General features: G+C 59.7%; 56 protein-coding genes and 1 tRNA gene (2 of these 57 cut by a window edge). 27 read left to right on the top strand and 30 right to left on the bottom strand.

From position 1 onward, the window contains the following. A protein-coding gene (locus ACIQWP_RS15155; protein ID WP_402788512.1) for a glycosyltransferase family 2 protein crosses the window boundary here: on the top strand, positions 1 to 586 show its 3' portion. It extends 1,601 nt beyond the left edge of the window; 586 of the gene's 2,187 nt are visible here — the last part of the coding sequence; its start codon lies off the left edge, out of view; it ends in the stop codon at positions 584 to 586. Between the two features lie 22 nt (positions 587 to 608). Here ACIQWP_RS15155 and ACIQWP_RS15150 read toward each other — a convergent pair whose 3' ends face one another. Beyond that, on the bottom strand, positions 609 to 4,064 hold the full coding sequence (locus ACIQWP_RS15150; RefSeq protein ID WP_402788510.1) for an AAA family ATPase: 3,456 nt from the start codon (positions 4,062 to 4,064) through the stop codon (positions 609 to 611). Next, positions 4,064 to 5,299 (bottom strand): exonuclease SbcCD subunit D, encoded by a 1,236-nt coding sequence (locus ACIQWP_RS15145; protein ID WP_402788508.1) that lies wholly within the window; start codon positions 5,297 to 5,299, stop codon positions 4,064 to 4,066. The genes ACIQWP_RS15150 and ACIQWP_RS15145 overlap by 1 nt, the downstream gene beginning before the upstream one ends. Before the next feature lie 224 nt (positions 5,300 to 5,523). Here ACIQWP_RS15145 and ACIQWP_RS15140 point away from each other — a divergent pair, with 224 nt between their 5' ends. From ACIQWP_RS15140 to ACIQWP_RS15125, 4 genes are all read left to right on the top strand, one after another. Next, the gene (locus ACIQWP_RS15140; RefSeq protein ID WP_402788506.1) at positions 5,524 to 6,510 is read left to right on the top strand and encodes an aldo/keto reductase; all 987 of its coding nucleotides are present in this window, start codon (positions 5,524 to 5,526) and stop codon (positions 6,508 to 6,510) included. 156 nt (positions 6,511 to 6,666) lie between these two features. Continuing rightward, entirely contained in the window at positions 6,667 to 7,404 is a 738-nt protein-coding gene (locus ACIQWP_RS15135; protein ID WP_402788504.1) for an SDR family oxidoreductase, read from the top strand. Position 7,405: 1 nt separating this feature from the next. Beyond that, positions 7,406 to 7,639, top strand: a complete 234-nt coding sequence (locus ACIQWP_RS15130) for a hypothetical protein (protein WP_402788502.1) — start codon at positions 7,406 to 7,408, stop codon at positions 7,637 to 7,639. A 73-nt stretch (positions 7,640 to 7,712) separates the two neighbouring features. Further along, entirely contained in the window at positions 7,713 to 8,477 is a 765-nt protein-coding gene (locus ACIQWP_RS15125; protein ID WP_402788500.1) for a cysteine hydrolase, read from the top strand. 124 nt (positions 8,478 to 8,601) lie between these two features. Here ACIQWP_RS15125 and hupB read toward each other — a convergent pair whose 3' ends face one another. From hupB to clpP, 4 genes are all read right to left on the bottom strand, one after another. Continuing rightward, the gene (gene hupB / locus ACIQWP_RS15120) at positions 8,602 to 8,877 is read right to left on the bottom strand and encodes a DNA-binding protein HupB (RefSeq protein WP_015339480.1); all 276 of its coding nucleotides are present in this window, start codon (positions 8,875 to 8,877) and stop codon (positions 8,602 to 8,604) included. Between the two features lie 201 nt (positions 8,878 to 9,078). Beyond that, entirely contained in the window at positions 9,079 to 11,499 is a 2,421-nt protein-coding gene (gene lon / locus ACIQWP_RS15115) for an endopeptidase La (RefSeq protein WP_402788497.1), read from the bottom strand. A 420-nt stretch (positions 11,500 to 11,919) separates the two neighbouring features. Next, entirely contained in the window at positions 11,920 to 13,197 is a 1,278-nt protein-coding gene (gene clpX, locus ACIQWP_RS15110) for an ATP-dependent Clp protease ATP-binding subunit ClpX (protein WP_015339478.1), read from the bottom strand. Between the two features lie 296 nt (positions 13,198 to 13,493). Then, the gene (gene clpP, locus ACIQWP_RS15105; RefSeq protein ID WP_004122396.1) at positions 13,494 to 14,126 is read right to left on the bottom strand and encodes an ATP-dependent Clp endopeptidase proteolytic subunit ClpP; all 633 of its coding nucleotides are present in this window, start codon (positions 14,124 to 14,126) and stop codon (positions 13,494 to 13,496) included. A gap of 402 nt (positions 14,127 to 14,528) precedes the next feature. On the opposite strand from clpP, the gene ACIQWP_RS15100 reads away from it, so the two are divergent. Further along, entirely contained in the window at positions 14,529 to 15,782 is a 1,254-nt protein-coding gene (locus ACIQWP_RS15100) for a diguanylate cyclase domain-containing protein (RefSeq protein ID WP_402788494.1), read from the top strand. 143 nt (positions 15,783 to 15,925) lie between these two features. On the opposite strand, the gene pstB is transcribed toward ACIQWP_RS15100, so the two are convergent. The 7 genes from pstB to ACIQWP_RS15065 all read right to left on the bottom strand — a co-directional run bounded on the left by pstB (position 15,926) and on the right by ACIQWP_RS15065 (position 22,360). Further along, on the bottom strand, positions 15,926 to 16,762 hold the full coding sequence (pstB, locus tag ACIQWP_RS15095) for a phosphate ABC transporter ATP-binding protein PstB (RefSeq protein WP_402788491.1): 837 nt from the start codon (positions 16,760 to 16,762) through the stop codon (positions 15,926 to 15,928). Positions 16,763 to 16,791: 29 nt separating this feature from the next. Further along, on the bottom strand, positions 16,792 to 17,643 hold the full coding sequence (gene pstA, locus ACIQWP_RS15090; RefSeq protein ID WP_402788489.1) for a phosphate ABC transporter permease PstA: 852 nt from the start codon (positions 17,641 to 17,643) through the stop codon (positions 16,792 to 16,794). An 11-nt stretch (positions 17,644 to 17,654) separates the two neighbouring features. Next, entirely contained in the window at positions 17,655 to 18,626 is a 972-nt protein-coding gene (gene pstC, locus ACIQWP_RS15085; RefSeq protein WP_402788487.1) for a phosphate ABC transporter permease subunit PstC, read from the bottom strand. Between the two features lie 71 nt (positions 18,627 to 18,697). Beyond that, on the bottom strand, positions 18,698 to 19,669 hold the full coding sequence (pstS, locus tag ACIQWP_RS15080) for a phosphate ABC transporter substrate-binding protein PstS (RefSeq protein WP_402788738.1): 972 nt from the start codon (positions 19,667 to 19,669) through the stop codon (positions 18,698 to 18,700). A 312-nt stretch (positions 19,670 to 19,981) separates the two neighbouring features. Next, entirely contained in the window at positions 19,982 to 20,326 is a 345-nt protein-coding gene (locus ACIQWP_RS15075) for a cupin domain-containing protein (protein ID WP_402788485.1), read from the bottom strand. A 151-nt stretch (positions 20,327 to 20,477) separates the two neighbouring features. Then, positions 20,478 to 21,761, bottom strand: a complete 1,284-nt coding sequence (locus ACIQWP_RS15070; RefSeq protein ID WP_402788483.1) for an O-acetylhomoserine aminocarboxypropyltransferase — start codon at positions 21,759 to 21,761, stop codon at positions 20,478 to 20,480. Between the two features lie 170 nt (positions 21,762 to 21,931). Then, positions 21,932 to 22,360 carry a CoA-binding protein gene (locus tag ACIQWP_RS15065; protein WP_047628699.1) on the bottom strand — a complete coding sequence of 143 codons (429 nt, stop codon included), beginning with the start codon at positions 22,358 to 22,360 and terminating at the stop codon, positions 21,932 to 21,934. 113 nt (positions 22,361 to 22,473) lie between these two features. On the opposite strand from ACIQWP_RS15065, the gene ACIQWP_RS15060 reads away from it, so the two are divergent. The 9 genes from ACIQWP_RS15060 to ACIQWP_RS15020 all read left to right on the top strand — a co-directional run bounded on the left by ACIQWP_RS15060 (position 22,474) and on the right by ACIQWP_RS15020 (position 30,325). Beyond that, entirely contained in the window at positions 22,474 to 22,800 is a 327-nt protein-coding gene (locus ACIQWP_RS15060) for a hypothetical protein (RefSeq protein WP_402788480.1), read from the top strand. Positions 22,801 to 23,619: 819 nt separating this feature from the next. After that, positions 23,620 to 24,456 (top strand): EamA family transporter, encoded by an 837-nt coding sequence (locus tag ACIQWP_RS15055; RefSeq protein ID WP_402788478.1) that lies wholly within the window; start codon positions 23,620 to 23,622, stop codon positions 24,454 to 24,456. A gap of 237 nt (positions 24,457 to 24,693) precedes the next feature. After that, positions 24,694 to 25,158 (top strand): 50S ribosomal protein L13, encoded by a 465-nt coding sequence (gene rplM, locus ACIQWP_RS15050; protein WP_004122374.1) that lies wholly within the window; start codon positions 24,694 to 24,696, stop codon positions 25,156 to 25,158. Positions 25,159 to 25,160: 2 nt separating this feature from the next. Continuing rightward, complete coding sequence (rpsI, locus tag ACIQWP_RS15045; RefSeq protein WP_168805585.1) at positions 25,161 to 25,628, top strand: 30S ribosomal protein S9; 468 nt, start codon at positions 25,161 to 25,163, stop codon at positions 25,626 to 25,628. Positions 25,629 to 25,768: 140 nt separating this feature from the next. Next, a complete protein-coding gene (locus tag ACIQWP_RS15040) occupies positions 25,769 to 26,032 on the top strand; it encodes a hypothetical protein (RefSeq protein WP_402788474.1) in 264 nt (87 codons plus the stop codon). 167 nt (positions 26,033 to 26,199) lie between these two features. After that, positions 26,200 to 26,577 (top strand): antibiotic biosynthesis monooxygenase family protein, encoded by a 378-nt coding sequence (locus ACIQWP_RS15035; RefSeq protein WP_402788472.1) that lies wholly within the window; start codon positions 26,200 to 26,202, stop codon positions 26,575 to 26,577. Beyond that, positions 26,558 to 27,511 carry an agmatinase gene (gene speB / locus ACIQWP_RS15030; protein WP_402788469.1) on the top strand — a complete coding sequence of 318 codons (954 nt, stop codon included), beginning with the start codon at positions 26,558 to 26,560 and terminating at the stop codon, positions 27,509 to 27,511. The genes ACIQWP_RS15035 and speB overlap by 20 nt, the downstream gene beginning before the upstream one ends. A 137-nt stretch (positions 27,512 to 27,648) precedes the next feature. Further along, positions 27,649 to 28,581: an N-acetyl-gamma-glutamyl-phosphate reductase gene (gene argC, locus ACIQWP_RS15025; protein ID WP_402788467.1), complete on the top strand. Its 933-nt coding sequence runs from the start codon at positions 27,649 to 27,651 to the stop codon at positions 28,579 to 28,581. Positions 28,582 to 29,014: 433 nt separating this feature from the next. Beyond that, positions 29,015 to 30,325 carry a tlde1 domain-containing protein gene (locus tag ACIQWP_RS15020; RefSeq protein WP_402788465.1) on the top strand — a complete coding sequence of 437 codons (1,311 nt, stop codon included), beginning with the start codon at positions 29,015 to 29,017 and terminating at the stop codon, positions 30,323 to 30,325. 22 nt (positions 30,326 to 30,347) lie between these two features. Here ACIQWP_RS15020 and ACIQWP_RS15015 read toward each other — a convergent pair whose 3' ends face one another. Next, positions 30,348 to 31,451 (bottom strand): COX15/CtaA family protein, encoded by a 1,104-nt coding sequence (locus ACIQWP_RS15015; RefSeq protein WP_402788463.1) that lies wholly within the window; start codon positions 31,449 to 31,451, stop codon positions 30,348 to 30,350. A 112-nt stretch (positions 31,452 to 31,563) separates the two neighbouring features. On the opposite strand from ACIQWP_RS15015, the gene ACIQWP_RS15010 reads away from it, so the two are divergent. Then, a complete protein-coding gene (locus ACIQWP_RS15010; protein ID WP_047627098.1) occupies positions 31,564 to 31,773 on the top strand; it encodes a DUF2842 domain-containing protein in 210 nt (69 codons plus the stop codon). A gap of 135 nt (positions 31,774 to 31,908) precedes the next feature. After that, positions 31,909 to 33,162 carry a GNAT family N-acetyltransferase gene (locus tag ACIQWP_RS15005; protein WP_402788460.1) on the top strand — a complete coding sequence of 418 codons (1,254 nt, stop codon included), beginning with the start codon at positions 31,909 to 31,911 and terminating at the stop codon, positions 33,160 to 33,162. Here the strand turns inward: ACIQWP_RS15005 and ACIQWP_RS15000 are convergent, their stop codons facing one another. Continuing rightward, positions 33,163 to 35,424 (bottom strand): exopolysaccharide transport family protein, encoded by a 2,262-nt coding sequence (locus ACIQWP_RS15000; protein WP_402788458.1) that lies wholly within the window; start codon positions 35,422 to 35,424, stop codon positions 33,163 to 33,165. It abuts the gene before it with no gap. A 191-nt stretch (positions 35,425 to 35,615) separates the two neighbouring features. On the opposite strand from ACIQWP_RS15000, the gene ACIQWP_RS14995 reads away from it, so the two are divergent. The 6 genes from ACIQWP_RS14995 (at position 35,616) to ACIQWP_RS14970 (ending at position 41,828) form a co-directional block, all read left to right on the top strand. Continuing rightward, positions 35,616 to 36,191: a polysaccharide biosynthesis/export family protein gene (locus ACIQWP_RS14995; RefSeq protein WP_402788456.1), complete on the top strand. Its 576-nt coding sequence runs from the start codon at positions 35,616 to 35,618 to the stop codon at positions 36,189 to 36,191. Positions 36,192 to 36,203: 12 nt separating this feature from the next. Next, entirely contained in the window at positions 36,204 to 37,349 is a 1,146-nt protein-coding gene (locus tag ACIQWP_RS14990; protein WP_402788454.1) for a glycosyltransferase family 4 protein, read from the top strand. A 76-nt stretch (positions 37,350 to 37,425) separates the two neighbouring features. Continuing rightward, positions 37,426 to 38,982: an undecaprenyl-phosphate glucose phosphotransferase gene (locus ACIQWP_RS14985; protein WP_402788452.1), complete on the top strand. Its 1,557-nt coding sequence runs from the start codon at positions 37,426 to 37,428 to the stop codon at positions 38,980 to 38,982. After that, positions 38,979 to 40,241, top strand: a complete 1,263-nt coding sequence (locus ACIQWP_RS14980; protein WP_402788450.1) for an O-antigen ligase family protein — start codon at positions 38,979 to 38,981, stop codon at positions 40,239 to 40,241. Before ACIQWP_RS14985 ends, ACIQWP_RS14980 begins: the two co-directional genes overlap by 4 nt. Beyond that, positions 40,238 to 41,473: a glycosyltransferase gene (locus ACIQWP_RS14975; protein ID WP_402788448.1), complete on the top strand. Its 1,236-nt coding sequence runs from the start codon at positions 40,238 to 40,240 to the stop codon at positions 41,471 to 41,473. The genes ACIQWP_RS14980 and ACIQWP_RS14975 overlap by 4 nt, the downstream gene beginning before the upstream one ends. A gap of 64 nt (positions 41,474 to 41,537) precedes the next feature. Continuing rightward, complete coding sequence (locus ACIQWP_RS14970; protein WP_402788446.1) at positions 41,538 to 41,828, top strand: helix-turn-helix domain-containing protein; 291 nt, start codon at positions 41,538 to 41,540, stop codon at positions 41,826 to 41,828. Positions 41,829 to 41,915: 87 nt separating this feature from the next. On the opposite strand, the gene ACIQWP_RS14965 is transcribed toward ACIQWP_RS14970, so the two are convergent. Together ACIQWP_RS14965 and ACIQWP_RS14960 are read right to left on the bottom strand one after the other, a co-directional pair. Next, positions 41,916 to 42,953: an alpha/beta hydrolase family esterase gene (locus tag ACIQWP_RS14965; RefSeq protein ID WP_402788444.1), complete on the bottom strand. Its 1,038-nt coding sequence runs from the start codon at positions 42,951 to 42,953 to the stop codon at positions 41,916 to 41,918. Positions 42,954 to 43,176: 223 nt separating this feature from the next. Then, a complete protein-coding gene (locus ACIQWP_RS14960) occupies positions 43,177 to 43,389 on the bottom strand; it encodes a hypothetical protein (RefSeq protein ID WP_402788442.1) in 213 nt (70 codons plus the stop codon). Positions 43,390 to 43,629: 240 nt separating this feature from the next. Between ACIQWP_RS14960 and ACIQWP_RS14955 the strand changes: the two genes are divergently transcribed. Continuing rightward, positions 43,630 to 44,022, top strand: a complete 393-nt coding sequence (locus ACIQWP_RS14955) for a hypothetical protein (protein WP_402788440.1) — start codon at positions 43,630 to 43,632, stop codon at positions 44,020 to 44,022. A 93-nt stretch (positions 44,023 to 44,115) separates the two neighbouring features. Further along, positions 44,116 to 44,811 (top strand): thermonuclease family protein, encoded by a 696-nt coding sequence (locus ACIQWP_RS14950; RefSeq protein ID WP_402788438.1) that lies wholly within the window; start codon positions 44,116 to 44,118, stop codon positions 44,809 to 44,811. A gap of 36 nt (positions 44,812 to 44,847) precedes the next feature. Here ACIQWP_RS14950 and ACIQWP_RS14945 read toward each other — a convergent pair. After that, positions 44,848 to 44,924, bottom strand: a tRNA-Pro gene (locus tag ACIQWP_RS14945). An 86-nt stretch (positions 44,925 to 45,010) separates the two neighbouring features. Next, positions 45,011 to 45,412: a BA14K family protein gene (locus tag ACIQWP_RS14940; protein WP_402788436.1), complete on the bottom strand. Its 402-nt coding sequence runs from the start codon at positions 45,410 to 45,412 to the stop codon at positions 45,011 to 45,013. A 175-nt stretch (positions 45,413 to 45,587) separates the two neighbouring features. On the opposite strand from ACIQWP_RS14940, the gene ACIQWP_RS14935 reads away from it, so the two are divergent. Continuing rightward, entirely contained in the window at positions 45,588 to 45,845 is a 258-nt protein-coding gene (locus ACIQWP_RS14935; RefSeq protein ID WP_402788434.1) for a hypothetical protein, read from the top strand. A 168-nt stretch (positions 45,846 to 46,013) separates the two neighbouring features. On the opposite strand, the gene ACIQWP_RS14930 is transcribed toward ACIQWP_RS14935, so the two are convergent. The 9 genes from ACIQWP_RS14930 to ACIQWP_RS14890 form a co-directional block, all read right to left on the bottom strand. Next, the gene (locus tag ACIQWP_RS14930; RefSeq protein WP_402788432.1) at positions 46,014 to 46,343 is read right to left on the bottom strand and encodes a hypothetical protein; all 330 of its coding nucleotides are present in this window, start codon (positions 46,341 to 46,343) and stop codon (positions 46,014 to 46,016) included. A gap of 252 nt (positions 46,344 to 46,595) precedes the next feature. After that, on the bottom strand, positions 46,596 to 47,702 hold the full coding sequence (locus tag ACIQWP_RS14925; RefSeq protein WP_402788430.1) for a porin: 1,107 nt from the start codon (positions 47,700 to 47,702) through the stop codon (positions 46,596 to 46,598). Positions 47,703 to 48,041: 339 nt separating this feature from the next. Then, positions 48,042 to 48,587, bottom strand: a complete 546-nt coding sequence (locus tag ACIQWP_RS14920) for a MerR family transcriptional regulator (protein ID WP_402788428.1) — start codon at positions 48,585 to 48,587, stop codon at positions 48,042 to 48,044. Between the two features lie 229 nt (positions 48,588 to 48,816). Then, complete coding sequence (locus tag ACIQWP_RS14915; RefSeq protein ID WP_112797246.1) at positions 48,817 to 49,155, bottom strand: integration host factor subunit alpha; 339 nt, start codon at positions 49,153 to 49,155, stop codon at positions 48,817 to 48,819. 107 nt (positions 49,156 to 49,262) lie between these two features. Then, a complete protein-coding gene (locus tag ACIQWP_RS14910) occupies positions 49,263 to 50,234 on the bottom strand; it encodes a beta-ketoacyl-ACP synthase III (protein WP_402788425.1) in 972 nt (323 codons plus the stop codon). Positions 50,235 to 50,253: 19 nt separating this feature from the next. Further along, complete coding sequence (plsX, locus tag ACIQWP_RS14905) at positions 50,254 to 51,300, bottom strand: phosphate acyltransferase PlsX (RefSeq protein WP_402788423.1); 1,047 nt, start codon at positions 51,298 to 51,300, stop codon at positions 50,254 to 50,256. Between the two features lie 102 nt (positions 51,301 to 51,402). Further along, entirely contained in the window at positions 51,403 to 51,960 is a 558-nt protein-coding gene (locus ACIQWP_RS14900; RefSeq protein ID WP_402788421.1) for a YceD family protein, read from the bottom strand. Between the two features lie 9 nt (positions 51,961 to 51,969). Continuing rightward, complete coding sequence (locus tag ACIQWP_RS14895) at positions 51,970 to 52,527, bottom strand: ubiquinol-cytochrome C chaperone family protein (protein ID WP_402788419.1); 558 nt, start codon at positions 52,525 to 52,527, stop codon at positions 51,970 to 51,972. A 19-nt stretch (positions 52,528 to 52,546) separates the two neighbouring features. Beyond that, positions 52,547 to 52,921, bottom strand: coding sequence for a hypothetical protein (locus ACIQWP_RS14890; protein ID WP_402788751.1), 375 nt, complete (start codon positions 52,919 to 52,921; stop codon positions 52,547 to 52,549). On the opposite strand from ACIQWP_RS14890, the gene ACIQWP_RS14885 reads away from it, so the two are divergent. Continuing rightward, the gene (locus ACIQWP_RS14885) at positions 52,809 to 53,321 is read left to right on the top strand and encodes an outer membrane protein assembly factor BamE (RefSeq protein WP_402788417.1); all 513 of its coding nucleotides are present in this window, start codon (positions 52,809 to 52,811) and stop codon (positions 53,319 to 53,321) included. The two genes, ACIQWP_RS14890 and ACIQWP_RS14885, sit on opposite strands and share 113 nt — an antisense overlap. A 148-nt stretch (positions 53,322 to 53,469) precedes the next feature. Here ACIQWP_RS14885 and ACIQWP_RS14880 read toward each other — a convergent pair whose 3' ends face one another. After that, the gene (locus ACIQWP_RS14880) at positions 53,470 to 55,608 is read right to left on the bottom strand and encodes a sodium-translocating pyrophosphatase (RefSeq protein ID WP_402788415.1); all 2,139 of its coding nucleotides are present in this window, start codon (positions 55,606 to 55,608) and stop codon (positions 53,470 to 53,472) included. Between the two features lie 248 nt (positions 55,609 to 55,856). After that, on the bottom strand, positions 55,857 to 55,994 hold the 3' portion of the coding sequence (nusB, locus tag ACIQWP_RS14875; protein ID WP_092710737.1) for a transcription antitermination factor NusB. It continues 345 nt past the right edge of the window; 138 of the gene's 483 nt are visible here — the last part of the coding sequence; its start codon lies off the right edge, out of view; its stop codon occupies positions 55,857 to 55,859.

The raw sequence follows: 55,994 nt of genomic DNA, 5'->3' as shown, positions 1-55,994 counted from the left end.
CAACGATGTCGAAGTGATAGAACCGGACTGGCTGAAGGAGATGGCCTCCTGCCTCGCCTATGACAAGACCGGCATCGTTGGCGCCAAGTTGCTGTTTTCAAACGACAAGATGCAGCATGCGGGTGTGGTGATCGGCTTTGGCGGGCTGGCGGGCCACTGGTACATGAACAAGCCGAAGGAGTTCGGCGGGCCGATGAACCGGCTGCATGTGCGCAACACGATGACCTGTGTGACCGGCGCGGCGATGCTGATCTCGGGCGATTGTCTTCGCAAGATCGGTCTCTTCGACGAGGAGAATTTCGCGGTCGCCTATAATGACGTGGATTATTGCCTACGCGCGCACAAGGCCGGTTTTCGCATCGTCTGGACACCCTTCGCCTGCCTTTATCACCATGAATCGCTTTCGCGCGGATCGGACAAATCCGGCGAACGAAGGAAACGGTTCGAGCAGGAAAAACAGAACTTGCGCCGGCTGCACGCCACGCAGAGTTTCATCGACCGCGCGCTCAACCCGGCCTATAGCCGCGACAAGTCGGAGCCTAGGATCGTGATACCGAAGCAACTGCGTATCCCCTCGATGCCATAGCGCGATCTGCGCGCAGTCTTCGTCAGAGTTCAATCAGATCGAGATCTCTGCCAATCTCGCTTTTGGCGATCTCGACCACGCTCGTCTCGTGGGTGAAGAGAACCGTCTGAAAACGGTCGGCCGTTGCGGCAAGAACCCGCAGCCCGGCACGCGCGCGCTCGTCATCGAACGTCTGAAAGATATCGTCGACGATCAGCGGCGCCGGCTCGTTGCGAGCGGCATAATCTTCGAGAAATGCCAGCCGCAGGGCAAGATAGAGCTGATCGCCGGTGCCCTCGCTCAGGCCATCCAGCGGCACGCGTTCGCCGGCCGCGCGTTCTGCCAGCAGCTGCAGTGCATCGCTTTCGTCATGGGCCTCGACAAGACGGGAGAAGCGGCCACCGGTCAGTTGCGAGAACAGCTCACCCGCCCGCGTGATGACGGGATCGGCCTGTTTCTCGCGATAGGCCTCCATCGAGCCTGCCAGCATGCGGGCCGCAATCTTCAGCACGACCCATTGCCGTGCGAGGTCCTTCGCTTCCTGCTCGGCAGAGAGTTTTTCGAAAACCGCATATTCGGCACTGACGCCTGTTTCCAAGGCCTGCCGCTGACGGCGATTCTCCGCCAACCGCGCCGAAAGCTCGCCATGCATGGCGAATTGCCGCTGATCCTCCTCGGTCAGTCGCTCGATATCGAGATCGGCAGCGACTCGTTCGAAGCCGGCGAGCGCGGCGCGCAGATCGTCTTCGGCCCTGCCATCGGCCTGCTGGCGGAAGCGGTCGCGGCTTTCGACGAGCCGGGTGGCAAGACGCATGCGCTCGCGCAGCCGCGAGAGCAAGGCAGACAGATCCTCGACACCGCCCAGATCCGCAGTCAGTTGGTCGAGATCGGCGGCGATGGAGGCAAGGGCAGCTTCCTGGCGCGCCACCAGCCCTTCCCCGCGTTGCCGCTCCTCTTCGAGGCCGTCGCGCTTCTTCAGTTCGCCACGCATGGCGTTGACGCGGGTGTGAAGCGCCTCGGCAGCGGCATCCGCCGGCAGATGGTCCAACTCATAACCGCTATTGGCGCCAAGCGTTGCCAGCCGCCGTTCGAAATCCGCCATGTCGCGCCGCATGCCATTGACGCGACGCAGACGGTTCTCGCGCTCCGCCAGGATATCGGGCAGTTCCTGCCATGCCTTCAGGGCAGCATTCGCCATGTCCAGGGTCGTGTCGGCCGGCAAGCCAAGGAGCTCGACAGCTTTGCCGAACGCCGCGCGCCAGTCGGCATGCTGCCGTTCCAAGGTCTGCTGCTGGTCGTCGAAGCGGGCCAGCCGGTCGCGCGCCGCGCCGATCTCCCCTTCCCGCGTGCGGCTTTCGCTCCAGCGTTCCGAAAGAAGTCGCAGATGCTTGCGCAACCCTTCCGCAATGGCCGCAGGTGGAAGACGGCCGCTCTTGTAGCCTGTCGCCTCGACGATATCCTGAAGCGTGGGCAGGACCCGGCCCTCCGCCAGCGCATTCTCATCCCGTTCATCCAAGAGATCCCGCAATGCCTTGCGCTCGCGCCGCAGCAGCTCCACGCCGCGCCGCCACTCCAGCATCGTCGAAGGATCAAGCGCATCAATGCCGCAGGGTTCGAAAAGAGCCGCGAAGGTTCTCTGCGCGTCGTTCAACGCCCTCTCGAAGCCCTTGAGCCGACCAGAAGCCTCCTCCTGCTCCTGCAGCAGGCGCGCTTGACGCAGGCGATAATCGGCGTGACGCGCGACACGATCGGCGTCGCTTAGTGCGGCATCGGCCAATCGATCGGCCTCGGCGACGCCAACGGTCAATGCCGCAATCATCTTGGCTTCCGGAGCCGCGCCGTCCGACCATCCTTGCTGAATGGAGGACCATTGCGCATCACGGCTTTCGCGCGCAGCGATGATCTGCTCGCGGGTGACGACCGGCCCGGCGCGCGCGGCATCCGCGAGGGTACGCTCTATTTCCGACAACTGCTCATCATAGGTCTGCAGTTTGCCGGCCGCCTCGCGCATCTTCGAGCGAGCGGCATCGATGGCATCGCGATGTCCGGTAATCTCCGTGGCTTCCGGTAGCGGCACCGCGAAAAGCACATCAATATCACCGACCGGTGGCTGCAACCGTCCCGCCGCCTCATTCAGATCGGCTTCGATGCGGCGGATCTGCGTTTCCAGGCCGTCAAGGCGGGCCAAGGCGGAGAGATCACTGCCCAGCGCCTCGAGCTGATCGCTATAGGGTCTCGGATCGATCAGCCGGCCTGCAAGGCTATCCCTTTCCAGCGCTGCAAGCTGCCTGCGCTCGCTCTCGGACTGCTCCGCAAGAGACTGCATCTGCCGCGCAACCTGCCTGCCCTCATCCACCAATTCGGACAGGCGTGCGCGGTCGATGTCGCTCGGCTGCCGCCGCTCCAATTCAATCTCGGCAAGACCGAGACGGCGAGCAAGCTGCGCAAGCGTCGTGTCGTAACCAGCGAGCTCCTGATCGACGCGCGGCAGGTCCTGACGTTGGGCGCGGTAGTTGCCGGTATCGGCAAAGAGCTGGGTGATATCGCCCGACATCTGTAACAGCGCTTCATCGATCTGGATGCGCGACAGGTCATCCTCTGCGCGCACAACAGCTTGCCGTGCTAGACGCAGCTCCTGTTCGCTCGCCTGTCTGTCGCGCAATCTCTGTTCAAGCGTATCGGCAAAGCTGTCCGGTATGGCGGCAAGGTGGGACAGGCCATCGAGCGCCAGGCTTTCCGCATCGATTTCTGATATCAAGGGCTGCAAAGTCTTCAGCCGCTTGAGCCGGTCCAGCGCCTCCCGCGTGCTGCGCCGCTCAGTCTGCAGGCGCTCCAGTTCCGTCTCCAGTTCGGCCGCTTCGGCGAGAAGCTTCTTCCAGTCGCCGGATTTCAGCTCGCTGTCGCGCTCAGCTTTGCGCGCATCCTCATAGCGGTCGAGGGCCTGGTAGAAGCCGCGATCCTTCGAGCGTCTGGCTGCATAGATGCCGTCGGCCTCCGCTTCCAGCGATTGGCGCAGACGGGACAGCCCGGTCAGCCCGGAAGCGGCAGAGAACAACAAGCTGCCGATCTCGCCGCCACTGCGCAGCATGGCAGTCGCGCCCTGCCGCAGTCGCTGCGAATCGAGGCCGAAGGCGCGCTCAAAAACATCGCGGCTCAAATTGCCAAGGAAAGGCGAAAGCGCATCCTCTGCGAGCGGCGTCTCCTTGTCATCCGGCGCCAGAAGCGTCCCCTTGCGACCTCGGCGGCGGCGGAAACTTAAGCGTGCGCCATCGCGTGCGCTGATGTCGGCGCCGATCCGCAAGGTATTCGGTTCATGCAGGAAGCTTTGCTCGGCAGCGGTCGGGAAGCCGAATAGAAGATCGGAGATCGCGCTCAAGGCCGAGGATTTGCCCGCTTCGTTCGGACCATAGATCACATGTAGCCGCGCGCCGGGGCGGAAATCGAGCGCGCGATCGGTCAGCGCGCCATAGCGGAGAATATCGAGCCGGGTAAAGCGCATCAGGCTGCTCCCTGCCCGCGCGCCAGCAGCAATTGCCGCGCCTCTTCGATGAGGGCTTCCATGCTGTCATCCAGCGGCTGCTCGGTCGCGCCGAGACCACCCGGCAGGCGCACGGCGATCTCGTCGATCAACCGACCCGCCTCTGCCGCGATATCGGTATCGCCGGCATGCTCTGCAAGGAGCTGACGCAGATCGAGCGCGCCGTCTGTTTCCGTAACGAATGCTGCTGGCGGTTCCAGCCGCAGCTCCAGCTTTTCCAGCCAGATATCCTCATGCACGCGATGGCAGGCGGCTTCCACCTCGTCGCGCCATTGCTGGCGATTGGCGGCAATCGCGCCATGCTGCGGCGTGACGCCGGAAAGACGAACGCGTAGCGCAGTCATACGGCCATCCATCTCATCCGCCAGAGGCTGTACGGCCTGCTCGACATGCCGCAGGATCGCCGCCTGATCGTCCTCCGGACCGACGACGACATCGGCCTGTGCGAAACGCGCTTCGTCAACGATGAGCCGCTCATGCGCGATCTGGCCGTCTTCGACGGTTACCAGCACCGCCCCCTTGGCACCGCGCTCGCGGATATTGCGACCCTGCAGATTGCCCGGAAAGATGATGAGCGGGTCCTGCGCCACCACTTCAAAGTCATGGACATGACCGAGCGCCCAGTAATCATAGCCGCGCGAGCGCAGGTCATCGATGGAGCACGGCGCATAAGGCGCATGCGGCTCGCGGCCGGTGAGCGAGGTGTGGAGAATGCCGATGTTGAACCAGCCGGAAACGGGTGCAGGATAGGTAATCGCCAGATTGTCGTTGGCGGAGCGTTCGGCAAAGCCCTGGCCGTGCAGTGCCACCTTCAACGCCTCCAGCCTGACGCTGCCCGGCTTGGCCGTCGGAAACTCGTGAACGTTTGAAGGCAACGTGATGGTCTTGGTGATGACGCTTGCCGCATCGTGATTGCCGCGCAGCAGGTAGACCGGAATTCCCGCCCGCTCCAGCCGCGCCATTTCGCGGTTGAAGAACAGACCGATCTTGTTGTCCTTCCAATCGCCATCATAGACATCGCCGGCAATCACGAAGAAATCGACACGCCTTTCGATGGCCAAATCCACAAGCGTCGAGAAGGCCCTGCGGCTGGCTTCGACGAAGACAGCGGCCACGGCGGCATCCTTCAGGGCCAGCCCCTGAAAAGGGCTGCCAAGATGCAGATCGGCGGCATGGATGAAGCTGAACGAGGGCATGGGCTCCGATAGCAGTCAGATATCCGGTCTTTCCCTTGTAAGGAAAGGGAGGCGCTATGAATACCGTGCCGGCTGATTCATCCAATGGTTTCGTGAGGTGGGCCGAGCCTGTCACATTCCTGGGTCACGCGATTGCGATCCTTGATCGCCGATGTGCGCTTGTGGCCCTGTCGGACGGCTGATACTGCCCTATCATCTTGCAAACAAAGGAGAGGAGACATCTCATGAGACATCATGCTTTCGGACGGACGCCCTTTATCGTGACCGATGTCGGCTTCGGGGCCTGGCAGATCGGCGGCGCATGGGGAGATGTCAGCGAGGCCGATGGCCGCGCAGCGCTCAATGCCGCCCTCGATGCCGGCATGACCTTCATCGACACCGCAGACGTCTATGGCGACGGCCGCTCGGAAAAGATCATCGCCGATGTGCTGAAGGCACGCGGCGGCGAGCGCCCGATGGTCGCGACCAAGGCCGGTCGCCGGTTGAACCCGCATGTGGCCGACGGTTATACCAAGGCTAACCTCGAAGGCTTCATCGATCGCAGCCTGAAGAATCTCGGCGTCGAAAGCCTCGATCTCGTGCAGCTTCACTGCCCGCCGACCGAAGTTCTCTACCGGCCGGAGGTTTTTGCCGGCCTCGATGAACTGCAAAAGGCCGGCAAGATTAGGGGATATGGCGTCAGCGTCGAGAAGGTCGAGGAGGCGTTGAAGGCGATCGAATATCCTGATGTCGTCAGCATCCAGATCATCTACAACATCTTCCGCCAGCGGCCTGACCATCTGTTCTTCAAGGAAGCCAAGCGCAAGAATGTGGCGGTTATCGCCCGCGTGCCGCTGGCCTCGGGCCTGCTGTCCGGCAAGATTACCCGCGACACGCAATTTGCCAGTGACGACCACCGCAACTTCAACCGCCATGGCGAGGCTTTCGATGTCGGCGAGACCTTTGCGGGTGTTCCCTTCGAAGTCGGTCTTCAGGCAGTGGAAGAGGTGCGCAAACTGGTGCCGGCAGGTGCCAGCATGGCCGCCTTTGCCTTGCGCTGGATCTTGATGAACGAAGCCGTCACCGTCGTCATTCCGGGCGCGCGCAATGCTGAGCAGGCAAAGGCCAATGCAGCCGCAGCCGATCTGGCGCCGCTCTCGGCCGACGTCATGGCAGCCACGCGCGAAATCTACGAGCGCCTGATCGCGCCGCACGTTCATCATCGCTGGTAAAGGCCATGCTGAGATGGATGGCCGGAACAGGCTTCCGGCTATCCGAAAAGTGTCTTTCGGCAGGCGGTTGAGCATGATCGGCATGCTGCCCGCCCAAGCCGGATGGCATGTGGGAGAAGAAGCCTGCATTTGCGAGCGGGTTGGAGGAGGAATGTCATGAAAGTAGCGCTGGTAACGGGCGCATCTCGCGGCCTGGGTGCCGTGATTGCCCTGCAGCTTGCGGAGGCAGGCTGGGTCGTCGCCGTCAACTATGCGAGCGACACACAGGGTGCCGAAAGGGTCGTCGAGACCATCAGGCAGCGCGGCGGGCAAGCCCATGCCGCTCAATTCAGCGTGATCGAAAGGGAGCAGTTGATCGAAGGTCTGGCGGAGATCAAGACATCGCTCGGTCCGGTCGATCTGATCGTCAACAACGCGACGGGTCCTCAGCCGGAAATGCCGCTCATGGAGCAATCCTGGCGAACCTATCTCGACCAGCTCGAATTCTTCGTCAAGGCGCCGCTGGAATTGCTTCAGGCGGTGCTGCCGGACTGGCGGGCGCGCAAATCGGGCCGGGTCATCAACATCGGTTCCGAGGTAGCCGAGCTCGGCAATCCCAATTTCGGCAACTATGCCTCCGCCAAGGGCGCCATGCTCGCGATGACACGTTCCTGGGCAAGAGAGCTCGCGCCGGAAGGGATCACGGTCAATCTCGTTGCCCCAGGCTGGATACCCGTCGAGCGCCATGCCGGCGCCTCGCAGCAAGCAAAGGACGGCTATCTCGCGCACACGCCGCTTGCCCATTTCGGCAGGCCCGAAGACATTGCCGATGCCGTCGTCTTCCTTGCCTCGAGCAAGGCGGATTTCATCACGGGCCAAAAACTCGCTGTCAACGGCGGCCGGACGCTGCTCTGACTTGGCCAAGGCCCTTTTCTGCGCTGCACATGAGGACCCGCGCAGCTATCAGCCTATTCTGGGAGGCTACGGTTCGGTCGAGCACCCGGATATTGAAAGGGCGCTTTGGCTCTACACCCTTTTCCATCGGGTCAGCATGTGGCGCTGGCTGACGAAGATTGGTGCCGACGCTACAGCTGAAGACGGCTCTGGCGGCCTCATCGGCGATCTGCGCGAAATGGCTGCTGAAGGATAGCGGAGCGAGGAGCGAAAGAGCGTCCGTCCCGATAATCTCAAGTCTACATTGGGCCGATAACCGACATGGCTCGATGTCGCTGGGCCATTCACGGCGCCCCTTCGCGGCGAAGTCAGGATCGTCGAGAACCACTGCCTCCCTTGTCTTTGCTAGGCAAAGGGATGGGCATATCCTAAAAGAGATCGTCAATCATCGTGAGGACTTCATGCCAATGATCATACCCACGACACTTGCCGATTGGCTCTCTGCCGATCGCACCGCCTTGCTCGTCTATGATATGCAGATCGGTATCGCCAGACAGGTCAAGGGATCGGAAGACACCGTCCGGCACATCGCTCAGATCGTCGCGGCTGCGCGCAATGCAGGTATCCGCATCGCCTTTTGCCGTCATCTTTCGCTACCAAAGCCGTGGATGGGTCTGTTTGCGACCCGTATGGCAATGGCGTGGCAGCGCACGGATGATCCGGGCAAGGTGAGACCCTGGTTTCTGCGTGACACTGAAGCCGTCTCGATCGTGCCAGAGCTTCGCCCTCAGGAGCAAGATTTCGTCTTTGACAAGCTCGGTATGTCGGCTTTCGAGGGGACGCCCTTGGAACTTGCCTTACGCGATGCGGGTCTTTCGTCCCTGGCAATTTGTGGCATAGCGATGGAAATCGGCATCGAACCGACTTGCCGTCACGCGGCTGATCTGGGGATCGTTCCAATCCTGATCGAGGATGCTTGCGGCCATGGGGACGCTGAGGCAGCGAAGCAGTCTGTCGATACGCTACGCTTCCATGGGGACACGGTCGTCACGAATAGAGACGAATTTATCTCCGCAATTTCTCGCAGGATTTAGTGTCCACTTCGAGCTTAAAGCAGCCACGACGGCATTGCTGCACGAGGCCATAAAAAAGGGCCCGCTTTCGCGGGCCCTAATCTTGTCCACCGCACGGCGAAGCCTCGCAGCGGGTGAAAACGAATTAGCTGTTGACCGAGTCCTTCAGGCCCTTGCCGGGCGTGAACTTCGGTACGTTGCGGGCAGGAATATCGACCTCAGCGCCGGTAGACGGGTTACGGCCCTTGGTGGCTGCACGGTGGGAAACGGTGAAGCTGCCGAAACCAGCGAGGCGAATGTCGCCGCCCTTCTTCAGTTCGGCCTGGACAGTATCGAAAACAGCGTCGACAGCGGAAGCAGCGTCAGCCTTCGTGATACCGGCCTTCTCGGCCACTGCGGACACGAGCTCATTCTTGTTCATGTTTCCACCCCTTTCTCTGGTATGAAACGACTTATCAGTAAGCGGGGTGCAAATGGAATGCTCTTACCCGCCGCAACCCCAAAAACCCTGCAAATCAAGGAAAAGCAAGCGTTGCCATACGCTTTTCACAAAAAAAGACCGGCAAAAATGCCGGTCTTTTCGTGCATTTGTGTCAATTCGACAGAATTGAGGCGAAGCGCCTCAATGAGCGATGGTCGAACCCACTTCATCCACGCCTTCGACCGTTGCGATCACAGGCGTTTCGACGGTGCCATCCCACTCGATCGGCTCTGGCCGGCGAACAAGCGCATGCTTGATCACTTCACCCATGCGCGACACGGGGATGATCTCCATCCTGTTCTTCACGTTGTCCGGAATCTCCGCCAGATCCTTGGCGTTTTCTTCCGGGATCAGCACCTTCTTGATGCCGCCGCGAAGTGCCGCCAGCAGCTTTTCCTTCAGGCCGCCGATCGGCAGCACGCGGCCGCGCAGCGTGATTTCACCCGTCATGGCGACATCCTTGGAAACCGGGATGCCGGTCATGATCGAGACGATCGCAGTCGCCATGGCAACACCGGCCGACGGGCCATCCTTCGGCGTCGCACCTTCCGGCACGTGCACGTGGATGTCGCTCTTGTCGAAGCGCGGCGGCTCGATGCCGAAATCGACGGCGCGCGAGCGGACATAGGATGCCGCAGCCGAAATCGATTCCTTCATGACTTCCTTCAGGTTGCCGGTCACAGTCATGCGACCCTTGCCCGGCATCAGCACGCCTTCGATGGTCAGCAACTCGCCGCCAACCTCGGTCCATGCAAGACCGGTGACAACGCCGACCTGATCTTCGCGTTCGGCTTCGCCATGACGGAACCGCGGCACGCCCAGATAGTCCGGGACGTTCTCGGCGGTGACGGCAACCGACTTGGTCTTGCCCTTGATGATCTCGGTGACCGCCTTGCGGGCGAGCTTCATCAATTCACGCTCGAGGTTACGCACGCCGGCTTCGCGGGTGTACTGCTGGATGATGACCATCAGAGCGTCGTCGCCGACCGAGAACTCGCTCGGCTGCAAAGCATGCTCCTTGATGGCCTTCGGCAGCAGGTGCCGCTTGGCGATCTCGCGCTTTTCGTCCTCGGTGTAGCCGGCGATACGGATGATCTCCATGCGGTCCATCAGGGGCGCAGGGATATTCAGCGTGTTCGCCGTCGTGATGAACATCACGTCCGAAAGATCGTATTCGACTTCCAGGTAGTGATCCATGAAGGTAGAGTTCTGCGCCGGGTCCAGCACCTCAAGCAGAGCCGAAGACGGATCGCCGCGATAGTCCTGGCCGAGCTTGTCGATCTCGTCGAGCAAGAACAGCGGATTGGACTTCTTGGCCTTCTTCATCGACTGGATGACCTTGCCGGGCATCGAGCCGATATAGGTACGGCGGTGACCGCGAATCTCGGCTTCGTCGCGAACGCCGCCAAGCGCCATACGGACATACTCACGGCCGGTCGCCTTGGCGATCGACTGGGCGAGCGAAGTCTTGCCGACGCCCGGGGGGCCGACGAGGCACAGGATCGGGCCCTTGATCTTGGTGGCGCGGGCCTGGACGGCCAGATACTCGACGATGCGCTCCTTGACCTTGTCCAGACCGAAATGATCCGCTTCGAGGATCTTCTCGGCGTTGTTCAGATCTGCCTTGACCTTCGACTTCTTGTGCCAGGGGATGCCCAGCAGCCAGTCGAGATAGTTGCGCACGACGGTCGCTTCCGCCGACATCGGGCTCATCTGCCGCAGCTTCTTCAGCTCGGCATCGGCCTTTTCCTTGGCTTCCTTCGACAGCTTGGTCTTGGAGATGCGCTCTTCCAGTTCGGCCATCTCGTCGCGGCCTTCCTCGCCGTCGCCGAGCTCCTTCTGGATCGCCTTCATCTGCTCGTTCAGATAGTATTCTCGCTGCGTCTTCTCCATCTGGCGCTTGACGCGCGAGCGGATGCGCTTCTCGACCTGCAGAACCGAAATCTCGCCTTCCATGAAGCCGAGCGCCTTTTCCAGGCGGGTCTTGACGCTGGTGGTCTCCAGCATTTCCTGCTTTTCGGTGATCTTGATCGACAGATGCGAAGCGACGGTATCGGCCAGCTTCGAATAGTCATCGATTTGGCTGGCGGCGCCGACCACTTCCGGCGAGATCTTCTTGTTGAGCTTCACATAGCTCTCGAACTCGGAGACGACCGAGCGGCTCAATGCTTCCAGCTCGACCTGGTCTTCTTCCGGCTCGTTCAGGACGTGGCCGAGAGCTTCGTAGAAGTCTTCGCGGCCGGTATATTCGTCGATCTCCGCGCGGGCACGGCCTTCGACCAGCACCTTGACGGTGCCGTCGGGCAGTTTCAGCAACTGCAGGACATTGGCAACGGTACCGACCTTGTGGATGGCGTCCGGCGCGGGATCATCATCGCTGGCATTGATCTGGGTGACCAGCATGATCTGCTTGTCCGAACCCATGACCTCTTCCAGCGCGCGAATGGATTTCTCCCGTCCGACGAACAGAGGCACGATCATGTGGGGGAAGACCACGATGTCGCGCAACGGCAATACCGGATAGGCAATGCTGTCGTGTGCCGCAGACGTTTTCTTACTCATGTCATTTCCTTTCCGTCGTCCCGTTCCCGGGCTCTCTGCCGGCTTGGGGGGATTTAGCCGGCTCTCTCACTTGGTAAACAAGTGGAGCTTCACACTGCCTATTTCAAGTCACGGGAAACGCCTGCCATAAGGCGGCGATCCCGCGTATTCGCGAGGAGGAACGCAACAACAAAACACCAAAGCCAGACAACTCGAACACTGCCGGCGACGCTAAAATCCGAAGAAAAAACGCCAGGCCCACGCCCTTGCCGCCGAATGCTCCAGAATCATGCCATCATGGCTGCAGCAGGGGCTCTTCACAACCGGTGCCGACGGCGTTCCGATCAGCTTATCCAAGACTTTATCAGCAAACTGCACGATTTTTCAAACAGAAAGGGGCCCGTCGATGACGAGCCCCCGATTCGTGATCATGGATGTGAATCAGGCCGTGGCGTTGGCCTTTTCCTCCTGCCGGTCGGCATAGATGTAGAGCGGGCGGGCAGACCCGCGAACCACTTCCTCGGAAATGACCACTTCGCGCACGCCTTCCAGCGCCGGCAGCTCGAACATGGTGTCGAGCAGGATCTTTTCCATGATCGAGCGCAGACCGCGAGCACCCGTCTTGCGCACGATCGCCCGACGAGCGATTTCGCGAAGAGCGTCCTCGTGGAAGGTCAACTCGACGTCTTCCATCTCGAACAAGCGCTGATACTGCTTGACGAGCGCGTTCTTCGGCTCGGACAGGATCTGGATCAGCGCATCCGCGTCAAGGTCTTCCAGCGTCGCCAGAACGGGCAGACGGCCGATGAATTCCGGGATGAGACCGAACTTCACCAGATCTTCCGGCTCCAGCTCGCGCAGCACTTCGCCGACGCGGCGGTCATCCGGCGCCTTGACGGTGGCGCCGAAGCCGATCGAGGTCTTCTCGCCACGGGCGGAGATGATCTTGTCAAGGCCGGCAAAAGCGCCGCCGCAGATGAAGAGGATGTTAGTCGTGTCCACCTGCAGGAACTCCTGCTGCGGATGCTTGCGGCCACCCTGCGGAGGAACCGAAGCCACGGTGCCTTCCATGATCTTCAGAAGCGCCTGCTGCACGCCCTCGCCCGAGACGTCGCGCGTGATCGACGGATTGTCCGACTTGCGGGAAATCTTGTCGACTTCGTCGATGTAGACGATGCCGCGCTGCGCACGCTCGACGTTGTAGTCGGCGGCCTGGAGCAGCTTCAGAATGATGTTTTCGACGTCTTCACCGACGTAACCGGCTTCGGTCAGCGTCGTCGCATCGGCCATGGTGAAGGGCACGTCGATGATGCGGGCGAGCGTCTGGGCAAGATAGGTCTTGCCGCAGCCGGTCGGGCCGACGAGCATGATGTTCGACTTCGCCAGCTCGACGTCACCGTTTTTCGATGCGTGAGCGAGACGCTTGTAATGGTTGTGAACGGCTACGGAGAGGATCTTCTTCGCCTGCCGCTGGCCGATGACATATTCGTCAAGAACCTTGATGATGTCCTGCGGGGTCGGAACACCGTCACGAGACTTCACCATCGAGGATTTGTTTTCCTCGCGGATGATGTCCATGCATAGCTCGACGCACTCGTCGCAGATAAATACGGTCGGTCCGGCAATCAACTTCCGGACTTCATGCTGGCTCTTACCGCAGAACGAACAATAAAGCGTGTTCTTCGAGTCGCCGCCGTTGCTGCCGCTGACTTTGCTCATATCACTTTCCTTCCAGCACGCCGCCAATTTCCAGATGAAATCGCGGTCCACTCTATGCGCCCGCCGGACCTGCCCCTCGTTTGCAGATCGCGGCGCCCTTCAGGGTACTGAACGCAGGCCAGGCAACAACCGGAACTGCGTGGCAACGAATCCCCCTTCGAATGCCGAATGCTATGTCATAAAAACGCTACATAGCATTAATGCCTACTATTACCGCGTTCCGTTCCACATTAAACCCCTATTCGATCACAAATGGGATAGAACTGTGGCGTAGAAGTCACCGCCCCGTGGATAAATCACGAGGCGCTTTCTCCCTCTATTTCGGTACGCGACGTCAGCACCTTGTCGATCAGACCCCATTCCTTGGCCTCATCCGAGGACATGAAATGATCACGATCGAGCGTCTGCTCGACCTCTTCGTAGGTCCGGCCGCAATGCTTGACGTAAACTTCGTTGAGACGACGCTTCATCTTGATGATATCGCGCGCATGGCGTTCGATGTCCGAAGCCTGGCCCTGGAAACCACCCGAGGGCTGGTGAACCATGATGCGGGAATTCGGCGTCGCAAAACGCATGTCCTTGTCGCCGGCCGCCAGAAGCAGCGAGCCCATCGAAGCGGCCTGGCCGATGCAGAGCGTCGAAACGGCAGGCTTGATGAACTGCATCGTGTCGTAGATCGCCATGCCGGCGGTGACAACGCCGCCCGGCGAGTTGATGTAGAGCGCGATTTCCTTCTTCGGGTTTTCGGCCTCGAGGAAGAGAAGCTGGGCGCACACCAACGTGGCCATATGGTCCTCGACCGGTCCGGTGAGGAAAATGATGCGTTCCTTCAGCAGGCGGGAATAGATGTCGTAAGACCGTTCCCCGCGGTTGGTCTGCTCGACAACCATCGGCACCAGAGCCATAGCTGTATCGACTGGATTTCTCATGTGCGTCCTTTATCAAACTTGCCCCGACGGTGAAAACGCCGGGAATCGGAGTAAAAATCCTTTACTCCTACATAGAGTGTCCCTGCCCTGCACTTCAAGACGGGCGAAAGCATTACGTCAAAAAGCTCTAATGCCCCAGGAGGCGTTGATAAAGCATTTCTAAACACCGCCACGAGAATGCCAAGACGCCTCGGCGCCGCGCCTTTCGCTGCCCACCGCATTTCCCGGTTGCAAGGTGAAGGAAGCATGAAGGCCATGGTGCCTGGCGGAGATCTCCGGCACAGGCAAAATTTACCAACTCATTTAAGGAACTTGCCATCTTATTGGGCAAGGATGAGCCGATCGCGGAAATCGTTGCGCTGCTTGCGCAGGCGGCCCGAAAACAGTGGAGAAGTGTCGATCGTGCTGAATATGACCACAGGCCTGACCATCTGGTGCTCGGAAGCCATCACCCTGGCGACCGTTCTCCTCCTTGCCTGGCGGCATGACCGCAAATCGCCCTTCTATCTGATATGGGCGCTCGGCTTTACCGTCAGCGCAGTCGGCTTTGCCCTGGTTGCGGCTCGCAGCGTCCTCCCCGACATCTGGTCGATCCAGATCGGCAATGCCGTTGCTTTGCTCGGCGAGAGCGCTTGGATCATCGGATTCCGATTGATGGACAAACGGAAGCTGGAATGGTCCGCCTTTTTGCCGCCTGCCATCTGGCTGATCGGCGTGAGCCTTCCCTGGGTCACCGGCAATTTCGTCCATCGCGTCATCGTCTATGATCTTGCCGGTGCCGTCGGCGCGACCCTGCTCGCCTTTGCCGTGCAACCAGGCGACGGCCGGCGCGAACCGGCGCGCGGACAGCTCGGCATCGTCTTCATGGCACTCGCCTGTTTTTGCTTCGGTTCAGCCCTATGGATGGGGTTCATGGCCCCACCGCTGGAACAGGCGATGATCTATCGCGGCTACATGGCGCTCGGCTACGCGCTCATCGTCATCGTTGCCATCGTTTTAAACGGCAAGCTTCTCATGGAACGCTCCGAACGTCGCTGGCGCGCGATTTCCATCACCGATACGCTGACGGGGGTGCTGAACCGGCGTGGACTTCAGGAGAGCTACGAGATCCTTGCCAGCGAAGCGCCGCAGCGGCCGCAGAAACTCGCCGCGCTGCTGTTTGACCTCGACCACTTCAAAAAAATCAACGACCGCCACGGTCACCAGGTGGGCGATACGGTGCTGGTCGAGTTCGCCCGCATCGCCCGCCAGTTCGTGCCGCGCAGCGGCGCATTCGGCCGAATGGGCGGAGAGGAGTTCGTCGCCTTCGTTCCGATAGACGAGCAGTCACAGGCCGAAGCGCTGGCGGAAACCATCCGTGCCGATTTCTGTCGCGTGCCGCTGCTTGCCGGCCGCTCCCTGGTGCCGGCCACAGTCAGCATCGGCGTTGCGATCATGCCGCGCGACACCGTCAGCTGGGACCGGCTGATCTCCTTCGCAGACCGCGCGCTCTACGCCGCCAAGCGCGCAGGCCGCAACTGCACCATCGTCTTCAACGAAATGGAGACCACAAGGGCGGTCGACGCCGCGCCCGCGGCGGATGAAGGCGATTTGGTGCCGACGCTCGAAGACCAGATCCACGCCTTGCGCCGCATGGGCACGCTCGCCAGGATGTAATCCGCTTATCCGGCACGCCTCCATCCGGTTGCCCTTAGCACAATCAGATCGCGCCACTCCCCGCCAAAAGCGGTCATCCTCAAACGCAAAAGGCGCGCTTGAGCAGCGCGCCTTCGCGAATTATGCGAAAACGTCCAACCGTATCAGCCGTAACGGCCGGTGATGTAGTCTTCCGTGCGCTTGACTTTCGGCGCCTGGAAGATCTGCTCGGTCGGGCCGTATTCGATCAGATCGCCGAGATACATGAAGGCGGTGCTATCGGAGATACGGCTCGCCTGCTGCATGTTGTGCGTGACGATGACGATCGTGAACTCACCCTTCAGCTGCGACACCAGTTCTTCGACCTTGGCGGTCGAGATCGGGTCGAGAGCCGAGGTCGGCTCATCCAGAAGCAGGACTTCCGGACGCAGCGCGATGGCGCGGGCGATACAGAGACGCTGCTGCTGGCCGCCGGAAAGACCAAGTCCGCTCTGGTGCAGCTTTTCTTTCACTTCGCTCCACAACGCTGTTTCCGTCAGCGCCGCTTCGACGCGGACATCCATTTCCGCCTTGGAAATCTTCTCATAGAGCCGGATGCCGAAGGCGACGTTTTCATAGATCGACATCGGGAACGGCGTGGGCTTCTGGAACACCATGCCCACTTTGGCGCGCAAATCGTTCAGATCGACGTCCTTGGTGAGGATATTGCGGCCATCCAGCAGGATCTCGCCCGCAACCGTCTGGCCCGGATAAAGATCATACATACGGTTGAAGGTGCGCAGCAGCGTGGACTTGCCGCAACCCGAAGGGCCGATGAAGGCGGTGACCGCATTTTTGCGGATGTTCATATTCACACCCTTCAGAACGCGATGGCCGTTCTGATAGGTGAAGTCGAGGTTCTTCACCTCAAGTTTCGCGAGCGCGCCGAGATCCGTCTGGGAAGCGGCGTCCTTCCCCGGCTGTGCGTTGACGCTCTGGAAATTGTTGTCGCTCATGTTCATGGTCTCATTCCTATCGTTCGGCGGCTGCGTCATTGGCGGCGCCCACTCAAGACACGGGCAAGGATGTTGAGGGCAAGGATGGCAACGGTGATGATCAGCGCGCCGGCCCAGGCAAGTTGTTTGAGATCCTCGCCTGCATCGGCGGCGAGCGTGTTGATGGCAACCGGCAGCGTGGCGATCGGACCGGTCAGACCTGCATTCATGAACTTGCTGTAGCCGGCCGTGAAGAGAAGCGGCGCGGTTTCGCCGCTGATGCGGGCGACGGCGAGCAGGATGCCGGTGAGGATGCCGGTCCAGGCGGAACGGTAGATCACCATCATCATGGACTTCCAGCGCGGCGCACCGAGCGCGGCGGTCGCCTCACGAAGCGCATTTGGCACCAGCAACAGCATGTCCTGCGTCGTGCGGTTGACGACCGGAAGGGCGATCAGCGCCAGCGCGAGGATGCCGGCGATGGCAGAGTTCCCGTGCATGGGCACGACCACGGCGCCGTAGACGAACACGCCGACGATGATCGAGGGTGCGGACAGCAAGATGTCGTTGAGGAACTTCGCAGCTTCGGCAAGTTTGCTGCCGTTGGCATATTCCACCAGATAGGTGCCGGCGAGAATGCCGATCGGCGCGGCGATCAGGATGGCGCAGCCCGTGACCAGCACTGTGCCGTAGATTGCGTTGATCAAGCCGCCGCGCGAGCCCTGGGCCGGGATCGACATGGTGAAGACGTCGAGGCTGAGCGCCGATACACCGCGATAAACCAGGCTCACAAGGATCACGCTGAGAAAGAATATGCCGAGGATGGCCGCGATGAAGCACAGGGCCATCATCACCCGGTTCTTCGTATAGCGCCTCGACACAAGATTCTGACGAATTGCATTTTCCATGGGCTTTTCCCTTAAAGCGAGTCGCCGCGGCCGATCATCCACCTCGCCACTGCAAGCACGCAGAAGGAAAGGACGAACAGGAGCAGGCCGAGCGCAATCAGGCTCGACAATTGCAGACCGTCGGCATCGCCGAAGTTGTTCGCGATCTGGGCGGAAATGGTGGTGGACGGCGAGATGATCGACGATTGCAGGCGGCTCACCGAACCTATGACGAAGGTAACAGCCATGGTTTCGCCAAGCGCGCGGCCAAGGCCGAGCATGATGCCGCCGACGAGGCCGCGGCGTGTATAGGGGATCAGGATGTGGCGAGCCACTTCCCATGTGGTCATGCCCATGCCGTAGGCGGATTCACGCAGCATCGGCGGTACGGTGGTAAACACGTCGCGAGAGATGGCGGTGATGAACGGCAGGATCATGACGGCCAGCACGAGGCTTGCCGTCAACAGGCCGACGCCGGGCGCCGGCGGCTGGAAGAGCAAGCCGATAACCGGCACCTGGCCGATCGTCATCATAAGGAATGGCAGGATGTAGTTCTGCATCAGCGGCACGAGAATGAACAGACCGACGATGCCGTAGATAATCGAGGGAACACCGGCCAGAAGCTCGATGGCCGTGCTGATCGGACGTCGCAGGCTGCCGGGGCAAAGTTCCGTGAGGAAGATGGCGATGCCGATGCCGAGGGGAACGGCAATCAGCATGGCGATGAGCGAACTTACCAGCGTACCGACCACGGCAGGCACGGCACCATAGATATCGGCGGGAGCACTCCACTTCGTGCCCCAGAGGAACGAAAACCCGAAGGCCTGGAATGTTGGCAGGGCATCGATGATGAGAACCACAATGATTGCCAGCAGCAGAAGCACGACGAGGGAAGCCGAGCCAAGCGTCATAAGATAGAAAATCCGATCCTGTATTCGGAATTTTCTGGTGCTGGCGCTGGTATCCAGTGCCTGGAAGCCAGCCGTCTGAGTCGCGTCAGCCATCGATTTCCCCTTGTCCTGTCACGAAAGGCGGACAGGGTTTTACCCTGTCCGCCGCAACTTTTCAGCCGAAATTACTTCGTGCCGAAGTCCTTCTTCCAGGATTCTTCGACAACCTTAGCAACAGTTTCCGGAACCGGAAGATAGGACAGCTCGGTCGCGTCCTTCTGACCCTTTTCATAGGACCACTTGAAGAACTTCAGCGCTGCTTCGTTCTGAGCAGGGTCGGCCGGCTTCTTGTAGAGCAGAACCCAGGTCGAAGCTGCAATCGGCCAGCTCTTTTCGCCCGGCTGATTGGTGATGATCAGGTTGAAGTTCTTGGCATGAGCCCAATCGGCGTTGGAAGCGGCAGCCTTGAACGTATCGAGGCTCGGCTCGATAACCTTGCCGGCGGCATTCTTCATCTTCGCGAAACCGATGTGGTTGGCGACGACGTAGGAATATTCAACGTAGGAGATCGAACCAGCCGTCTGATTGACGGTGGTGGAAACGCCTTCGGAACCCTTGGCGCCGAAGCCGACCGGCCATTCAACTGCCGTGTTCGAACCAACCTTTTCCTTCCACTCCGGCGAAACCTTCGACAGGTAGTCGGTGAAGTTGAAGGTCGTGCCCGAGCTGTCGGCGCGGTAAACGACGGAGATCGTCGTGGACGGCAGCTTCACGTTCGGGTTCAGAGCCTTGATGGCTGCATCGTCCCACTTGGTGATCTTGCCGAGGAAGATGTCGGACAGCGTCTTGCCGTCGACAACGAGTTCACCCGGCTTTACGCCTTCAACGTTATAGGAAACGACGATGCCGCCGGAGATCATCGGGAACTGGGCAATGCCGTTCTTCTCGAGGTCAGCGTCGCTCATCGGCTTGTCCGAAGCGCCGAATACGATGGTCTTGTCGAGGAGCTGCTTGATGCCGGCGCCCGAACCGACCGACTGGTAATTGACGACATTGTTCGTCGCAGCCTTGTAGCCTTCGGCCCACTTGGACAGAACCGGTGCGATGAAGCTCGAACCGGCGCCCGTGATGTCGGCAGCGGAGGCCGAAACGGACATAGCCGCAATGAAGCCTGCAGTCAGGCAAAGCGAACGAAATTTCTGATTCAACATGATTGAACTCACTTCCCAGAGTGATGAAAGGATGGCGAGCAGAAACTGAGCACGGAGTATCCTATCGTTAGGAACCCCACCTCAATCTCCTGGCGACATGATGGCTCTAATGCCGCATTGTTTCAGTTTGATGACAGTTTAATGAAGCGGCAGTGACACAACCTGTGGCAATCATCGCGACCATCGCAGAACCGCATCGAATGGCCTGCATCCCACTACAGAGGGAAGCGAACTTCATGTTTTGATTCAAGAAGATCGTCAGAGACGGATCACATAGTCCTTGCGAGTCGTTTCAACGACTTCCCAGGTCCCCTTGAAGCCGGGCTTCAAGATCAGGCGGTCACCCGCGCGCAGATGAAACGTCTCGCCGTCATCGGCAGTGACGATGGAATAGCCCGAGAGAATGTTGAAATATTCCCACTCGTCATAGGCGATCTTCCATTTTCCCGGCGTCGCCTCCCATAGGCCGGCATAAAGGCCGCCGCCAGCCTCATCGAGGTTCCAGCTGCGAAAGATCGGGGCACCGGAAACGAGCCGATCTGCCGCAGGCTCGCCCGTCTCCGGTTCGACGCCGTCGATATCCAGTTGCAGGTAGGTCGTCACGCCAGTCTCCCGTTGATCGTGTCTCGACGGCACAATGCCAAGACAGAAGGTCCGCGAGCGCCTTGAAGCGATCGCGGACCGACAGAAACACGAAACGACGGACCATCAAAGATGGCCGGCGCGCTTTTTCAGCCTTTCGTGAGCGCCATCCTCAAACTTTTGCCAGCGCCTGCTCGAGGTCGGCGATGATATCCCTGACGTCCTCGATGCCGATCGACAGGCGCACCACATCCGGGCCGGCGCCGGCTGAGACCTTCTGCTCGTCCGTCAGCTGCTTGTGTGTCGTCGAGGCTGGATGGATGACGAGCGAGCGCGTATCGCCGATATTGGCAAGGTGCGAGAACAGCTCCAGACCTTCGACCAGTCCCTTGCCGGCTTCATAACCGCCCTTCAAGCCGAAGGTGAAGACGGAGCCCGCCCCCTTCGGCGAATAGCGCTGCTGCAGGGCATGGTTCGGATCGTCCTCCAGGCCGGCATAGTTGACCCAGGCGATTTTCTCCTGTGCCTCCAGCCAGCGCGCGACGGCGAGCGCATTGTCGGAGTGGCGTTGCATGCGCAGCGGCAGCGTTTCGATACCGGTCAAAATGAGGAAAGCGTTGAACGGCGCGATCGCCGGACCGAGATCGCGCAGGCCGAGGACGCGGCAGGCGATGGCGAAGGCGAAATTACCGAAGGTCGCGTGCAGCACGATGCCGTTATATTCCGGTCGCGGCGAAGACAGCATCGGGTAATTGCCCGAGGCGGACCAATCGAAGGTGCCGCCATCGACGATGATGCCGCCCATGGAATTGCCGTGGCCGCCAAGGAATTTCGTCAGCGAGTGGACGACGATGTCGGCGCCGTGTTCCAGCGGCCGGATCAGATAGGGGCTTGCCAGGGTATTGTCGACGATCAGTGGCAGGCCATGTTTGTGCGCGATCGCCGCAATCGCGGCGATATCGACGAAGGTGCCGCCGGGATTGGCAAGGCTCTCGATGAAGACGGCGCGGGTGCGGCCATCGATCTGCGCTTCGAAGGTCGCAAGATCGGCCGGATCGGCCCAACGGACCCGCCAGTCGAAATTCTTGAAGGATTGCCCGAATTGATTGACCGAGCCACCGTAGAGCCGCTTGGCCGCGACAAAATTGTCGCCGGGCTGCATGATGCTATGGAAGACGAGCAGCTGGGCTGCATGACCGGAGGCGACAGCGAGAGCCGCAGTCCCGCCTTCGAGAGCGGCCACCCGCTCTTCGAGCACGGCCTGCGTCGGGTTCATGATACGGGTGTAGATATTGCCGAACTGCTGCAATCCGAAAAGGGCTGCGGCGTGGTCCGCATCCTGAAAGACGAAGGACGTCGTCTGGTAGATCGGTGTCGCGCGCGCGCCTGTCGCCGGGTCCGGCTGCGCGCCCGCATGGATCGCCAGCGTGTCGAAACCAGGATTGTTCGTCGGCATGATTTTTCCTCCCGCGAGTTTCCGTTTATCGTGGGAAGATCATAACGGTCGACACATGAAAGTTAACCGCGAACTTTGCCGTGCTTTTCGGCTCGCGGAAAAAACTTGCCATCTTTCAGTGAGATCGCGCGATAAACGGCCGGATGGCTGCCACCGCGCCTGATCTCGGATCAGGCGACCAGACGCGGATATTCGATGGCCGGGCAGCGGTCCATGATGACCCTTACTCCCGCGGCTTCGGCCCTGGCGGCGGCGGCATCATCACGCACGCCGAGCTGGCCCCAGATGACCGGCGGCCGCGGCTCGATCATGATCGTCTCCTCAACGACCGACCGGAGATATTCGGGTGCCCGGAAAACATCGACCATATCCACAGGCTCCGGAATATCGGCCAGACGCGCATAGACCCATTGCCCCAGAATTTCCTTGCCGGCCTGCCCGGGATTGATGGGGATGACGCGATAGCCCCTGTTCAGGAGATAGGCCATCACGCCGTTGCTCGGGCGTGCGGGATTGGGCGAAGCGCCGACGAGCGCAATGGTCCTTACGGACAAGAGGATATCGGCTATATAGGAATCGTCATAACTATCGTGGTTCATCACGAAGCCTCCCACCTCGATCACACTTGCTTTTTCTCACACATATGGAAACCGCAACCACGGTCTCCGCGTATATATATTGTATTATATCAACTTCAGGGAGGATTACTCAGATGAAAAAATTCATCCTGCTGGGCCTGCTCGTCACATCGGCCGCGACGCCTGCGCTGGCCATTTCGCGATATAATTCCATGTCGATGACCTGTGCCGAAGCGAGAGCCGTCATCAACCGCGAGCGCGCGGTCATCATGCGCTACCCGGCCAAGAGAACGCCGAACATGACGCTTTACGACCGCTATGTCGCAGACGGCGACGCGTGCGATGTCGGCTACTATGCCTATCAGGATTACCTGCCCACGAAAGACCGCGCCTCTTGCCCGGTCTACATATGCCGACCGACGACCGACCTCGATGACGACGATTTGATTTTCCGACGCTGATCGCGATAAGCTACCATAGTATACTGTGGACGACTCGGGAGTTTGATACGACCAATGATTGTCCCAGGCACGGTGTGCCTTCGGCACGGCGACCGTGGAGGCGCTTCTATGCGCCTGCGTTTGGATGATCCTTCAAAGCGCTTTCATAGATTTTCTTGACGCAGCAGAGTTGCGTTCTCAGGAAATGCAATCTTTGTTCTCTATTCATTCACATATAAATTAGCAAGATCTCACGAATATTGAATTCAAGTGAGAACCGAATAGGAACGCGAAGCATATGCTATTTCACAATTTTCCCACAGAATAATTTTCATTTTCGCGTTATGCTATACCCTGTGTTTTACCGGCTTCTCGATTCTATACTTAAAATATAGATAACTTTTAATATATTCCTCGTCAGCTGCCAGCACGCGTCGGCTGTAATATTTTTCAGCGATTGCATAATTATCCACTATATTCGTTGGCAAGACAGGGATGCGCGGAGCTCTTGCCGCGATTTCCAGGCGTCTGGCCGCAGGCGGTTCAGCGTCCTGTCGTTTTTAAGTAAGAACTGTCTAATGCTACTCCCGCGTTCACAGGACATGCAATCTTTGTTCGCGCTTCATACTCCAATAAATTAGTTATTTATAATGCGCGAAAAGGTTATACGAAACATAAAGAGAACATGCGCCTGACGCCGTCTTCCGTTTGAAAGGCAAGGCTGGGCCAGCATTTTGACGGATAATTCGTTGCTTTTCGACGGATTGCGGATCATATGGAGCCGCACTCCCACAAAATACCAAGCATTGCCGTCGCGCCTGCCAATTCCCGAGGTTTTCCGTGTCTCTTGACGTTATCGCGCTCGTCCTTTTCGGCGCCCTGTTGCACGCGACATGGAATGCGATCATCAAGGCGGGAACCGACAAGTCGCTCGACGCAGCACTGGTCTCGGCTGGTGGCGCGGTCGCCGCCCTCCCCTTGCTGCCGTTCCTGCCCCTGCCGGCCTCCTCGGCCTGGCCGTTCATCGGTGCTTCGGCCATTCTGCAATTTGCCTATTTCCAACTTGTTGCGGCCGCCTATCGCGCCGGTGATATCGGGCTCGTCTATCCGCTGATGCGCGGCGTGGCGCCGCTCATCATCGTCTCCACAAGCAGCTTCATTCTGAAGGAAACGCTTTCGGGCGGCGCGCTTTTCGGCACCATGACCATTTGCGCCGGCATATTGACACTTGCCTTCGAGGCGCGAAAGGGCAGCCGCCGGGCGATCGTTCTGGCTCTTGCCAATGCCTTCGTCATCGCGACCTATACCTATGTCGATGGTATTGGCGCGCGGATATCGGGCAATGCGGTATCCTATACCCTATGGATGGCGCTTCTGCCTCCGATTCTCCTCTTCGCCTGGGCGATCTCGCAACGCGGCATCAACGCCGTCGCCGCCCATGTCCGTTACAACTGGTGGCGCGGGCTGATCGGCGGCGGCGGGTCCATCGTCTCCTATGGGCTGGCACTATGGGCGATGACCAAGGCGCCGGTCGCGATGGTTGCGGCATTGCGCGAGACGTCGATCCTCTTTGCGCTCGTCATATCCGTCGTCGTCTTGAAGGAGCGGTCCAGCATCTGGCGCTATATTGCCGGCGCAATTATTGCTGCCGGAGTGCTGGTTTTGCGGTTAGGCTGACGACAAATTATGTGGTTTCAAAATACCACACTATCATCGCATTGATTTTGCTTGTTAATTTTTACAAGCGCCCGATCTGGCGATATTGACCCGAGGCCCCATTCACTCTATAAGCCGCCCCAGATCGCAGCCTTTCCGGGCTGCTTTCTTTTTGGCACGCATTTCTGCGCACCAAATCAAGCAACAAGAAACGCCCAGGCGCCTTCGGGCCAAGGGTCCTAAAAGAGAGTATGCAACATGGCAACCTTCTCCCAGAAGCCTGCAGAGGTGGAGAAGAAGTGGGTGCTCATCGACGCCGAAGGGCTTGTCGTTGGTCGTCTCGCTTCTATCATCGCAATGCGTCTGCGCGGCAAGCATAAGGCTACCTTCACGCCGCACGTCGACGACGGCGACAACGTCATCGTCATCAATGCCGACAAGGTCGTCTTCACCGGCAAGAAGTACGAAGACAAGGTTTACTACTGGCACACCGGTTATGCCGGCGGCATCAAGGAGCGTACGGCTCGTCAGATCATCGAAGGCCGCTTCCCGGAGCGCGTCGTTGAAAAGGCCGTCGAGCGCATGGTTCCCCGCGGCCCGCTCGGCCGTCGCCAGATGAAGAACCTGCGCGTCTACGCCGGCTCGAACCATCCCCACGAAGCACAGCAGCCCGTCGTCCTCGACGTCGCCAAGCTGAACAAGAAGAACGTAAGGAGCGCCTGATAATGGCTGATCTCTCTTCCCTGAAGGATCTCGGCACGGCATCGGAAGCTGCTGCTCCGGTTCACGTCCGCAAGGTCGACTCGCTTGGCCGTTCCTACGCGACCGGCAAGCGCAAGAACGCTGTTGCCCGCGTATGGGTCAAGGCCGGCACCGGCAAGATCATCGTCAATGAAAAGGACTACACGGACTATTTCGCCCGTCCGGTCCTGCAGATGATCCTGCGTCAGCCGATCTTCGCCGCTGCTCGCGACGGCCAGTTCGATATCGTCGCTACCGTTGCCGGCGGCGGTCTTTCCGGCCAGGCCGGTGCCGTTCGTCACGGCCTGTCCAAGGCGCTCACCTACTTCGAGCCGGGCCTGCGCTCGGTCCTGAAGAAGGGTGGCTTCCTGACCCGTGACAGCCGCGTCGTCGAACGCAAGAAGTACGGCCGTGCAAAGGCACGTCGTTCGTTCCAGTTCTCCAAGCGTTAATCGCTTATCCGAGACGAGATTTTGGAAAGGCCGGGGTTTCCCCGGCCTTTTTCTTTTGCGGCATGGGAAAACATGCAGATCCGCCAAGGCAAGCGGCGCATTTTGTGGCAAAGTCCCGATACAAGCATCGGGAGAGTTCAATGCGTGGATTCATCTTTTCGCTTCTGCTTTTGATTGCCAGCGCCGCACCCGTTCTGTGTGACGATGCCCAGCCAGCGCCGCCAGCTGGCAAGGCCGCGGAGATGCAGAGCATGAAGGATTTTCTCCAGGCAAACCCGGACTGTCGCGAGTTCAACGACAGCTGCTCCTATTGTGTGGCGACCGATGGGCAGGCCGATTGCTCGACGCCGCAGATCGCCTGCGTGAAAAAGGCATATCAATGCACCGCCAGATCGGGCAAATAAGCATCGAACACCAAAGCGCGTCGCGATCTCTCAGATTCGCTTCTTGCGCTTTAGGCCTTTCATTCAGGCATGTCGTTGTCGCAAAACCGCTGCATATTTTTGCGCGACATGCTTTAGATATCCGCGATTCACAGAACGGAATTCCGTTCCACCCCGTGAGGCACGTCATGAGCACCAACAAAGCATCCCGCTTTGCGGCCACTCCCAAGCCGCCCTACTACATCGTATCCTTCGCCTCGATCCGAACCGCCGGCGATAATGGCTATGGCGCGATGGGCGAACGCATGGAGGAAATGGCGCTGGCGCAGGAGGGCTGTCTCGGGCTCGAAAGCGCAAGGGGAGCCGATGGTTTCGGCGTTACCAACTCCTTCTGGCGGGACGAGGAAAGCATCCTTGCCTGGAAGAATGTCGTATCGCATCTGGCCGCGCAGAAACTTGGACGCGAGCGCTGGTATGAAGAATACAAAGTTCGCGTAGGACGTATAGAAAGAGCCTATGATTTCCAGGTGGGCAAGGGAGACGCGCTTGCCGAGCACATCGATTGATCACGCCTTCACCGCCACCAGCCTGACGTCGGCCGCCAGCGATCCGACCTTTGCCGGCGCGCTATCCTTCATGCGACGCCGCTTTACCAAATCGCTTGAGGGCGTCGACGCCGTGGTCTGGGGCATACCCTTCGATGCAGCCACTTCAAATCGGCCGGGAACGCGCTTCGGGCCGCAGGCGATCCGCCGCGCCTCCGCCATCTTCGACAATGATCCGCAATATCCGTTCAACCGCGATCTGTTCGCCGAGATGGCCGTGATCGATTACGGCGACTGCCTGCTCGACTACGGCAACCATCAGGAAACGCCTGACGCGATCGAGCGACAGGCAACCACCATCCTCGATAGCGGCGCCTTCATGCTGACCCTCGGCGGCGATCATTTCGTCACCTGGCCGGTGCTGAAGGCGCACGCCGCCAAGCATGGGCCGCTGGCACTGGTGCAGTTCGACGCCCATCAGGATACGTGGTTCGATGACGGCAAGCGGATCGACCATGGCTCTTTCGTTGCGCGTGCCGTGCGCGACGGGCTGATCGATCCGGATCGCTCCATCCAGATCGGCATCCGCACGCATGCGCCTGACGATTTCGGCATCCATATTCTCCATGGCCATCAGGTCGAGGACATGAACGCCGCCGAAATCGCTTCGACGATCATTTCCCATACCAAGGGCGCTCCGACCTACCTGACATTCGACATCGATTGCCTCGATCCGGCCTATGCGCCGGGCACGGGAACGCCGGTTGCTGGAGGTCCCTCAAGCGCCAAGATCCTGTCGGTGCTGCAAAGGCTGCATCAGCTCGATATCCGGGGCGCCGACGTGGTCGAGGTCTCCCCTGCCTATGACCACGCCGACATCACCGCCATTGCCGGGGCGACCGTGGCGATGTATATGCTCGGTCTCCACGCCGAACGACGTGCGAGCGGCCGCTGAGACAAGATTTCGGACAGGCGCGGCCACTTTTCAAAGGCCGTCCTGCTGCTTCCGAAGTGGCTGTTATGATTTTGAATCAACTGCATGGCAAACTGAGTCCGGAAACACTCTCAACCTATTGAAAGAGCAGGAATAAGATGGCACCGAAGATCTTCATCGATGGCGAACACGGAACCACGGGCTTGCAGATCCGCACGCGCATGGCCGACCGCCGCGATGTCGACCTGCTGTCCATTCCGGAAGCGGAACGGCGCAATGCCGCCATGCGCGAGGACATGCTGAACACCGCCGACATATCCATTCTCTGCCTGCCCGACGATGCATCGAAGGAAGCGGTGAAGATGGTGGCGGCCAACAACAATGTTCGCATCATCGACACCTCGACGGCCTTCCGCATCCATCCCGACTGGGCCTATGGCTTTGCGGAAATGGACAGCAACCAGGGCAGCAAGATCAAGGCGGCGCGCTTCGTCGCCAATCCGGGCTGCTACCCGACGGGTGCAATCGGCCTCATCAGACCGCTGCGCGCCGCAGGCATCATTCCGGCGGGCTATCCTGTGACCGTGAATGCCGTTTCCGGTTATACCGGCGGCGGCAAGCAGATGATCGCGCAAATGGAAAACCCGGACCATCCGGATGCGATCACCGCGCCGCATTTCCTCTACGGCCTGCCGCTGACCCACAAGCACGTGCCCGAGATGACGACGCACGGCCTGCTCGATCGCGCGCCGATCTTCTCGCCCTCCGTCGGTCGCTTCGCGCAGGGCATGATCGTGCAGGTGCCGCTGCATATCGGCGATCTGGCAGAAGGCACGACGCTTGAGAGCATTCATGCTGCGCTCGTCGACCATTATGCCGGCCAGGATATCGTTCAGGTCATCCCGCTTGAGGAAAGCCGCTCCCTGCCCCGCGTCAATGCCGTCGAGCTTGCAGGCAAGGACACGATGAAGCTGTTCGTCTTCGGCACGCCGGGGGCTGCCCAGGTCAATCTCGTTGCGCTGCTCGACAATCTCGGCAAGGGCGCATCGGGCGCCGCCGTACAGAACATGGATCTGATGCTAAGCGCTTGATTCACCAAGCACTGGTTGAAATGCAATCGGCCCGGCCTGCTCATCCATACTGGATCGATCAGGCCGGGCCTTTTTGATGGGAGTAAGGAGTTTTGCGCAATTTCGACTCTCCAGTCGCCCTCGGCCTTATTTTTGCCGTCGCCCTAAATTAGCCGAAGCTACACGGAAAAGTGAACGACCGTGAGGCTCCGCGACCAATTGTCGGCCGGATTTGCTCTTTAACGGCTTTACTGGCCCGGATGAGTGGGGCGTTCAAAACTATCCCTTTTTTCAATGAATATCGAAGAATGAGCCATCGTAAAGGAATTGGTTACCATAATTCGGCATGCTTCCAGACAGCCGGCAAGTTGGCGATCAAACGCGGAATTCGCGTTAGGGCGCGTGTGCGTTCTTGAGCCGGCGTAGTGTCTGTGTAGTTTGGATAACGAGTATCATGGCGTTCGTGACCGAAACCTTCGGTAACTTCAATTCGCGTTCCAGCTATGCGGCGCGATCGAAAAAATCCTTCAGCATCCGTCCCGGCACCCTGGCCACCGGCGTCGCAGTGGCGGCTTTCGCCTGGGTCGCGGCGACGCTGATAACGACGCAATCGATGGTGCTATCGCTTCCCGGCGCAGCGACATCGACCGACAGCTTCCTGGCGCCGCGTGCATCGGCCTTCATCGTTCCGCAAAATCACGCCATGCGCACCGCTCACTTCGCCAGCCAGACGACATCGCTGCATGGGCAAAGCCGTTTCGGCAGCGTCGCGGAAGCAGAGGTTCAAACGAAAGCCGGCGGCGCGGATGCGGTTCGTGTGCAACTGGCATATGCACTCGCACAACAGACATCCGATATGAAGCAGGCTCAAGATGCCGCCGCAAGTATCAAGAGCGGCCGTCTCGAAGTGGCCGCGGCACCACCGGAGAGGGTCGACCGCCTGCGCAAGGTGATCGCCATAAATTTCGCAACCGCAGTCCAATCGCTGGCCCAGGCGAAATATGCTGCCGCGCTGATGCCGGCCGCAGGTCCTCTCAGGACGACCGGACAACCGGCTGCACTCGCTTCGGCAGCGCCTGAGGTGAGCCTGCCCGCCATCGCTGAAGCCAGGCCGCTGCCCGCCAAGGACGCGGACATTGCCGTGGCAGAAGCCGTATTGAACGTTATTCCCGTGGCCCGCCCTGCTCGTGAAACGCCCGTTCAGCGCGCGAGCGCTACGAGCGCCATCGCCAGGGCGACGGGCAGTGATGCGGCTACACAGCCGCCTTCGCGCGTCATGGCCTATGCCGATCCGGATGACAGTTCCGTGCGCAAGGCGAAGCCCTTCCTCAACCCGTTTGCGGCGATCAGCCCCGGTGCGGGCACGGCGATCTACGATATCGAGGCGAAAACGGTCTATCTGCCGAGCGGCGAGCGCCTTGAGGCCCATTCCGGCCTCGGCCACATGCGTGACAATCCGCGCTATGTCGACCGCAAAAACACCGGGCCGACGCCGCCTGAAACTTATAACCTGACATACAGGGAAAGCCTGTTCCATGGTGTGCAGGCGCTGCGCCTGACACCCGCAAACGGCGCCCGCGTCTATGGGCGCGACGGCTTGCTGGCTCACACGTACATGCTCAGGGGAGCTCGTGGCGAATCGAATGGCTGCGTGGTCTTCAAGGATTACAACCGCTTCCTGGCAGCCTTCAGGCGCGGCGAAATCAAGCGCCTGAAAGTGGTCACACGCGTCTCGTCGGCAGCAAGCGTCGCCTCGTCGCGCTAGAAGGATTGAGGCGCGATGCGCCTCAATCCCTCACGACAATCGATGTTTGGCGCGGCAATTCACCATAGAAGCCGCGCCAATTGGCAATCGCGAAGCCGAAGACGATCAGGGCACCGGCCTGGTGCGCCAGGGCCAGATCCAGCGGCACATGCAGCAGCAATGTCGAAATACCGAGGATTGCCTGGATCAGCACCAGCACGAAGAGCACGACGGACCGCCGCGCATGCGTCGTTTGCACCGCAGCGCGCAGCGAGACGATCATGTTGATGGCGACGACGGCGAAGAGCGCATAGGCGCCGAGACGGTGGACGAACTGGACCGTCTTCGGATTCTCGAACAAATTGATCCAGCCCGGCGACTGCACGAACAGATCCCCCGGTATGATGGCACCATCCATCAGCGGCCAGGTATTGTAGCTGAGGCCCGCATCGAGACCGGCGACAAGCGCGCCGAGATAGATCTGGAACAGGGCCATGAAGGCGATCAAACCAGCGAGTTTCGCCGAATAGCGTGTCGGCGGCGGTTCGTTCGAATGCGGCGACAAAGCGCGCATGAACCACATGCAGGCGGCAAAGATCAGACAGGCTGTGACGAGATGGGTCGCAAGGCGATACTGGCTGACATCGGTGCGCGCTTCCAGGCCCGAGGAGACCATCCACCACCCGATCGCACCCTGGAGGCCACCAAGCACGAAAATGCCGGCCAGCGGCAGCCACAGCTTGCGCTCGACGCGGCCGGTCAGGACGAAGAACAGCAAAGGCAGACCGAAGATGACGCCGATGGTGCGTGCCAGCAGGCGATGCGCCCATTCCCACCAGAAGATGCCCTTGAACTCCTCGACCGTCATATCCTTGTTGAGGATCTGGAATTGCGGGATGCGCTTATAGAGGTCGAATTCGTCCTGCCATTCCTGCGCATTCAGCGGCGGGATGACGCCGTGGATCGGCTGCCACTGTGTAATCGACAGGCCGGAATTGGTGAGGCGCGTAGCCCCGCCCACCAATACAAGGCCAAAGAGAACCAGAAGCACGCAGGCGAGCCAGAGACGGATGGCGCGGCGATTGCGGTCCTGACGAGCCACTTCCTTCAAAATAGCCTGTTCGGTCGTAAAATTAGTGGCAGCCATGGCTTCTCCCTTCGATCAGGCTGTTGATTTGCCCGATAGGGGCGTGCAAAACAAGTCCCGGGAGTTTGCGGCATGCCGTCGCGGCATGTTGTCATAGTGAGGAGAAAACCCGGTGCCCCTTCGCCTGCGCAAATTCATTGGCATGATCCTGCTCGTGCTGCTGGTTGCAATCTATGCGATCGTTGCCATGATCGTTGCAGTGCGAACGCTTGCAGATCAACCCGGTTGGGTACATTTCCTGTATTTCTTTTTCAGCGGCATCATCTGGGTGTTGCCGGCGATGGGCATCATCAAATGGATGGCCGGGCCGCGCCCGCAATGACACTGGCCTTGGCCCGATTTACACAAGGCTAACCCTGATCTGCACCTTGTCCCGCGCGACTGTCCCATCTTAAGTCAAAAATAAGCCGTTACCCGTCAAACTGCGTTCGAACGCCGCCGGAGCGGAGAAGATCGGATGCAGACCCAGAGGCAAGATATCGCCGGCATAGCCGCCGCCGAGGCGGCGGATGGGCGGACTGCGTCCATCGGGACGCCGCCCGCTGCGGCCGATCAACTGCAGGTCGACGTCTTCGATAGCATGGCGCCGCTCGAGGCCGAATGGCGCACGCTGGAACAGGACGATCTCACCTCGCTGCACCAAAGTTATGACTGGTGCGCGGCCTGGGCGGAGACCATCTCGCATCCTCTCGCCATTGTCCGCGGCTCCATCGGAGACCACGTCGCCTTCATCCTGCCGCTCGAGATCATCCGCAGTCGAGGAATAAGACGGGCCGAGTTCATCGGAGGTCACCATAACAACATCAATACCGGCCTGTTTTCGGCGCGGTTCCTGGCAAACGGGAAACTGACGGCCGTTCAGGCAACCGCCATATCCGCGGCTTTGCGCGGCAAGGTGGACGTCGTCATCCTGCGCAACATCCCGCTCGAATGGCGTGGCCGAGGCAACCCGCTCGCCTCGCTGACATCAATCGAAAACCAGAACCATGCCTTTCAGCTACCCTTCCTTGGCAGTTTCGAAGCAAGCCTGAAGCAGGTGAACGCCAAGCGCCGGCGCAAGAAATTCAAGCATCAGAGCAGAATCCTCGATGGCAAAGGCGGCTATGACCATATAATTGCAAGCCCTGACCAGCAGGACGCGCTTCTCGATCTTTTCTTCCGGCAGAAGGCGATCCGCTTCAAGGATGCCGGTTTGCCCGACGCCTTCAAAGATGCCCGGATCAAGGCTGCGCTGCACGCAATGTTGCACCGGCACGGAAAGGGTGGCCTCGACGCAACGCTGCAGGTGCATGCGCTGCGACTGAAGGGCGAGCACGAGGGCCATATTCCGGCGATCGCTGCCCTGTCGCGCAAGGGAGACCACGTCATCTGCCAGTTTGCCTCCATCGACGAGACTCTGGTTGCGGAGGCAAGCCCGGGGGAATTGCTGTTCTGGCTGATGATCGAGCGGCTGCATCGCGAAGGCGTCGCTCTCTTCGATTTCGGCATCGGCAACCAGACCTACAAGCGCTCCTGGTGCCCGATGGAAACCGTGCAGCACGATCTCTTTCTGCCAATCTCAGGTCGGGGCCATCTCGCGGCAATGACGCAGCGGGGCATCGTACGCGTGAAGGTCGCGATCAAGTCCAACCGAAAGCTCTATTCGTTCATCCAACGGCTGCGGGCACGACATGGCGACGGCGCAGCGCCGAATGACGGTGATGGTGATTGATCAGGCTGCATCCCGGCGCGTATCCGGATCATGCTCCTCGCGCCAGCCGGACATCAGGATGATGTGCTCGTAGCCGGCCTTCTGGAATTCCGTCATGGCGGCGATGAACTGGCTTTCATCGGGCTCGGGCATGGAGAGGATGATTTCAGTCTCCTTGCTGCGCGTCAGCCGCGCGACACCGGACACCTCGGCGGCCCCACACTCCACAAGCACGATATCATAGGCCGAACCGAGTGCGTCGAGGATCAGCGACAGGCGGTCGGCGCCGCGCATGGCGCGAGCAAGGTCGCTCATGCCTTGCGGCACGAGATGGGCATCCGACAAGCGATCGGGGTGGATCGTATCGGCAAACGCCGCTTCGCCGCACAGCAGGTCGGTTACGCCAGGAAGCTCGTCATGCTCAGCCATGAACCTTGAGGGACATCCTGTGCCGGTCATATCGACCAGCACGATGCGGCTTCCCGCATCGGCGATGGTCCGCGCCAGCATGACGGTCGCCGTCGAGCCATTGTCACCGGTCGGCGATATGGCGATAGCCAGCCGCGAGCCGCTGTCGATCAGATAATCGGCGACGGATTGGATGGAGAAATCCTCCTCTTCCTCCGCCATATGAACAGTCTGCCTGGGTTCATGGTCCGGGGCGATCGTAGCGTCCGGAGCAACAGCGGCATCCGGGGCGATTACGGTGTCTGGAACCGGAACCGGAATTTCCTCTACCGGTACCGAAAGCATGCTTGCCGGCGCCTCGGCACTGCTCACTCTCGCAACTGCCCGAACTGGAGCCGGCTCGCTGACGGGTTGAGCGCGCTCCACCGCTTCCGGCGCGGCGGCATCCTCCTCCTTGCTGCGTGCGGGTCCGATGGGACGCAATGCGCGACCGCTGAACAGTTCCGCGAGCATAATGACGATGGCCGTGAGGATGAAGGTGGCCAGGGTAGCGACGACGACGATCGGGCCGACCTTCGGGAAGGACGGATCGACCGGCTCGACCGCCGTGGAAACGATGCGCGCATCGGCGGGGCTGGAATTCTTGTCGACGCGAGAGGCCGCCTCGCGATAACGGGCAAGATAGGTTTCGAGCAATTGCCGCTCGGCAGTGGCTTCGCGCTCCAGTGCGTTGAGGCCGACTTCATCCTCCCCTGCCCGGGCGCTGTCAGCCTTCAGGGTGTTCGATTGCGCCAGAAGCTGCTGTTCCCGCAGCTGCGCTACCTTTGCCTCATTCTCGATGCTTGCCAGAATCCTCTGGGTCTCGCGATCGATCTGCTGGCGGATATCGACGAGCTGCGCCCTGAGGCTTTTCAGCCGCGGGTGCCCGTCCATCAGCGACGTGGACAGATCCGAGATCTGCGACTCCAGGTTCGACTGGGTAGCCTTCAACCGCTGAATGGTCTGCGACCCCGCGACATCGGCAAGGGTGTCGGTGGAGCGGCCGCTGGACAAGGCGCTGCGCACCGCCTGCGCCCGCGCCTCGGCATTGGCCCTGTCGCCGCGCACCTGCGCCAGTTGCGTCGAAATATCCGCGAGCTGCTGCGTGGCGAAATTGCTGTTCTGGCTGGTCTGGAGAAGCCCGTTGGCGGAGCGATAGTCAGCGACCTTCTTTTCGGCATCGCTGACCTTGTCGCGCAGCTTGGCGATCTCCGGCTCCAGCCAGCGCGTCGCTTCGCTGTTGGAGTCGAGCTTGGCGCCGCTCTGCATCGACAGATAGACCTGCGCCATGGCATTCGGCACGCTGGCGGCCAGATCAGGATTGCGCGAAGTGAAGCTGACGCCGATCACGCGCGAGCTGTTGATCTGATAGACCTGCAGTCGGCTGTTGAAGGCATCGAGCATCCGCTCTTCCGGCGCCTTGTCGGCTGCCGCCCGCTTTAGATGCAACTTGATGAGAATATCCGAGAGCGCTGAGCCGTTGTTGCCTGCGGCAAATTCGGGACGGTCGTAGAGCTTGAGATTGGTGATGACCTGCTTGACCAGATCCGCCGACTGCAGGATCTGCACCTGGCTGGCGATATTGAGTTCGTCCAGCAGCGGGCCGGCACTGGAATCATTGCCCGAAGTCGTCGCCGCAAAGGCCGGCGCGCGCTGCTCGATCAGGATGCGGGCTTCACTGCGATATTCCGGCGACATGACCTTGGCGATCGCGAATGCCGCACAGGCGCCCGCCAGCGTGATGGCAATGACGCGCACCCGCCGCCGCCAGACCGCGCGAAAGAGCTGAGCGAGATCGATGTCCACATCCTGCTGGGTGTTGTTGACACCGGACATATACAAAACTCCGTAATAGAAAGCCGAAATTAATCGTAAACGACTATGGTAACCCAAGCGTTAATAGTATTTCTCCAGCATTATTTTTGGCATCTCTAATTTTTTCCTGGAATTTTCTTTGCTCTTTACCGACCGTTAACCCTAACGGATTGATAACGACGGCAGTGTCTTCCCTTTCTAATGAGCGCGAAATGCCCTTCGCAAAGTCAAAGATTGTCCTTGCACTCGGCATGGCCGCCGTGAGCGCCGCGCTCACCGGCTGCAACACCTATCAGCCGGCGCCCAAAGCCTTCAACGAGGCCACCATCCAGCCCTATACGCTTGATAGCGGCGACCGATTGCGCGTCACCGTGTTCGATCAGACTGGACTGACCAATACCTACACGGTCGATCAGGCCGGCTATATCGCCTTCCCGCTGATCGGTCAGGTCACCGCTCGCGGCCGGACCTTGCAGCAGCTCTCCGGTCAGATCGCGCAGAAGCTTCGCCAGGGATATATTCGCGATCCCGACGTCACCATCGATATCGACCGTTATCGTTCGGTCTATATCATGGGCGAGGTCGGCCAGCCGGGCCAGTACTCCTATGTGCCTGGCATGACCATTCAAAATGCCATCGCGGTCGCGGGCGGCTTCAGCAGCCGGGCCAACCAATCCAACGCAGACGTCACCCGCAAGATCAACGGTCATGTCATGACAGGACGGGTCAGCATTTCCGATCCGGTTCTGGCAGGCGACACCATCTACGTCAGAGAGCGGTTGTTCTAACCGCGCCCGCTTATGGCCAGACCGCTTCGAATCCTCCATTGCTTCAGATCGCCGGTCGGCGGAGTCTTCCGCCATGTCCGGGATCTGGCGGAAGAACAGAGCAAAGCGGGCCACGAAGTCGGTATCCTTTGCGACAGTCTGACGGGCGGCGAGCATGAGGACCGCCTGTTCGACGATATCGCGCCTTTCCTGGCGCTTGGCATCGTTCGCCTGCCGATCCGGCGGCAAATTACCCTGGCGGATGCCAGCACGCTTTGGAGTAGCTACAAGGAAATCAAGAGTTTGCGGCCGGATGTGCTGCACGGGCATGGCGCCAAGGGCGGCCTGCTTGCGCGTGTTCTCGGCTCAATCCTGCGGGTCAACAAGTGTCGCGTAGCCCGCCTCTATACCGCGCATGGCGGAAGCCTGCATTTCCCGCGCCGTTCGTTGCAGGGCATGCTGGTGCATAGCCTGGAGCGGCTGCTGGAGTTTCTGACCGACGGCCTGATCTTCATCTGCGATTTCGAACGCCGCACCTATGAGAGGAAGATCGGCAAGCCGCGCACCCGTTCGATGATGATCTATAACGGCATCAGCGACAGGGATTTCCGCACCGTCCCGACGCGATCAGACTCCGTGCATTTCGTCTATATCGGCATGCTGCGGGACCTCAAAGGTCCCGATCTGTTTATAGACGCCTTTGCGAGAACCGAACGGCGTGTCGGCAGGCCACTCTCGGCACTGATAATCGGTGACGGACCCGACAGGGACAAATATCACCGGATGATGGTGGAACGAGGCCTCGGTCACCGTATCGGCATGCTGCCGGCCATGCGCGTGCAGGAAGCCTTTACGGTGTCGCAGAACGTCGTCGTTCCCTCCCGCGCCGAGGCCATGCCCTACATCGTTCTGGAGGCGCTCGCGGCCGGAAAAACCGTCATCGCCTCGCGCGTCGGCGGCGTTGCGGAAGCGCTTGGCGAAACCAGCCCCGCGCTCGCCAAGCCGGAGGATGCCGACGATCTCGCGCGCATCATGGCCGAAGCGATTACGGAGCCACAATGGGGGGCCCGCAACATGCCCGATATCGGGACGATACGATCGAAATTTTCTGCCTCGGCCATGGCACGGGATACTTTGAGCCTGTATCAAAATATACTTGGCCTGGACAGCGACGGTTAGAATACAGGCAAGCGTTGTAAGTGTTTCTTAGCTGATATCTGATAGGCCTTGTCCGGTAACGACCGGATAAGCTGCCATGAACACTACCGAAAAGTCCGAGCAATTCAACTTGGACAATCTTCGCAAGCAGGTTTCGGAAATCCGCACCCGCGGTGTCGGCGAATCTCACACCGACCACCCAGACGGCATGAATGCCTATGCGCGGCAAATCGCCGAACAGCTTCGCGAAACCAACCAGTCCCCGGCAATCATCGTCGGGCAGTACCGGTTGTTCGAATTTCTGTCGTTGCTTGCATTCGGGCTCGCGATCCTGTTCTTCGGGACGGTGGACAATCACCCCTTCCTGTCGAAAGCCGTGGTGACCATTGCCCTTTGCGGCCTTGCCATTGTCTTTCTGCAGATTGCGGATGCCTATCAGATACCGGTCTTGCGCTCGCCCCACCATTTCCTGCACCGGATTATTGGGCCCTGGGCCGCCGCCTTCGCGGTCATGGTCATCGCCCTCTTCCCCTTCGATATCGGCAATATCTATTCTCTTCCCCTTCTCGGCCTCTGGCTCGCGGCAGGCGCAGGCTTCCTTCTCGTGGCGCGGCTGCTTTTCGCTTATGGCATTCGCCACTGGGCCCGCAACGGCGTCATGGAACGACGCGCCGTCGTCGTCGGCGGCGGCGAACCGGCAAAGGAACTCATCCGCGCGCTCGAGCATCAGCCCGACAACGATATCCGCATCTGCGGCATCTTCGACGATCGCGGCGAAAAGCGCTCTCCCATCATGGTGGCCGGCTATCCGAAGCTCGGCACTGTGTCTGAACTGGTCGATTTCGCGCGGCTCGTGCGCATAGACATGCTGATCATCGCGCTTCCGATCAGCGCGGAAGACCGCATTCTGCAATTGCTGAAAATGCTTTGGGTGCTGCCCGTCGACATTCGCCTGGCCGCGCACGCCAACAAGCTGCGCTTCCGGCCGCGCGCCTATTCGCATGTCGGCGCCGTGCCGATGCTCGACATCTTCAACAAGCCGATCCGGGATTGGGACGGCGTCGCCAAACGGATCTTCGACGTCTTTTTCAGCCTGGTCGCGCTCGCCTTGCTGTGGCCGATCATGCTCGGCGCGGCCATTGCCGTGAAGGCGACCTCGAAGGGGCCGGTCTTCTTCATGCAGAAGCGCCACGGCTTCAACAACGAGATTATCAACGTCTTCAAGTTCCGCTCGATGTACACGCATATGAGTGATCCATCGGCGCGCAACGCCGTGACCAAGAACGATCCGCGTGTCACACCCGTCGGACGCTTCATCCGCAAAACGTCGATCGACGAACTGCCGCAGCTTTTCAACGTGCTGCTCGGCAGCCTTTCGCTCGTCGGCCCTCGGCCGCATGCCGTGCTTGCCGCCAGCCACAACCGCACCTATGCCGATGTCGTCGAAGGCTATTTCGCGCGCCATCGCGTCAAGCCGGGCGTGACCGGCTGGGCGCAGATCAACGGCTGGCGCGGCGAGATCGATAGCGACGACAAGATCAAGTTCCGCACGGCCTACGATCTCTACTACATCGAGAACTGGTCGCTGCTCTTCGATCTGAAAATCCTGTTCCTGACGCCTTTCCGCCTGCTCAATACGGAAAACGCCTATTGACCACGCTCGATCTGCCATCGCCCCGCGTCGCGCAGCCGCAGCTAGCCGCCATGCGGCTGGTCGGCACGGCCTGCGTCGCCATCGGTGTGTTCCTGTCGGGCTTCGTGATCGCCGAGCCGGCGCCCTACGAGCTGTGGCTCGCCTTTCTGATCGGCACCTGGTTCATCCTCGGGCTGAAGATATCGCGCAGTGTGGCGCCGCTTCTGGCTTTGTTCCTGATATTCAATGTCGGCGGCATGCTGTCGATCACGCAGATGCACGATCTCACCGCCGGCAATCATCTCGACGGTCCGATCTACATCGCCGTGTCCACCTTCCTGGCGCTGAGCTCCGTCTTTTACGCGGCCATCACCGAAGATAGCGAAAAACGGCTGAAGCTCATCTTCAATACATGGGTGGTGGCGGCGCTGATCACCGCCAGCCTCGGTATTCTCGGCTATTTCCATGCAGTTCCGGGCTTCGACATCTTCACCCGCTACGACCGTGCCATGGGTGCCTTTCAGGACCCCAACGTCTTCGGCCCCTATCTGGTGGCGCCAAGCCTGTACCTCATGCATGGCCTGCTGATCGGCGATCTGAAGAAGGCGCCGATCAAGGGCATCTGCCTGTTCGTGCTCGCCTTCGGCATCTTCCTGTCGTTCTCCCGCGCGGCCTGGGCCCTCTTCGCCTTCGCCTCGGCGATGCTGATCTTCTGCATGTTGCTTAAGCATCGCAGCAATACGTTCCGGCTGCGTATCCTCGTAATGTCGCTGGCGGCGATCATCCTCATGGTCGTGCTGCTTGCCGTCGCACTACAGTTTCCGCAGGTCAGCGACCTGTTTTCGACGCGCCTGCAACTCGTGCAGAGCTACGATGGCGGGCATCTCGGACGCTTCGAGCGTCACAGTATCGGCTTCCAGATGTCCATGGAGCGGCCGTTCGGCATCGGGCCGCTGGTCTTCGGTCAGATCTTTCGCGAGGACGAGCACAATACCTGGCTGAAGACGCTGACCACATACGGCTGGATCGGCTTCGTGAGCTGGATCAGCATGATCTGCTGGACCATCTATATCGGCTTCCGCAACCTGTTGAGGGAGCGCCCCTGGCAGCCTTTCATGATGATCGCCTGGATCGTCATTCTCGGCCATGTCGGCATCGGCAACGTCATCGACACCGACCATTGGCGCCATTTCTACATGCTGATCGGTATCGTCTGGGGCTGCGGCGCCCTGGAGCAAAAGTATCAGCGCGACTTGAACGGAAGGAAAGTAGCGCCGTGAACATTCGCACCAACGTCAAACGCCTGTCGTTGCTGCAGGTTCTCGAGCCGAGCGGCGGCGGCTCCGGGCGGCATTTTCTCGATCTGTGCCGGGCCATGCAGCATCGCGGCCATTCCGTGACCGCAATCTATTCCCCGGTGCGCGCCGAGCCCGCCTTCGTCGCCGAACTGGAAAACATCGGCCTGGACAATGTTATCCCGCTCGCCATGCGGCGCGCTCCCGGGCCTTGGGACTTGAGGGCATGGTGGCATCTCCGCAAGATCGCGGCCATTCACGGGCCATTCGATCTGGTCCACGGCCACAGCTCCAAGGCCGGTGCCCTGACACGCTTGCGGCTGCCGGGGCGGCATGTCCCTGTTCTTTACACGCCGCACGCCTTCCGCACCATGGACCCGACACTGGGTGCCAAGGGCCGGCTGATTTATGGCGGCATCGAGCGGCTTCTCGGAACCTGGCTGACGGATCGGCTGGTCTGCGTCTCGCAGGACGAATATAATCATGCCCTGTCGCTCGGCATCCCCGAAAGGCGGCTGCGCGTCGTCGTCAATGGCGTCAGCGCGCCGCCCACCAGCCAGCGCGCCGCCATTCGCAGACGATACGGCATTCCGCAGGACGCCCTGCTCTTCGGCTTCGTCGGCCGAATGACCCGACAGAAGGCACCGGGGCGTCTGGTCGATGCCTTTGCGCGGATAGCCGCCCAACTGCCGCAGGCCTATCTGCTGATGATCGGAATCGGTGAACTGGCCGATGCGACCAGAGAGATGATCAGGGCCGCCAGCCTTGAAGATCGCGCTTGTATCGATGGTAGCGTGTCGGGCGTGACAGCCATCGACGCCTTCGATGTCGTCGTCATGCCAAGCCGCTACGAGGCGATGTCCTATGTGATGCTTGAGGCAGCGGCCGCCGGCAAGCCGCTGCTGCTGACCGATGTCGGTGGCGCACGCACGGTGCTTGAGCACGGCAAGAACGGCTACATCGTGCCAAACAGCGACGATCCGGCAGCACTGGCAGCCGCGATGGCGCGCCTTGCCGATCCAGCGCTGTTAGCAAGCCTTGCCGCCGAAGCGCGGCGCCGGAAGGATGGCTATACGCTCGCGGGCATGGCCGATGCGACCGAGAAGATCTACCACGACCTGCTCGGCTACCCCGCTCCGGCTCCATTGGATTTAGTAGCGAATTCGAGATTGGACAATACGGTCGAAGACCGGGAGAGAAGCGCGGCTGCCTTTTAGATCCGCACGCGAATTTCATCCGAAATCGGTTCCGCTTTTCGAGCCGATGCTATAGACTTAACTCATGATTACTTCAGCACAATTACGCGGCGCGCGCGCCATGCTCGGACTGACGGCGGAAGCGCTCGCCAGCGAGAGCAAGCTCCCGGTTTCGACGATCGAAGCACTTGAAACAGGGAGCGGTTCGCCGGACATGAGGGCGCTTGCGACGGTTCGCTCCATCCTCGAAAGCCGCGGCGTCCTTTTCCTTGCCGGCGGCAGCGACGGGACGGGCGGTCCCGGCATACGCTTCAAGCACTGGTCGGAAAATGATGGCATTCGGCCGGAAAACCTGAATGCCACCAATGATGATTAACGGCTAAAGCGCAATCGCCAGGCGTCGCTCCCTGCGCTTTAGATCGTCGGTCCTTCACATGTGTTGCCGCAAAATCGCTGCGCCGTTTTACGCACCTTGCTTCGGGCTTGCCAGCTTCCAGCCCTTGACAAGTTCTTCGGGCGCCGACAAGACAGCAGGCAGGATGTAGCGTTCGGTGTCGTTGGCAGGCTCCCTGCCCTCGACGACCGCGCTAACAGGCAGGCCATGCCCGAAACCGTTCAGCGTTATGAGCTCAAGGATCGTGTGGCCGTAACTGTCGCGCCACTCGCGCCGCTCGCCGCCTTCGAAAAGACGCAGCCGACCCTTTGTGCGCGGACGCTCGCGTGCGGCCAGCCATTGCGCGACGGAGGCCTCGGCATTGGCAAAGGACACGACCTCATCCTCATCGCCATGCCAGATGGAGACGACCGGATAACGAGTGGCTTCAGGAGATACTTCGCGAACGAGCTCTCCCCATTTTTCGGCCGGGCGGGTGGAGCCGCGCTTCATGACATCAAGCGCCGACATGGCATCGCGGGCAGCGCCGAAAGGCAGGCCGCCGATAATGGCGCCTGCGGCAAACAGCTCCGGATAGGTTGCGAGCAATGCGGCTGCCAACGCGCCGCCGGCCGACAGGCCCATGACGAAGATCCTGCCGTCGTCGATCGCATGGAGGCGACGGCTGAAATCGATCATTTCTCTGATGGAGCCGAGCTCGCCGCGGTCACGGGTTACCAGGCTTGGGCGAAACCAGTTGAAACACAGGTTGGGGTTGTTCGATGCCTTTTGCTCAGCATAGAGCACGGCAAAGCCATGCTTGCGGGCGAGCGCCGTCCAGCCGCTGGCGCCATCGAAATCCTCGGCGTTCTGATGACAGCCGTGCAGGACAACGACGAGCGGCATCGGGCCTTTCACGCCCGGCGGCACATATTCGAGCATGCGCAGATTGCCGGGATTGCGACCGAACCACAAAACTTCCGTCAGTTGCTGCGGCGCCGGCCGCGTCGAAACGCGACGGCGCGACGGCTGAGACAGCGGCTGCGTCATCGGAAATTTGAGCTGCGGCAGCTCGACGGAATCAACGAGCAAGCGGCGAAGCCGGCTCGGAACTTTAAAATTCATCATGGACCTTTCTATCCACGCCAGCCACGGTCGGATTTTGCTCCGCTGCGGGAAGGCGCGCACTGTTCCTTTCCAGAATCAGTGACATCGAGAAATCGAATCTCTTTGTGCAACGCAGCAAATATAGGGAGGCCGGCCTGCTTCGAACAGGCACAAAGCATCATTGCTGCTATGTGAAATCAGCTTAAATCGATTAGATTTCCGACGACAAAAAAACGCAGCTGTGTCAGAAATAAGCCCGTGCAAGCGCAAGGAGCTTTGCGTCGTCCTTCACGCCCTGGCGATAAAGCTGAATGATCAAGGCCCCGAGGCGCTCGGCTTCAGGGCTGCGCGGGTTCATGCTGCGATCCTTGCAAACGGTGTCCAGCACCTTCTCAAGGCGATCCAGATCCTCTGAAAACAGAGGGAGATCTCGTGGGTGGATAGGAGTGTCCAGCATTTGCGTGTCTCGTCGTCCGTCGGGTAGAAGCACGCGGTACTTCGCCGGCACCCGTTTTGCTCCCGACGACAGGTCTGGACTATGCGCTTCGCGTACAAGGTTGGCAAGGAAGCATTTCCGCCCGACGCATTTCTGATTCGCAAATTATGCGGCAAATTCACTCAAGAATACAATTTTAAGTTAGCGCATCCCCAAATCTTTATCCACATCTGCGATAAGCGGAAAAACAGAGGCACGATGATGACCAGATTTCTTATCCGCACCGCTCTCGGCCTGATGCTTGCAGGCATAGCCCTGCCGGCCGTCGCGCAGAATTTTTCAAACCTGCCGCTGCGCAATCCCCGCCAGCCGCCCGAAGGATATATTTCCGTCCAATCCGGAATATCGATCTCCTATCCGGTCGCCGACGGCGACAGCGAGGAACAGCAGGAGAAGGCCTTGAAATCCTTCTACAAGGTCGCCGCGAGCAGTTGCGCTACCCTGCTCGACACCATCGCCGACGCCTGCGAGATCAGCGCCATGTCGAGCAATAGCTCGGTCAACAATCTCGACAATCGCGGCACGAGACTTTCCATCAATGGACAGGTGACGATGTCGGTGAAACTGAAGCCGCCGGCAGCGGCAGCGAAGTAGTCCTCCCCTATCGCAGTTCATGATCTCTGCCGAAGCCAACGGATCGGTAAGAAATGGCGGCGATAATCCCCCTCGCAATCGAGGGACGATACCATGGCGAAAGCGAAACGACGCACGCGGCGCAAGCCGCAGTCCAAGGCGGGCAATTCGATGTGGCTGTGGGGCGTTGTCGGCCTGGCGACGATAGCCGGGATCTACGCCTATCAGCATCGCAAGGACGTGCCGTCAATGTTGGCCCATGCCGGCGCAGTCGCCGGCATGCCGCATATGGCCGGAGAAGCGCCTGTGCCGGCGGCAAAGCCGCAGGTAAGAACGGCGGCAATCACTCCGGAACCGCGCGCGACATCGGCCCTTCCGGTGCCGCCCGCCGCCATTCCCGTCGCGATGCCGGTCAACAAGATACCGGTCGAGCGGCCCATACCCAGCCTGCGAGCCCAGTCCGGCGGTCGCTTCGTGCTTTGCGGCGCCGGCTCAGGAACGAATTGCGTGGTTGACGGCAACACCTTCTGGCAGGACGGCATCCGAATCCAATTGGCCGACATCGATGTGCCGGATGCCGGGACTGCGCGCTGCCCTGGCGAAAAACAGAGAGGCATGGCCGCGAAACTGCGCCTGCAGGCCATCCTCAACGATGGAAGCTTTGTGCTTTCCGGCAGCAGCCGCCGCGATGATCCGGATGGCGGCAAGCTGCGAATCGCCATGCGCGCGGGGCGCTCGATCGGCGACCAGATGGTCTCCGAAGGACTGGCACGCCGCTGGACCGGCCAGGCGTCATCCTGGTGTAGCTGATTTTCAGAAATTCGATTGGGAGTTCAAGGAGATAAATGGTCGGGGCGACTGGACTCGAACCAGCGACCCCTTGACCCCCAGTCAAGTGCGCTACCGGGCTGCGCTACGCCCCGACCTGCCGAAACGGCTTGTTTCGTTTAGTGTTTAGCGTTTCCAGACGCAAGCGAAAAGTAGCGGCCCGCCCAGAAAAAGTTGCCGTTCAGCGGCAGGCCTGCCTCGGTCCGTGGCTTGGCTGATAGGTGTTGTCCGAGGCGCGGTAGGAGCGATAGCGGCTTGCGCAGTCGCGCGCGTGGCCGTCGTAATAGCTTTGCGAGCCCTGCCTGTTGAACAACGTGCCGGTCACGAAGGATTTGAAGAGCAGTCCGCTGCCCGAATCGTCGTCATAATAGCTATCGGAGCCGTGCAACCGGTGGCCGCTGCCCCAGCGATTGTGATGATGCCAATGGCCGTGGCCGTGATCGCGAACCTGGATGATGTCCGACTGTACGGTTGCAGGCACGGTCAGGGTCGGCATGGTGATGGCGCTCGCCGGCATGGTCGCGCCCGCCGCCAGCAAAAGACCAAAGCCTGCGGCAGTTATCGATCTGGCAATCGTAAACATATGCGACTCCTTCGAAATCCGTCGGCGTCGTCAAGTAAATCAGCACGGAAACCTTGCTGCCGAGCGCGCCGTCATTATCTGTATATAGTGATTTGAATCCACACTCATAGATGCCCTTCCGCCTTTATTGTGCGACTGATTTCGCAGGGCGGTTAGGGCGTGGAAAGTCAAGGCAATGAAGCCCTTCCTAGCTCTTATGATCTGCGCACCGCTGCTTGCCGCATGCAACACAACCGAAACGGTGCAGCCCATTCCGGGCAGCATCACCTATGGCGGCCAGCCGCATATGAAACTGACGCTATCGCCCCCCGGCTCGCAATTCCAGCACCACTTCACCAATCAGTGGGGCGAGGATGTCGTGGAGACCTACATTATCCAGCCGGACCGGAGTCTAAAACTCGTCAATCGCGAGGTAATGACTCCGGAGGATTAGAGCATGTCCGGGAAAAGTGCGCGGTGATTTTCCGTCCGGAACGCGCAGAGGAACGATAGGATAGATTTCGCTATCCGAGAACAGCGGCACTGCTCTGTTGGTCTCTCCAATAGAACTCCGTCGGTAAAAGCCGACGGAGGATAGTGCGGGACGGATAAAGGATCGTGTTTACCAGCAACGATAGCAGCGGCGATAGTAGGGGCGGCCGTAGTAGCCGCGATGATGGCGATTGTCGCTGACGGCAGCTCCGACCAGAACGCCGCCGATGATGCCGGCCGCGGCCAGCCCGGCAGCCTGATTTTCAGCCTGTTGCGCCTGGACGCGATTTGCCTGATAGGTCGCGCCGACGCAGCGATTGTAGCGCTGCGTGCCGGGGCGAAGGCCCTGCGACTGGCACGTCATTTCGGCATTCATCGCAGATTCCTGCGGCGTCTGACAGCTCGATAGAATGGTTGAAATAGCGACGAGGCTCGCCGCCATTGTGGCACGTATGCGCATGTTCCCTCCGGCAATTTAAGATACAACCCCGAGGAAACGAAATACAGCCAAAGGTAAGCCTTAGCAAGCTAGGCTTATCAAGCTAGGCGCGAAAATCCGTCAAACAATGACAAAACCGCACGCAAGGATAGCATCGTGCTTAACAGGCGGATAGCATCCTAGCGCAAAATGAAAAGGCCCCGCGTAATCGCGAGGCCTTCGCATCCGATTTGAATGCCTGCAGCCTGTCAAAGCTGCAGGCCCCGTCTTTGATCAGAAGTTCCGCTCGAAACGGAGAATGCCCGCGACCGTATCATCCTTGATGTAGTCGTAATGCACATAGCTAAGTTCCGGCTCGACCAGGAAATCCTTGACCGGATAGATCTTGAGGTTGGTGGTTGCCTCGAAGATCTTCGACTCCGTATAGGCAAGCTGCAGGTTCCACTTCAGCTTGTCGTTGATCGGAACGCCAACGCCACCCCACAACGCCCAGTCGCCCCAGCCGCATTTGCCTGGATTGACGGCACCGCTCGACGTCGTGCAAGCCGAGATATCCTGGTTCGTGCCCGCATATTTGTTCAGCTTGTCACCGTCCGTATTCCAGCCACCCATCAGGAAAGCCTCCACGCCGCCAAACTTGGCGTCGAGACGAGCCTTGATGGCTCCCTGCTCAACGATGGAGTCATAGCCGCCGATGATCTTGATGCCCCAGTTATCGGTCTTGTAACCGGCACCGGCAACGACGTCGGGAGCATAGTGGTTGGATTTGTCGTCCGTCCACCAGCCGGCACCGTAAGAGGCCTCACCGTCGGAGGTGGAGTTGCTGTCTTCCAGCGAGATCACAGCCGAGAAGCCGTTGCCGGCATCGTAGTTGTAGGTCAACTGGTTCAATTCATACGGACCGTCATAGATCACGTCGTCGTTGATGACGTCGCCGGCATAGCCGACGTAAAGATTGAATTGAGAATCGAGTTTGCCGACCGTGAAGCCCGCAAGGCTGATATTGGCAAACAGAAGCTTGGGGGACGTTGCGCCCCCATCGTTCCACTCCCAGCGGAAGATGGTGTTGGTCTTCAGCGGACCGTATTCCGTATCGGTCGCCGTATCGACGTTCAGCTCGACGCGTTCGTGCCAGAGCGTGCCGACCTTGCTGTTGGGGTTGTAGGCATCATACCACTCGCCTTCGGTGCGAACTTTTCCGCCAATCTTGAGGCAGGTTTCCGTACCGGGAATATAGAAATAGCCTGTTCCGTATCCATCGCAGATACGGACATATTCAAGCGGTTCAGGTTCGGCGGCTACTATAGCGTCAGCGGCATGGGCAGCGCTCGCTGCGGCAATGGCAGCGGCGGAGCCAAGAAGAAGGCTCTTGATGTTCATGGTGTCTCCATTCGACTATCCGTCAGAGATGGAGTCTCCCGGCAGACAATAGCTTGCCCCTCCATAGCCTGACTGTTCCCCTCACACAGGGCGAAGCAAATAAGCTTCGCCGTCAAACTGAACCCGTGATGTTGTTACAGCAAATTAATAAGGCTGCCGAACTAATTTTTACAACGCAAAAGAGTAGCTGCGTGATAAAAATATCACTCACTTGCAGCAACAAGACGCATGGCGATACACATCCAATACATGCGCTATACCGGATAATACGCACTGTAGTTGCGTATTCGCAAAACACAATATACTCCCACAGCAATCGCTACCGTGGCGAGGATGGCGCTATCGCACCTGATCGAGCAGGCGCTTGCATTCCAAAAGGTCGTAGAGCGTCTCCTGGAGCAATGCGCGATCTTCCTTGCCGACACTCGATTTCCCGATGGAAACGTCCGGCACCCCATCATCGCCGCTGACGAAATTGAAGAAGCGGCGGCTGATCGGCGCCTTGGCGCGGCCAACGATCTGATCTTCCTCGGAATTGGCGGAGCTGACGCGAGGCTCGGCCGTGGCGGGTTCCTGCGCAGCGGCAAGTGCCTCCACGCTGGCAAGATCACCATGCCCGACAGCGATGACGAACTTGTTGCCGTTGGTCTTCAGAAGCTTCTGGACACCCTTGATGGTATAGCCATGATCATAGAGAAGATGGCGGATACCGTTCAGCAGATCGACATCATCGGGTCGATAGTAACGCCTGCCACCGCCCCGCTTCATCGGCTTTATCTGCGGAAACCTGGTCTCCCAGAACCGTAGGACATGCTGCGGCAGGTCAAGGTCTTCCGCGACTTCGCTGATCGTGCGAAATGCATCCGGGCTCTTGTCCATCATCATACTCCCACACTGCGCATGCGGTGCCGTTTAGCCGGATCACACAAAAGCGGATGCCGGCATTCGTACCGCTCCGTGATACGACTCACCATATTTCAACGGTTTGGCGGCGGAAATTCAAGTCACATATTCAGCCGCTGCACAGGCTTGCGATAAATCCGCAAGGAAGCGCCCTAAAGCGACCGCACGACAAGGCGTGCGGTCAAACGAAAATGGAAATCTCGAAGATGGATCAGGAGGCAGGATTTGCCGGCTTGGCCTTCGCCTTGCGGCTCGCATGCGCTTTCAGAATGCGGGTCTTGAGGACGTTCGACGCCTTGAAAGTCATGACGCGCCGCGGAGAGATCGGCACTTCCTCGCCGGTCTTCGGATTGCGGCCAATCCGCTCATTTTTGTCACGGACCTGAAACGTCGCGAACGAGGAGAGCTTTACGGTTTCCCCACGCACGATGGCGTTGCAAATCTCATCGATCACAGTCTCGACGAGTTCTGCCGACTCTGTTCGGGAGAGACCGACTTTCCGGAATACCGACTCGGCCAGGTCTGCGCGCGTCACTGTCTTGCCCGTCATAGCTCCCCGCCCATATTGCTGCTTAATCTTCTTCAATTTTCGCGAGACTATTGCCGTTGCGCCAAACGGTCAAGCTCTTGTTAGGAACGGCTTTTAGAGATGTGGCGCTACCAGCGTAGCAAGACCGCGCCCCAGGTGAAGCCACCGCCCATGGCCTCCAGCATCACGAGATCGCCCTTCTTGATTCGTCCGTCACCGGCGGCAACGGCAAGCGCGAGGGGAATGGATGCTGCCGACGTGTTGCCGTGAAGGTCCACGGTAACCACAACCTTCTCTGGAGCGATTCCGAGCTTCTTGGCGGAGCCGTCGATGATGCGACGATTGGCCTGATGCGGCACCAGCCAGTCGAGATCGTCGGGCGTGGTATCAGTCGCATCGAAGGCGGCCTGGATGACATCGGTAATCATGCCGACGGCATGCTTGAACACTTCACGGCCCGCCATATGCAAAACGCCGACCGTTCCCGTCGTAGACGGGCCACCGTCGACATAGAGCTTGTCCTTGTGCGCGCCATCGGAACGCAGGCTTGCCGAGAGTATGCCACGGTCCGTATTGGCGCCGCTCCCCTCAGCTACCTCGAGAATCAACGCGCCGGCGCCATCGCCGAAGAGGACGCAGGTCGTGCGGTCGGTCCAATCGAGAATGCGGGAAAACGTCTCGGCGCCGATCACGAGGACGCGCTTGGCAAGGCCGCCGCGAATATAGGCGTCAGCCGTGGTCACAGCATAGACGAATCCGGTGCAGACGGCCTGAACGTCGAAGGCAAAGCCATGATGCATGCCGAGCCGGTTCTGGATGTTGACCGCGGTTGCCGGAAAGGTGTTATCCGGCGTCGAGGTGGCGACGATGATCAAATCGAGATCATCGGGCGTCAACCCGGCATTGGCAAGCGCGGCGCGCGCCGCCCGTTCGCCAAGCGACGCGGTGGTTTCGTCTGCGCTGGCAATGTGTCGCTGGCGGATACCCGTACGCTGGACGATCCAATCGTCGCTGGTATCGACAACCTGCTCCATCTCGGCATTGGTCATGACGCGTTTGGGGAGCGCCGCCCCGAAGCCGCGAACAACTGAACGGATCATTCTGCTTGTACCCCGTCTCTCATGCCGCTTCCGGCCCGATCGGGGGCAGCCGTTTGGCATGATATCTTTTCAGATCGTTTTCGATTTTCTGCGTGAGCCCATTCTTGGCCATATCATAGCCAACATCAATGGCAGCTGCGAAGGCTTCGGCATTGGCGCCACCATGGCTCTTGATGACGATACCGTTGAGACCGAGAAAGACGCCGCCGTTGACCTTGCTGGGATCGAGTTTTTCGCGCAGCAAATCGAAGGCACCCTTGGCAAGGACATAACCGATGCGCGCCAGCAAAGTGCGCGACATGGCGGCGCGCAGATAAGTGCCGATCTGCTTTGCCGTTCCTTCCGCCGTCTTCAGCGCGATATTGCCGGAAAAGCCTTCCGTGACCACGACGTCGACGGTGCCTTTGCCGATATCGTCGCCCTCAACGAAGCCGGAATAGTCAAGCGATTCGAGATTGGCTTCCCGAATGAGACGGCCGGCGTCCTTGACGTCTTCCTGGCCCTTGATTTCCTCAACGCCGACGTTCAGCAGGCCGACAGTCGGGCGCTCGATCTCGAAGAGCGCGCGCGCCATGGCGCCGCCCATAAGGGCGAAATCGAGCAATTGCTGCGCATCGGCGCCGATCGTGGCGCCGACATCGAGCACGATGCTCTCGCCGCGCAACGTCGGCCAGATCGCCGCGATTGCCGGACGTTCGATATTGGCCATGGTGCGGAGACAGAATTTCGCCATCGCCATCAGCGCGCCGGTATTGCCGGCTGATACGACGACATCGGCCTCGCCCGTCTTCACCGCTTCGATCGAACGCCACATGCTGGAGACGTAGCGGCCGCGGCGAAGCGCCTGGCTCGGCTTCTCATCCATGCTGATGGCAATTTCACATTCGTGAAAGACCGACTTTTCGCGAAGCTTGGGATGTTTGGCGAGGACCGCTTCACAGCGATCCTTCTGTCCGTACATGATGAATGTTATATCGGGATGCCTATCCAGCGCCTTGGCCGCGCCGGGAACAACAACCTCAGGGCCGAAGTCGCCACCCATTAGGTCAAGAGAAATTCTGATCACGCGTCCCTAGTCCTTTTTCTCCGCCGCGACCGGCGAATTTGGCGTCAAAATACCGTTTTCTCCCCCGGTTACAACTGAATTGTGCTCGAATGGCACCGGGGCCTATTCCTTTTTCCAGTCTTTCAGAACGGCGAAGGGCGAAGGCTTCCTGTCGCTCTCGCCGGTGTCCTCTATATGCCCTTCGAACTCGATACCGGGCTTGCGCGGATAGGGATCGATGGCAAGTGCCGCAAATTCCGCAACGACAGCGCCGGCATCGATCGTATCGCCGGTAAAGGTCTCCGGAAGATCCGGACCATCGGGATCAAGTACCATTTCTCCGGCATCCATCGAGGGCGCACGCGCCAATTTGGAATCCTCGGGCACGAAGATGTGCTCGAAGTCCTCGTCGATATCAGATTCGACCGGCTCGAGTGTGACAACGCAAGCCTGAACGATCCTGGCCTTCACATTGCCCTTGATGCGCACGCCGTCACGCTTCCAGCGCGAAATCTTGAGATCGGCTTCGAGCTTGCCGACCGAGAGAACATCCCAGAGGGTAGCAAGCCCGGCAAGCTCACGATCATCGGCCTCGACATGGACGTCTACCGGATTGGCGGAGATATGCCCCACCTTCACCGGATAGGAAAATGGCGTTTCAGCGGAGTCGTGTCTTTTCATTCTTATCTCCTAACCGGCCCTTTGGCCGACCTTATCTGGCAATGGCAGCGTCGCCGAGCCCGTGGCGATCTGATTTTCGGTTACGGTCGTCAGATGCGCTTCCGCAATCATCATCCAATCGGCCAACAAGCGCATGGATGCCGTGTCTTCATTCGCTTTGGGATAAATGTTGCGCTGTAGCGCCGTGGCAAGCGCGGCGCGATCATCGCCATCCATGGCACCCGCGTAGCTTTCGAGCCGCCCATAGAACATACCGGCAAGCTTCTTCATGCGCTTCGGTACGCTGTTGTCGCCGATCCCGAGTTCGCGGATCGAATAATCGATATCCTCGAAGAAGGCATCCACGATTTCCTGCGCCAGTTCCTGGCCGCTCGTCACCGAAGAGCGTGTACGGCGGAAGAACAGGATCATCATTACCGACAGCAATTCGAAACGCCCCATCACGGTATCGGGCACATCGTAATCGGTGTAGAAAACCGGCTGCCGCGCCATTGATGTCAGGACCTCATACTGCCTGACGACGATGATCTGATTGTGATTTCTTTTGCGGAAGAGCCCAAAAATCATGAAAATACCCGGAATTGGCTCACTCGGAGCGCGCCGATTTTGCTTGGCCTTGTTGCATCCACGCAAAAGCTGGTTTACCGAAGCAGGCGCGAATTGCAATGCCGTTTGTGCCCGCTTCGAGGCTCCTGCCCTTAACCGTCGTCACGTTGTGCATGATCGGTGACGAAGAGTGCCGAACAACATGATTGTGCGCTTTTCCATCGCGGAAAGGCCACAATGATGTGAATAGCAAGGTCATATCGGCCACTCGGCCATCGGATTGATTCATTAGGGGAGATGAGATGTCGTTGACCAGACGGTATTTCAAGTCTGACATTACTTTCAGCAGCACCGCCGCCATCGCCCTGGTGATCGCGACCTTGGGACTTTCAGGTTGCAAGACCAGTGAGGTCATGAACAACGGCTATATCTTCGATCCGCAGTCGCTGGCACTTGCGCCGGTCGGCTCCAGCCGCGAGCAGGTTCTGCTCTCGCTCGGCACGCCTTCGACCACCGCGACCTTCGACGGCGAAGTCTTCTACTATATTTCCCAGAAGCGCACGCGCGCCGTCGCCTTCATGAAGCCGAAACTGGTCGACCAGAACATTCTGGCGATCTATTTCGACAAGGACGGCATCGTGAAGCAGGAAGCCAACTACACGCTGAAGGATGGCAAGGTCTTCGACATGATCGGCCGCACCACGCCGACAGGCGGCCGCGACATCACCTTCCTGCAACAGATTCTGCAGGGCGGCGCCGCCGGCGGCGTCAATGGTGCGAGGAACTTCCTCAACAACCTCAATCCCGGCCAATAAGCCAGGAAGGCATGCCAAAGAAAAACCCGCGAAGCATTTCGCTCCGCGGGTTTTCTTTATGTGTTCGTTTTGCTTCGGTTAGAGCGGATGATTTCAGGTCGAGCCGACCTAAAATCTATATCCGCTCCACAGTTTTCGGCACCATGCTCTATCCGGCAAGGACAGCCAGCAGCAGCAGAGCGACGATATTGGTGATCTTGATCGCCGGATTGACGGCCGGACCAGCAGTATCCTTGTAGGGATCGCCGACGGTATCGCCGGTCACCGAGGCCTTGTGAGCCTCCGATCCCTTCATATGGCGCGTGCCGTCCTTGTCGACGAAACCGTCTTCGAAGCTCTTCTTGGCATTATCCCACGCACCGCCGCCAGACGTCATCGAAATGGCGACGAAAAGGCCATTGATGATCACGCCGAGCAGCGAAGCGCCGAGGGCGGCGAAAGCCGAAGCCTTGGAACCGGAGAGCAGCAGTACGCCGAAATAGACCACGATCGGCGCAAGCACAGGCAGCAGCGACGGAATGATCATTTCGCGAATGGCGGCCTTGGTCAGCAGATCGACGGCGCGGCCGTAGTCGGGACGTTCCGTGCCCTGCATGATGCCGGGCTTTTCACGAAACTGCTTGCGCACCTCCTCGACGATCGCGCTCGCCGCCCGGCCGACGGCCGTCATGGCGATGCCGCCGAAGAGATAGGGGATGAGGCCGCCGAACAGCAGACCGGCAACGACATACGGGTTCGAAAGCTCGAACGAGATCGTCCCCACATTTGCAAAGTATGGATACTTGTCGCCGTGAGCGGCAAAGTATTGCAGGTCGTTCGAATAGGCCGCGAACAGAACCAGCGCGCCGAGACCGGCCGAACCAATGGCGTAACCCTTGGTGACGGCCTTGGTGGTATTGCCGACCGCGTCGAGTGCATCGGTGGATTTGCGCACTTCCGGCGGAAGATGCGACATTTCCGCGATGCCGCCGGCATTGTCGGTGACGGGGCCGAAGGCGTCTAGCGCGACGATCATGCCGGCAAGGCCCAGCATGGCGGTGACGGCAATGCCTGTGCCGAACAGGCCGCCGAGCTGATAGGTGGCGATGATGCCGCCGACGATGACGATTGCCGGCAGAGCCGTCGATTCGAGCGAAACGGCAAGGCCCTGGATGACGTTGGTGCCGTGACCGGTCACCGATGCCTGGGCGATGGAATTGACCGGCCGCTTGTTCGTGCCGGTGTAGTATTCGGTAATGACGACGATCAGCGCCGTCACGATAAGGCCGACGATGCCGCAGGCAAAAAGCTTCGTGCCGGTGATGTCGAAGCCGGCGACGGTACCGATAGAGCCCCAGCCGATCGTCAGCGAAGTGGCGGCAGCCAAACCGACGATCGACAAAACGCCCGTCGCGATGAGGCCCTTGTAGAGAGCGCCCATGATCGAGCCATTCGCACCGAGCTTCACGAAGAAAGTGCCGATGATCGAGGTGATGATGCAGGCGCCGCAGATCGCCAGCGGATAGATCATGGTCGAACCAAGGAGCGGCGAACCGGCGAAGAAGATCGCCGCAAGGACCATCGTCGCGACAACGGACACCGCATAGGTCTCGAACAGGTCGGCGGCCATGCCGGCGCAATCGCCGACATTGTCGCCGACGTTGTCGGCAATGGTGGCGGGGTTACGCGGATCGTCTTCCGGGATGCCGGCCTCCACCTTGCCGACGAGGTCGCCGCCGACGTCGGCGCCCTTGGTGAAGATGCCGCCGCCGAGACGGGCGAAAATCGAAATCAGCGAAGCGCCGAAACCAAGCGAGACCAGCGCGTCGATCACGTCACGCGAACCTGCTTCATGACCCAGAATGCCGGTCAGGATATAGAAATAGATGGAGACGCCGAGTAGGGCCAGACCTGCAACCAGCATGCCTGTAATGGCGCCCGACTTGAAGGCGATGTCGAGGCCTGCGGACAGGCTCTGCGACGAGGCTTGCGCGGTGCGGACATTGGCGCGCACGGAAACATGCATGCCGATGAAACCTGCGGCGCCTGAGAGGATTGCGCCGATCAGGAAGCCGAAAGCGGCTTCGGACGACAAGAGAAGCCACGCGACGATGAAAACAACGATCCCGACGATGGCAATGGTTCTGTACTGGCGCGCCAGATAGGCCTGCGCTCCTTCACGAATATAACCGGCAATCTCTTGCATGCGGGCGTTGCCCTGATCGGCGGCGAGCACCGACCGGGTTGCCCATACGGCATAAATCACCGAGAGCAGTCCGCATGCGATCACTCCTAAAAGAATCGACATTTCGCTTTTTCCCTCCAAAAAAGCCGGCGGTTCACTCCATCCCCCGGCCGCCTGCGACAACCGTCGCCCCCTCCTCCAGGGGATCGGCTGCTGTGCAGTTGCGAGATTGCTGTTGGGAAAACGTCGCGTCAAGACCGCCCGCAGGTAAAACACCCGCAGGAGGTTCAAAAGAACATTCCGAGATGAAATCAGGCGCGAACGAAGGAAACGAAAATGCGCTCCGCCGCCATCCGAACGTCAGACGAAGCCTATTTCTTCGCTTCGCCGCGAACCTGCTTGGCGATTCGGTCGAGCACGGCATTGACGAGCTTCGGCTCATCCTCCTCGAAGAAGGCATGCGCGATCTCGACATATTCGGTGACGATGACCGGTACCGGCACGTCCTT

The organism is Rhizobium sp. NPDC090279, assembly GCF_044769665.1.
Classification (GTDB): Bacteria; Pseudomonadota; Alphaproteobacteria; order Rhizobiales; family Rhizobiaceae; genus Rhizobium.
Note: the sequence above shows the minus strand (reverse complement) of the source record. Positions and strands in the feature narration are given on the sequence as shown.

What these genes read in the sequence shown, in the direction of transcription:
- clpP (WP_004122396.1), bottom strand. Translation starts at nt 14,126, where the DNA reads ATGAGAAATCCAGTCGATACAGCTATGGCTCTGGTGCCGATGGTTGTC.
- ACIQWP_RS15125 (WP_402788500.1), top strand. Translation starts at nt 7,713, where the DNA reads ATGTCGCTGGGCCATTCACGGCGCCCCTTCGCGGCGAAGTCAGGATCG.
- ACIQWP_RS14930 (WP_402788432.1), bottom strand. Translation starts at nt 46,343, where the DNA reads ATGCGCATACGTGCCACAATGGCGGCGAGCCTCGTCGCTATTTCAACC.
- ACIQWP_RS14915 (WP_112797246.1), bottom strand. Translation starts at nt 49,155, where the DNA reads ATGACGGGCAAGACAGTGACGCGCGCAGACCTGGCCGAGTCGGTATTC.
- ACIQWP_RS15005 (WP_402788460.1), top strand. Translation starts at nt 31,909, where the DNA reads ATGCAGACCCAGAGGCAAGATATCGCCGGCATAGCCGCCGCCGAGGCG.
- ACIQWP_RS15065 (WP_047628699.1), bottom strand. Translation starts at nt 22,360, where the DNA reads ATGAACCACGATAGTTATGACGATTCCTATATAGCCGATATCCTCTTG.
- ACIQWP_RS14965 (WP_402788444.1), bottom strand. Translation starts at nt 42,953, where the DNA reads ATGATGAATTTTAAAGTTCCGAGCCGGCTTCGCCGCTTGCTCGTTGAT.
- ACIQWP_RS14995 (WP_402788456.1), top strand. Translation starts at nt 35,616, where the DNA reads ATGCCCTTCGCAAAGTCAAAGATTGTCCTTGCACTCGGCATGGCCGCC.
- ACIQWP_RS15020 (WP_402788465.1), top strand. Translation starts at nt 29,015, where the DNA reads ATGGCGTTCGTGACCGAAACCTTCGGTAACTTCAATTCGCGTTCCAGC.
- clpX (WP_015339478.1), bottom strand. Translation starts at nt 13,197, where the DNA reads ATGAGCAAAGTCAGCGGCAGCAACGGCGGCGACTCGAAGAACACGCTT.
- rpsI (WP_168805585.1), top strand. Translation starts at nt 25,161, where the DNA reads ATGGCTGATCTCTCTTCCCTGAAGGATCTCGGCACGGCATCGGAAGCT.
- pstC (WP_402788487.1), bottom strand. Translation starts at nt 18,626, where the DNA reads ATGGCTGACGCGACTCAGACGGCTGGCTTCCAGGCACTGGATACCAGC.
- ACIQWP_RS14950 (WP_402788438.1), top strand. Translation starts at nt 44,116, where the DNA reads ATGGCGAAAGCGAAACGACGCACGCGGCGCAAGCCGCAGTCCAAGGCG.
- ACIQWP_RS14920 (WP_402788428.1), bottom strand. Translation starts at nt 48,587, where the DNA reads ATGATGATGGACAAGAGCCCGGATGCATTTCGCACGATCAGCGAAGTC.
- hupB (WP_015339480.1), bottom strand. Translation starts at nt 8,877, where the DNA reads ATGAACAAGAATGAGCTCGTGTCCGCAGTGGCCGAGAAGGCCGGTATC.
- ACIQWP_RS15150 (WP_402788510.1), bottom strand. Translation starts at nt 4,064, where the DNA reads ATGCGCTTTACCCGGCTCGATATTCTCCGCTATGGCGCGCTGACCGAT.
- pstS (WP_402788738.1), bottom strand. Translation starts at nt 19,669, where the DNA reads ATGTCCGTTTCGGCCTCCGCTGCCGACATCACGGGCGCCGGTTCGAGC.
- ACIQWP_RS14955 (WP_402788440.1), top strand. Translation starts at nt 43,630, where the DNA reads ATGACCAGATTTCTTATCCGCACCGCTCTCGGCCTGATGCTTGCAGGC.
- ACIQWP_RS15035 (WP_402788472.1), top strand. Translation starts at nt 26,200, where the DNA reads ATGAGCACCAACAAAGCATCCCGCTTTGCGGCCACTCCCAAGCCGCCC.
- ACIQWP_RS14900 (WP_402788421.1), bottom strand. Translation starts at nt 51,960, where the DNA reads ATGAAAAGACACGACTCCGCTGAAACGCCATTTTCCTATCCGGTGAAG.
- ACIQWP_RS15000 (WP_402788458.1), bottom strand. Translation starts at nt 35,424, where the DNA reads ATGTCCGGTGTCAACAACACCCAGCAGGATGTGGACATCGATCTCGCT.
- rplM (WP_004122374.1), top strand. Translation starts at nt 24,694, where the DNA reads ATGGCAACCTTCTCCCAGAAGCCTGCAGAGGTGGAGAAGAAGTGGGTG.
- ACIQWP_RS15015 (WP_402788463.1), bottom strand. Translation starts at nt 31,451, where the DNA reads ATGGCTGCCACTAATTTTACGACCGAACAGGCTATTTTGAAGGAAGTG.
- ACIQWP_RS15040 (WP_402788474.1), top strand. Translation starts at nt 25,769, where the DNA reads ATGCGTGGATTCATCTTTTCGCTTCTGCTTTTGATTGCCAGCGCCGCA.
- ACIQWP_RS15070 (WP_402788483.1), bottom strand. Translation starts at nt 21,761, where the DNA reads ATGCCGACGAACAATCCTGGTTTCGACACGCTGGCGATCCATGCGGGC.
- ACIQWP_RS15060 (WP_402788480.1), top strand. Translation starts at nt 22,474, where the DNA reads ATGAAAAAATTCATCCTGCTGGGCCTGCTCGTCACATCGGCCGCGACG.
- ACIQWP_RS15135 (WP_402788504.1), top strand. Translation starts at nt 6,667, where the DNA reads ATGAAAGTAGCGCTGGTAACGGGCGCATCTCGCGGCCTGGGTGCCGTG.
- ACIQWP_RS14935 (WP_402788434.1), top strand. Translation starts at nt 45,588, where the DNA reads ATGAAGCCCTTCCTAGCTCTTATGATCTGCGCACCGCTGCTTGCCGCA.
- ACIQWP_RS14990 (WP_402788454.1), top strand. Translation starts at nt 36,204, where the DNA reads ATGGCCAGACCGCTTCGAATCCTCCATTGCTTCAGATCGCCGGTCGGC.
- pstA (WP_402788489.1), bottom strand. Translation starts at nt 17,643, where the DNA reads ATGGAAAATGCAATTCGTCAGAATCTTGTGTCGAGGCGCTATACGAAG.
- ACIQWP_RS14880 (WP_402788415.1), bottom strand. Translation starts at nt 55,608, where the DNA reads ATGTCGATTCTTTTAGGAGTGATCGCATGCGGACTGCTCTCGGTGATT.
- ACIQWP_RS14985 (WP_402788452.1), top strand. Translation starts at nt 37,426, where the DNA reads ATGAACACTACCGAAAAGTCCGAGCAATTCAACTTGGACAATCTTCGC.
- ACIQWP_RS14970 (WP_402788446.1), top strand. Translation starts at nt 41,538, where the DNA reads ATGATTACTTCAGCACAATTACGCGGCGCGCGCGCCATGCTCGGACTG.
- ACIQWP_RS14885 (WP_402788417.1), top strand. Translation starts at nt 52,809, where the DNA reads ATGTCGTTGACCAGACGGTATTTCAAGTCTGACATTACTTTCAGCAGC.
- lon (WP_402788497.1), bottom strand. Translation starts at nt 11,499, where the DNA reads ATGAGTAAGAAAACGTCTGCGGCACACGACAGCATTGCCTATCCGGTA.
- ACIQWP_RS14910 (WP_402788425.1), bottom strand. Translation starts at nt 50,234, where the DNA reads ATGATCCGTTCAGTTGTTCGCGGCTTCGGGGCGGCGCTCCCCAAACGC.
- ACIQWP_RS14890 (WP_402788751.1), bottom strand. Translation starts at nt 52,921, where the DNA reads ATGACCTCACTGGTCTTGCAACCTGAAAGTCCCAAGGTCGCGATCACC.
- ACIQWP_RS14925 (WP_402788430.1), bottom strand. Translation starts at nt 47,702, where the DNA reads ATGAACATCAAGAGCCTTCTTCTTGGCTCCGCCGCTGCCATTGCCGCA.
- argC (WP_402788467.1), top strand. Translation starts at nt 27,649, where the DNA reads ATGGCACCGAAGATCTTCATCGATGGCGAACACGGAACCACGGGCTTG.
- ACIQWP_RS14960 (WP_402788442.1), bottom strand. Translation starts at nt 43,389, where the DNA reads ATGCTGGACACTCCTATCCACCCACGAGATCTCCCTCTGTTTTCAGAG.
- pstB (WP_402788491.1), bottom strand. Translation starts at nt 16,762, where the DNA reads ATGAACATGAGCGACAACAATTTCCAGAGCGTCAACGCACAGCCGGGG.
- ACIQWP_RS14895 (WP_402788419.1), bottom strand. Translation starts at nt 52,527, where the DNA reads ATGATTTTTGGGCTCTTCCGCAAAAGAAATCACAATCAGATCATCGTC.
- ACIQWP_RS15140 (WP_402788506.1), top strand. Translation starts at nt 5,524, where the DNA reads ATGAGACATCATGCTTTCGGACGGACGCCCTTTATCGTGACCGATGTC.
- ACIQWP_RS15145 (WP_402788508.1), bottom strand. Translation starts at nt 5,299, where the DNA reads ATGCCCTCGTTCAGCTTCATCCATGCCGCCGATCTGCATCTTGGCAGC.
- ACIQWP_RS14940 (WP_402788436.1), bottom strand. Translation starts at nt 45,412, where the DNA reads ATGTTTACGATTGCCAGATCGATAACTGCCGCAGGCTTTGGTCTTTTG.